The 57,671-nt window shown below is 49.0% G+C and carries 47 protein-coding genes and 1 pseudogene (1 of these 48 running past the window's edge); 34 read left to right on the top strand and 14 right to left on the bottom strand.

All coding sequences use genetic code 11. The annotated features are described in order from the left end of the window. From EA392_07410 to EA392_07380, 7 genes are all read left to right on the top strand, one after another. Positions 1-89, top strand: partial view of a Na+/H+ antiporter subunit B gene (locus tag EA392_07410; protein ID TVR39160.1) — the 3' end only. It extends 325 nt beyond the left edge of the window; the window shows 89 of its 414 coding nt (coding positions 326-414); its start codon lies off the left edge, out of view; it ends in the stop codon at positions 87-89. 2 nt (positions 90-91) lie between these two features. Beyond that, entirely contained in the window at positions 92-442 is a 351-nt protein-coding gene (locus EA392_07405) for a Na+/H+ antiporter subunit C (protein ID TVR39159.1), read from the top strand. Continuing rightward, positions 439-1,974 (top strand): Na+/H+ antiporter subunit D, encoded by a 1,536-nt coding sequence (locus EA392_07400; protein TVR39158.1) that lies wholly within the window; start codon positions 439-441, stop codon positions 1,972-1,974. The genes EA392_07405 and EA392_07400 overlap by 4 nt, the downstream gene beginning before the upstream one ends. Beyond that, positions 1,971-2,447, top strand: a complete 477-nt coding sequence (locus tag EA392_07395) for a Na+/H+ antiporter subunit E (protein TVR39157.1) — start codon at positions 1,971-1,973, stop codon at positions 2,445-2,447. The genes EA392_07400 and EA392_07395 overlap by 4 nt, the downstream gene beginning before the upstream one ends. Next, a complete protein-coding gene (locus tag EA392_07390) occupies positions 2,444-2,719 on the top strand; it encodes a cation:proton antiporter (GenBank protein TVR39156.1) in 276 nt (91 codons plus the stop codon). The genes EA392_07395 and EA392_07390 overlap by 4 nt, the downstream gene beginning before the upstream one ends. Next, positions 2,712-3,098, top strand: a complete 387-nt coding sequence (locus tag EA392_07385; GenBank protein TVR39155.1) for a monovalent cation/H(+) antiporter subunit G — start codon at positions 2,712-2,714, stop codon at positions 3,096-3,098. The genes EA392_07390 and EA392_07385 overlap by 8 nt, the downstream gene beginning before the upstream one ends. Before the next feature lie 560 nt (positions 3,099-3,658). Then, positions 3,659-4,285: a PorT family protein gene (locus EA392_07380; protein TVR39154.1), complete on the top strand. Its 627-nt coding sequence runs from the start codon at positions 3,659-3,661 to the stop codon at positions 4,283-4,285. Positions 4,286-4,926: 641 nt separating this feature from the next. Here EA392_07380 and EA392_07375 read toward each other — a convergent pair. The 3 genes and pseudogenes from EA392_07375 to EA392_07365 all read right to left on the bottom strand — a co-directional run bounded on the left by EA392_07375 (position 4,927) and on the right by EA392_07365 (position 9,038). Further along, positions 4,927-5,556, bottom strand: a complete 630-nt coding sequence (locus EA392_07375; GenBank protein TVR39153.1) for a flavin oxidoreductase — start codon at positions 5,554-5,556, stop codon at positions 4,927-4,929. Between the two features lie 36 nt (positions 5,557-5,592). Next, positions 5,593-6,693 (bottom strand): annotated as a pseudogene (locus EA392_07370) (deoxyribodipyrimidine photolyase). A 26-nt stretch (positions 6,694-6,719) separates the two neighbouring features. Beyond that, a complete protein-coding gene (locus EA392_07365) occupies positions 6,720-9,038 on the bottom strand; it encodes a hypothetical protein (GenBank protein ID TVR39152.1) in 2,319 nt (772 codons plus the stop codon). A gap of 177 nt (positions 9,039-9,215) precedes the next feature. Between EA392_07365 and EA392_07360 the strand changes: the two genes are divergently transcribed. The 4 genes from EA392_07360 (at position 9,216) to EA392_07345 (ending at position 16,783) form a co-directional block, all read left to right on the top strand. Further along, complete coding sequence (locus EA392_07360; protein TVR39151.1) at positions 9,216-12,386, top strand: CocE/NonD family hydrolase; 3,171 nt, start codon at positions 9,216-9,218, stop codon at positions 12,384-12,386. A gap of 83 nt (positions 12,387-12,469) precedes the next feature. Then, positions 12,470-13,303, top strand: a complete 834-nt coding sequence (locus EA392_07355; GenBank protein TVR39150.1) for a polysaccharide deacetylase family protein — start codon at positions 12,470-12,472, stop codon at positions 13,301-13,303. Between the two features lie 104 nt (positions 13,304-13,407). Next, positions 13,408-14,157 (top strand): hypothetical protein, encoded by a 750-nt coding sequence (locus tag EA392_07350; GenBank protein TVR39149.1) that lies wholly within the window; start codon positions 13,408-13,410, stop codon positions 14,155-14,157. A gap of 70 nt (positions 14,158-14,227) precedes the next feature. Next, complete coding sequence (locus tag EA392_07345; GenBank protein TVR39148.1) at positions 14,228-16,783, top strand: T9SS C-terminal target domain-containing protein; 2,556 nt, start codon at positions 14,228-14,230, stop codon at positions 16,781-16,783. A 164-nt stretch (positions 16,784-16,947) separates the two neighbouring features. Here EA392_07345 and EA392_07340 read toward each other — a convergent pair whose 3' ends face one another. Beyond that, on the bottom strand, positions 16,948-19,242 hold the full coding sequence (locus EA392_07340; protein ID TVR39147.1) for a hypothetical protein: 2,295 nt from the start codon (positions 19,240-19,242) through the stop codon (positions 16,948-16,950). A gap of 194 nt (positions 19,243-19,436) precedes the next feature. Beyond that, positions 19,437-19,616 (bottom strand): hypothetical protein, encoded by a 180-nt coding sequence (locus EA392_07335; protein TVR39146.1) that lies wholly within the window; start codon positions 19,614-19,616, stop codon positions 19,437-19,439. Here EA392_07335 and EA392_07330 point away from each other — a divergent pair. Together EA392_07330 and EA392_07325 are read left to right on the top strand one after the other, a co-directional pair. Next, the gene (locus EA392_07330; GenBank protein ID TVR39145.1) at positions 19,615-20,376 is read left to right on the top strand and encodes a TlpA family protein disulfide reductase; all 762 of its coding nucleotides are present in this window, start codon (positions 19,615-19,617) and stop codon (positions 20,374-20,376) included. The genes EA392_07335 and EA392_07330 overlap by 2 nt on opposite strands. A gap of 209 nt (positions 20,377-20,585) precedes the next feature. Beyond that, the gene (locus tag EA392_07325; protein ID TVR39144.1) at positions 20,586-21,629 is read left to right on the top strand and encodes a hypothetical protein; all 1,044 of its coding nucleotides are present in this window, start codon (positions 20,586-20,588) and stop codon (positions 21,627-21,629) included. Between the two features lie 68 nt (positions 21,630-21,697). Here EA392_07325 and EA392_07320 read toward each other — a convergent pair whose 3' ends face one another. Next, positions 21,698-22,684, bottom strand: a complete 987-nt coding sequence (locus EA392_07320) for a putative sulfate exporter family transporter (GenBank protein TVR39143.1) — start codon at positions 22,682-22,684, stop codon at positions 21,698-21,700. 167 nt (positions 22,685-22,851) lie between these two features. On the opposite strand from EA392_07320, the gene EA392_07315 reads away from it, so the two are divergent. Then, on the top strand, positions 22,852-23,043 hold the full coding sequence (locus EA392_07315) for a PspC domain-containing protein (GenBank protein TVR39142.1): 192 nt from the start codon (positions 22,852-22,854) through the stop codon (positions 23,041-23,043). Positions 23,044-23,045: 2 nt separating this feature from the next. Here EA392_07315 and EA392_07310 read toward each other — a convergent pair whose 3' ends face one another. Further along, positions 23,046-23,507, bottom strand: a complete 462-nt coding sequence (locus tag EA392_07310; GenBank protein ID TVR39141.1) for a DUF2452 domain-containing protein — start codon at positions 23,505-23,507, stop codon at positions 23,046-23,048. Here EA392_07310 and EA392_07305 point away from each other — a divergent pair. After that, positions 23,448-24,074, top strand: a complete 627-nt coding sequence (locus EA392_07305; GenBank protein ID TVR39198.1) for an HAD family hydrolase — start codon at positions 23,448-23,450, stop codon at positions 24,072-24,074. The genes EA392_07310 and EA392_07305 overlap by 60 nt on opposite strands. A 179-nt stretch (positions 24,075-24,253) precedes the next feature. After that, positions 24,254-25,027, top strand: coding sequence for a prohibitin family protein (locus EA392_07300; GenBank protein TVR39140.1), 774 nt, complete (start codon positions 24,254-24,256; stop codon positions 25,025-25,027). Between the two features lie 77 nt (positions 25,028-25,104). On the opposite strand, the gene EA392_07295 is transcribed toward EA392_07300, so the two are convergent. Continuing rightward, complete coding sequence (locus EA392_07295; protein TVR39197.1) at positions 25,105-25,524, bottom strand: CBS domain-containing protein; 420 nt, start codon at positions 25,522-25,524, stop codon at positions 25,105-25,107. A 117-nt stretch (positions 25,525-25,641) separates the two neighbouring features. Here EA392_07295 and EA392_07290 point away from each other — a divergent pair, with 117 nt between their 5' ends. After that, positions 25,642-26,145: a tryptophan-rich sensory protein gene (locus tag EA392_07290; GenBank protein TVR39139.1), complete on the top strand. Its 504-nt coding sequence runs from the start codon at positions 25,642-25,644 to the stop codon at positions 26,143-26,145. A gap of 1 nt (position 26,146) precedes the next feature. Here the strand turns inward: EA392_07290 and EA392_07285 are convergent, their stop codons facing one another. Together EA392_07285 and EA392_07280 are read right to left on the bottom strand one after the other, a co-directional pair. Further along, positions 26,147-27,745, bottom strand: a complete 1,599-nt coding sequence (locus tag EA392_07285) for an ATP-binding cassette domain-containing protein (protein TVR39138.1) — start codon at positions 27,743-27,745, stop codon at positions 26,147-26,149. A 124-nt stretch (positions 27,746-27,869) separates the two neighbouring features. Beyond that, the gene (locus tag EA392_07280) at positions 27,870-28,508 is read right to left on the bottom strand and encodes a YceI family protein (protein TVR39137.1); all 639 of its coding nucleotides are present in this window, start codon (positions 28,506-28,508) and stop codon (positions 27,870-27,872) included. 197 nt (positions 28,509-28,705) lie between these two features. On the opposite strand from EA392_07280, the gene EA392_07275 reads away from it, so the two are divergent. From EA392_07275 to EA392_07260, 4 genes are all read left to right on the top strand, one after another. Then, complete coding sequence (locus EA392_07275) at positions 28,706-31,600, top strand: hypothetical protein (GenBank protein TVR39136.1); 2,895 nt, start codon at positions 28,706-28,708, stop codon at positions 31,598-31,600. A 4-nt stretch (positions 31,601-31,604) separates the two neighbouring features. Further along, entirely contained in the window at positions 31,605-32,330 is a 726-nt protein-coding gene (locus tag EA392_07270) for a hypothetical protein (GenBank protein ID TVR39135.1), read from the top strand. Continuing rightward, positions 32,317-33,546, top strand: coding sequence for a T9SS C-terminal target domain-containing protein (locus EA392_07265; GenBank protein ID TVR39134.1), 1,230 nt, complete (start codon positions 32,317-32,319; stop codon positions 33,544-33,546). Before EA392_07270 ends, EA392_07265 begins: the two co-directional genes overlap by 14 nt. Positions 33,547-33,710: 164 nt before the next feature. Further along, positions 33,711-34,829 (top strand): lipase family protein, encoded by a 1,119-nt coding sequence (locus EA392_07260; protein ID TVR39133.1) that lies wholly within the window; start codon positions 33,711-33,713, stop codon positions 34,827-34,829. Here the strand turns inward: EA392_07260 and EA392_07255 are convergent. The 3 genes from EA392_07255 to EA392_07245 form a co-directional block, all read right to left on the bottom strand. Further along, on the bottom strand, positions 34,826-35,914 hold the full coding sequence (locus tag EA392_07255; protein TVR39132.1) for a phenylacetic acid degradation protein: 1,089 nt from the start codon (positions 35,912-35,914) through the stop codon (positions 34,826-34,828). The two genes, EA392_07260 and EA392_07255, sit on opposite strands and share 4 nt — an antisense overlap. Positions 35,915-36,039: 125 nt before the next feature. After that, a complete protein-coding gene (locus EA392_07250; protein ID TVR39196.1) occupies positions 36,040-38,109 on the bottom strand; it encodes a tungsten formylmethanofuran dehydrogenase in 2,070 nt (689 codons plus the stop codon). A 91-nt stretch (positions 38,110-38,200) separates the two neighbouring features. Then, on the bottom strand, positions 38,201-38,800 hold the full coding sequence (locus EA392_07245; GenBank protein TVR39131.1) for a hypothetical protein: 600 nt from the start codon (positions 38,798-38,800) through the stop codon (positions 38,201-38,203). Between the two features lie 145 nt (positions 38,801-38,945). On the opposite strand from EA392_07245, the gene msrB reads away from it, so the two are divergent. The 9 genes from msrB to EA392_07200 all read left to right on the top strand — a co-directional run bounded on the left by msrB (position 38,946) and on the right by EA392_07200 (position 48,278). Further along, positions 38,946-39,419 (top strand): peptide-methionine (R)-S-oxide reductase, encoded by a 474-nt coding sequence (msrB, locus tag EA392_07240; protein ID TVR39130.1) that lies wholly within the window; start codon positions 38,946-38,948, stop codon positions 39,417-39,419. Positions 39,420-39,439: 20 nt separating this feature from the next. Next, on the top strand, positions 39,440-41,764 hold the full coding sequence (locus EA392_07235; protein TVR39129.1) for a hypothetical protein: 2,325 nt from the start codon (positions 39,440-39,442) through the stop codon (positions 41,762-41,764). A 29-nt stretch (positions 41,765-41,793) separates the two neighbouring features. Beyond that, the gene (locus tag EA392_07230; GenBank protein TVR39128.1) at positions 41,794-42,486 is read left to right on the top strand and encodes an ABC transporter permease; all 693 of its coding nucleotides are present in this window, start codon (positions 41,794-41,796) and stop codon (positions 42,484-42,486) included. 312 nt (positions 42,487-42,798) lie between these two features. Beyond that, entirely contained in the window at positions 42,799-43,521 is a 723-nt protein-coding gene (locus EA392_07225) for an ABC transporter permease (GenBank protein TVR39195.1), read from the top strand. Then, a complete protein-coding gene (locus EA392_07220) occupies positions 43,449-43,757 on the top strand; it encodes a CcmD family protein (GenBank protein TVR39127.1) in 309 nt (102 codons plus the stop codon). The genes EA392_07225 and EA392_07220 overlap by 73 nt, the downstream gene beginning before the upstream one ends. Before the next feature lie 46 nt (positions 43,758-43,803). Further along, complete coding sequence (locus EA392_07215) at positions 43,804-44,190, top strand: cytochrome c maturation protein CcmE (protein ID TVR39126.1); 387 nt, start codon at positions 43,804-43,806, stop codon at positions 44,188-44,190. 12 nt (positions 44,191-44,202) lie between these two features. Next, on the top strand, positions 44,203-46,992 hold the full coding sequence (locus EA392_07210) for a hypothetical protein (protein TVR39125.1): 2,790 nt from the start codon (positions 44,203-44,205) through the stop codon (positions 46,990-46,992). Continuing rightward, on the top strand, positions 46,985-47,770 hold the full coding sequence (locus tag EA392_07205) for a DUF2520 domain-containing protein (protein ID TVR39124.1): 786 nt from the start codon (positions 46,985-46,987) through the stop codon (positions 47,768-47,770). Before EA392_07210 ends, EA392_07205 begins: the two co-directional genes overlap by 8 nt. Then, a complete protein-coding gene (locus tag EA392_07200; GenBank protein ID TVR39123.1) occupies positions 47,757-48,278 on the top strand; it encodes a 3-deoxy-D-manno-octulosonate 8-phosphate phosphatase in 522 nt (173 codons plus the stop codon). The genes EA392_07205 and EA392_07200 overlap by 14 nt, the downstream gene beginning before the upstream one ends. 10 nt (positions 48,279-48,288) lie before the next feature. On the opposite strand, the gene EA392_07195 is transcribed toward EA392_07200, so the two are convergent. Then, complete coding sequence (locus tag EA392_07195) at positions 48,289-50,265, bottom strand: TonB-dependent receptor (protein ID TVR39122.1); 1,977 nt, start codon at positions 50,263-50,265, stop codon at positions 48,289-48,291. 97 nt (positions 50,266-50,362) lie between these two features. Between EA392_07195 and EA392_07190 the strand changes: the two genes are divergently transcribed. The 4 genes from EA392_07190 to EA392_07175 form a co-directional block, all read left to right on the top strand. Further along, complete coding sequence (locus tag EA392_07190) at positions 50,363-51,403, top strand: agmatinase (GenBank protein TVR39121.1); 1,041 nt, start codon at positions 50,363-50,365, stop codon at positions 51,401-51,403. 173 nt (positions 51,404-51,576) lie between these two features. Then, on the top strand, positions 51,577-52,356 hold the full coding sequence (locus EA392_07185) for a hypothetical protein (protein TVR39120.1): 780 nt from the start codon (positions 51,577-51,579) through the stop codon (positions 52,354-52,356). 5 nt (positions 52,357-52,361) lie between these two features. Next, positions 52,362-53,495: a hypothetical protein gene (locus EA392_07180; protein ID TVR39119.1), complete on the top strand. Its 1,134-nt coding sequence runs from the start codon at positions 52,362-52,364 to the stop codon at positions 53,493-53,495. Between the two features lie 123 nt (positions 53,496-53,618). Then, a partial coding sequence (locus EA392_07175; protein TVR39118.1) for a hypothetical protein occupies positions 53,619-57,671 on the top strand: 4,053 nt, incomplete at its 3' end.

The raw sequence follows: 57,671 nt of genomic DNA, 5'->3' as shown, positions 1-57,671 counted from the left end.
CGGCATTGTTTTTTGATATCGGCGTATTTCTGGTGGTCATCGGGGTAACGCTCACCATTATTTTCACCATAGCAGAGACCACGAAATAAACATGGAATTTATCGTTGCCATACTAACCGGAGTGCTCTACGCAACAGGAATATACATGATTCTCAGGCGCAGTTTGGTAAAGCTGATCCTCGGACTGATTTTGCTTGGAAACGGAGCCAACCTGCTGATTTTCCTTGTGGGAAGACTTGCTGCCGGAAAACCGCCCATCATCCCCGAGGACTCATCCGTATTTACGGATGTGTATGCAGATCCCATTCCGCAAGCCTTGATTCTTACTGCCATTGTAATCAGCTTTGGTTTGCAGGCATTTGCCATTGTAACCATCAAGCGTGTGTACAAAGTGGTTGGCACCGACGACCTTGATATTATTGACCGCAGCGACGAAGTATGAGCGACATTCAAATCATATGGCCTATTGCATTTCACCTCCTGGCGGCCGTGGTACTCATTGGTTTCTGGCGGAAGGTGGACGTGCAGCGATATGTAAGCGTGGTGGCCAACTTCATTGCTGTGGGCATTGCGGTATGGCTATTCGCAAATGTGTGGAGCAATGGTGTGCTGGTGATGCAATCCGGAAGCTGGGGAGCCCCCTTCGGAATCACCTTTGTAGCCGACACCTTCAGTGCCACCATGGTGCTGCTCACGGCCATATCGGCGTTGGCCGTTTCCATCTTCTCAGCGGTAAGCATCAGCAAAGAGCGGATGCGCTACGGCTATTTCTCCATCCTGCATTTTCTGGTGATGGGTCTCAATGGGGCATTCCTTACCGGTGATATTTTTAACATGTACGTATGGTTTGAGCTGATTATCATCTCATCCTTTGTGCTGATGACCCTTGGTGGAGAGCGTCCGCAGATTGAAGGCGCCATCAACTACGTAACCATGAACCTTCTGGCATCGGTGATTTTCCTCACTGCCATCGCCATTCTCTACGGAATGGTAGGTACACTCAACATGGCCGACCTCAGCTTGAAGCTCGCCGAAGAGCAAAACCGCGGACTGGTTAACGCCACGGCCATTCTGTTTTTTGTGGGTTTTGGTATTAAATCGGCTGTGTTTCCGCTGTATTTCTGGTTGCCCTCGTCTTACCACACTCCACCCTCTGCCATTGCGGCTATCTTCGGCGGACTGCTCACCAAAGTTGGGGTGTACGCGTTGTTGCGCGTGTTCAGCCTGATGTTTATTCCCGACGAGTTCATGACCAACATGCTCATGACCATTGCGGCCCTTACCATGTTTACCGGAGGAGTTGGTGCTCTGGTGCAAACCAATATCCGCAAAATGTTTTCATACTTGATTATTTGCCATATTGGCTTTATGATAGCCGGGTTGGGCATGTACACGGAATTGGCCCTACTTGGAGCGGTTTTTTACTTGATTCACGATATCATCATCAAAACCAACTTGTTTTTGGTGAGCGGCGTGATTCTCAAAATCAAGGGCACGGTAGATATGAAGCACCTCGGAGGACTTTACGACGAGTACCCAAAGATTTCACTTCTGGTTGCCGTGATACTGTTTTCACTGGTGGGTATTCCACCGCTGTCGGGATTCTGGCCCAAGCTTTTTTTGATTCAGGCAGGCTTTGATACACGCGCCTTTGTATTGGTGGCTTTTGTAGTGATAGCCAGTTTCCTTACCCTGTTTGTGATTGCCAAATTGTGGTCGGAAGTGTTTTGGAAAAAGGGGAGTGGTACCCAGGAAATGGACCGCCCGTTTACCTATTTCAACGAACTGAAGCCGATCAAAAAGGCCGTGTTCCTAGCGCCACTCGTGCTGCTTGCCGCTGTTTCGCTTTACATTGGATTTGGTGCTGAACGCATTATGCAGGTGGCCCTGGTCATTGCCCATGATCTGAAAGACACAAGCTATTATTTGCAGGCTGTACTGGGTGCAACTCATTCAAATACTCCGATGCCATGATCAAACAACTGCTCATGAATTTCCTGCTGGCCCTCGCATGGGTTGCCCTCACAGGTAAGTTTATGTTGGCCAATTTTCTGTTTGGCTTTGGTTTGAGTTATGTTATTATGTGGATTGGTGTGCGCGATCAGCAAAGTCGGCGGTACTTTAACCGTATTCCGCGCATCATCATCTTCATTTTCTACTTCCTGTATGAACTTATCAAAGCCAACATACAAGTAGCGTACGATGTTATTACACCTACCTTTTACATGCGCCCGGGTATCATTGCCGTGCCACTCAGCGCCAAAACCGATTTGGAAATCACCCTTCTGGCCAATCTGATTTCGCTTACTCCCGGCACACTCAGCCTGGATATTTCTGACGATCGCTCTGTACTCTATGTGCACGCCATGTTTGTGCGCGACAAAGACGAGTTTATCCGAAGCGTGAAAATGGGATTTGAAAAACGTTTACTCGACATTATGCGATGAGCTTACACGATTTTCTATACTACATCATTATGCCGGTGCTGTGTATCTCGCTGCTGCTCATCTTTTACCGCTTTGTAGTAGGGCCGGGTATTGTTGATCGTGTGATTGCCCTGGACTTGCTCATTACCTGCGGTCTGGGAATTATTGCCGTGTATAGCATTATCACCAACCAGGAAACCTTTCTGGATATTGCCATGATTCTGGCCCTCATAGCCTTTCTCGGTACAGTGGCTTTTAGCTATTACCTTATAAAACGCAAGAAAAATGAGTGACGTGTTTGTGATGATACTCAGTGCCATTGGTGCCATTTTTATTCTGCTGGCCTCCATTGGTTTGGTGCGTATGCCCGATTTTTACCTTCGCGTTTCGGTAACCACCAAGGCTGCTACACTAGGCGTAGGCCTCGTGCTGGCTGCGGCGGCGGTGTACTTTCAAGAGGCGTCGGTTGTATCGCGTGTGCTGGCCATTATCAGCTTTCTGCTCCTCACTGCACCTGTGGCCGCTCACATGATCGGACGTACCGCCTATTTTACCGGAACAAGTATGTGGGAGCGCTCCACCCACGATGAACTCGCTGGTAAGTACCACGACGGCGTGGATTCTGAGCATAGAGGTAAAAAAGGTGGCGACGGTACGGAGGTAGAGGCATAGACCGCAAGAGCACTTTTGCCTTTTACTTTCCTTTTGACTCTATTCTGGCGGCTTACTTTTTACACAGTAAAGCTTCTTTATACAAGGAATGTAAAGGATTTTGACCATTTTCAAATAACCTCACCCCAGCTCTAAAAGAATTTTCAGCTGCCAATGCCTTCGCGTAGTTCTTTCAAACCGGACGGTTTAACTAAATCCACGAAGGCCTCTGAACTTTATGGTCTCACACTAATTTTCGTTCCCCTTTCCGTCATGGTGTAACCCGGTACATCCACATTTAATTTTTTCGTTTTAAAGTGATAACAATAATGCTTTGAACATAGATACGGCTTTTGCGGTTTTTTGTGTCGTTGTTGTATGATTTATTGATTTAGAGCATCTAAGGCCCATGCTGTCCTCGTGACAAGTATATTTGATGAAGATTTATGGCTGCCCTCTGTGTTATGAGTTATCTCTGCAGAGCGCAATAATGAGAGCCTCAATCATATCACTAAAATGAATAAATCAGAACCATGAAAAAGAAAAATTTGTTTTCCGAAATCAGCACACCAGGTAAAAGTATGATAATGTTGTGTGTAGTAATGCTCAGTGCTGCAATGGCGCAACAAGCCATGGCGCAGCCTGATGCAAGGGATGATCTCAAAGTAGGTGTGAAAGCCGGAGCCAACCTTAGCAATGTGTGGGACCAGCGCGGAGGTGATTTTCGCGCGGATTCAAAAATGGGTTTTGCCGGCGGGGTCTGGCTCGGTATTCCGATTGGTACCTACCTCGGTTTTCAACCTGAAGTACTGCTTTCGCAAAAAGGATTTCGGGCAGATGGCACCCTGCTGGGCAGCGAATATACGTTCAGAAGAACCACTACTCACCTTGATATTCCGCTGCAACTTCAATTAAAACCGGCTACTTTCCTGACCATTGTGGGAGGTCCGCAATATTCCTTCCTGCTCAGGGAGGCCAATAAGTACACCTTTGGATCGAATAGCGTTGAGCAACAAGAACAGTTTGACAACGACAATATCCGACGTAATATGCTCGGCTTTGTAATTGGCTTTGATGTAATTGTGCACCAATTTGTTTTTGCCTCAAGGGTAGGTTGGGACGTACTTGACAATCATGGCGACGGCAGTTCTTCAACACCACGGTACAAAAACCGTTGGATACAATTTGCAGCGGGTATTCAGTTCTAGGAACCGGATCTATTCGAATTTTGAATGCTTGATCTAAGAATCTGCCATTTCAATAAGCACCCGCGCGAAGCTATTCACGAAGGTTTTTGATGTAATTCCGCGTCCTACGAAGTGGACACTGATGTCAATTTATTCTCACTACCAAATAATCCGGGCCACACCTTGATGCAAACAATACTACAGTCAGTTCTGTTGCTTTCAATCTTCGCGCAAAAAACAAAACATCCTTGCACAAATCATGTTTTGACATCAGTTAACACAAACACTAGTAGACAATCGAAACCATTGAGTAATTCTGCGTTTCAATTTTCTCTGATGACCGAAACATTTTATCCGCTTGGTAAGTCGTTTGCGCTTACAACCAAAGCCTATAACGGAGCCAGTGCTTCGCGACTTAACCACATCGGTATTGAGCGGCACTTTTACCAGCTGTACCGCATAGGATCTTCATTGGAACTCTTGACTCAATGATCTGGGCTAACTCATCAACCAGAACAAAATCCGGAACAATTCCTTATAAGCAGAGCATTATTGACCTATTGTTGTTCCGAATGCAGCAAAGGCCTGGGCGCATTTCAGTTTTGGAAATTGAGGATTTGGGTGTCGTCATATTGCCACTGAAGTTCCCGGAATTAATCGTTTTAGTAATCACGAAACGATCCCACTCGAGCATATAGAAATTGCGCTTCTTTTTGCAGCGAATAATAGCTGTTCAAGCCTGAAATACCGGCAGAGCCCAATTGGCCCAAATCCAGGTGGCCTTCATCATCAAAGGCACCGTCAGGCGCTATGATGTGTAATATGCGTCCTATCACCAGCAAAGTGTCGTTGGTGGCGATAGGAATAACCTCCTCTAGCTGTAACCCTAGTTTCAAATGACTCTCCTGTACAAAAGGAGCTTCAAATCCTTCTATGTATTCCTCTGTAAATCCAACGGCCTCAAATTCTGAAATTTCCCTCGGATATTTGGCTGAAGTTTGATGCGCAGGGGCTACGTGCGTAACCGGAACATGATTCAGCGTGTAAACCCCCAGCTGCTCGATGTTCTCAAAGGTATGTCGCCTAACTTCGGTACGCGGACGCAACACCATACCCAGCAAGGGCGGATTGCTGCCCAAATGCACCACCGAACTGAAAATGGCGAGATTGCTGTTGCCGTCGGGTGAGCGCGTGCCCACCAGATTGGCAGGTTTAATGCCGGTTACCGAGTTAATGATATTGAGCCGCCGGATACGGTCCATTTGTTCAATGTCAGTTGTTTGAAGGTGCATATTCTTGTCGTGTATGGGTTTGAAAGATTCTTTGCTTTACCACTCCATGTGTTTTTGGTATTGTTTCCAAAAGGCGAAAAACGAGCTGAAGTAACCCGTTACGGGAAACATTCTGTCCGGCGGTTCCGGTTTGCCGATATAGTGCGTACAAAGGCGGTGCTCTTTCCAGCGAATATCTTGTGCGCCGTAAATTTTTTGCAAAGAGCCGAAACTTCCGCAAAACACCTGAATGCCTTCTGTGAGCCGGGCACAATTGAGGATAAAAGCCAATACCCGTTCCGAAACAGGATAGCGTTTAAATAGCTCCGGTTCGAGTAGCAGCACCCGGTTGACGTCCATATCTGCATGCCAATCCGGATCAAGGTGATAGCTGTGATACACGAGCAGGGGCAGATTGGGATTGAGTTTGGGTTCAGGTGTTTCGGGTAGATCTGTTTGGAAGATGAGGGATTGCACCTGGCTCAGCACTGGTGGAATAGCCATGTGCTCAAAACCTTCGTAGGGGATGTCGAGAAAAGTTCGGCGCTGCGAAGTGCCCGCGTAGCGGTTGATATTTTCCTGGTTGGCTACGTACTTCTTGCTGCTGTTGGAGCCTGCCACCCATTGCCAGCTCAATGCGTTGCTTGCCCAATCGCCATCCAGCAGGTGGTAGTACATCCATTGTGCAGGATTGTACCAATGGCAGCGCGCCACATTACAGGCTACCGCAGCCACATACATACGAAGGTGATTGTGCATGTAGCCCGTTTCGTACAGAACCTCTACGGCTTCGTCAATGGCAGTAATTCCGGTATGGGCATTCAAGAGCGCCATGGGCATTCCGTCGAACTGCGCATCGGGTTGCGGATGTTTCAAATCGCGGTTGATGGCGTTGTCCTTGTTGCGCCAAACCTCCTGCCAGTAGTCGCACCATGCGAGTTCCTGCACAAATTTCTCGCATTGTTTCAGGTCGTGGCCTTGATCCTTGATGTGTTGCAGCACTTTTTTGGTGGACAGCACCCCGCGTGAGATGTAGGGCGACAAGTAGCTCACATCTCAGTTGATGAAATTTCGTGTACGTCCGTATTGCAGCGGGTCTGTTTCGGCAAGACGGGCAGCAATGGCCCGTCGTGAAACAGGAAAATCGGGTCTGGGTATGCTGGCTGTTTGAAGCAACGGTAGTTTTATCCCGTTGTAACAGAGCGAAAAGGTTTTGGTTCGGAAACCGATTGCTGATTCCCGGGTATAAATTTCTCCCTCGGGTAAAAGAAAAACAACAACACAGGCAGCAGCAGCAAATCGGCCAGTACGGCAAATAAGAGCATCAGGCTGATCAGCAGACCGATGTAGAAAGTGCCGAGGAAGTTGGAGCCTATCAGCGTGATAAATCCGCCGCAAAGTATAATACTGGTTACCACAATGGCTTTTCCGGTGGAGAGAAAGGTGCGCTTCACGGCGTAGAGCATACTTTTTCCTTTCATTAACTCCAGCTTCAGTTTGCTCATAAAGTGAATGGTGTCGTCCACCGCAATACCAAAAGCAATGGTAAATATAATGGAGGTACTCACCTTTAAAGGAATGCCGGCAAAACCCATAATACCCGCAATCATCACCAAGGGCAACATGTTGGGGATAAGCGTAATAATCACCATCTTCATCGAGCGAAAGAGCACGCCCATAATCAGCGCAATCACGCCAAATGCAATGAGCAGTCCGTATATCATATTGGTTGACAGCGATTTGTTGTTCAGGTCAATAAGCAGTGAAGTTCCGGTTAATCGGTACTGCAAAAGCCCGGGGTTGATGTTTTCGGCAAAGAAGGTAGCCAGTTGCGCGTCTTTGTTGCTTACGGCAATGTTGCCCTCGTCGGCAATGCGCCCCGCCATGCGCGCGCGATTGGCATCTTCGTTGAGCAGCGCCTTGAGCATTCCGGCGCGTTGTGCCTGCTCCATGTTTCGCACCAGCTTGTTGAGTTGCTCCTGGGTATCGGGCAGGCGGTAGCGCTCGGGGTTTCCGTTGTGGCGTCCCTGGTTAAGGGTTTTCACCACCTGCAAAACCGAAATCTGCGCGCCCACCTCATAGTCCTCCTGAAGATACTGGCTGAGTTTGTCCATTTCGCGCAGCACTTCAAGGTCCCACACATCGCGGTCTCCCTGCACGTAAAGCGACATTTCAAAAGGGCGCACACCGCCAAAGTGTTCTTCCAGAAAGTAAAAATTCTGCCTCAGCGGGTCTGACTCGCGCAGATCTTCGAGCAGGTAATTGTCTGACACCATCATCGAAGTGCCCACCAGGCTGATAGCCAGTACGGCGATACAACCGGCAAAGGTTCGTTTGGGATGCAGCAATACCCTGGACAGCAGCTTTCGCAATTGGCGGTCCCAGAAGTTGCGGTTGGTAGGATGGTTCACCGCCTCTGGAATAGAGGAGAGGCTCAGCACCGCCGGAAGCAGGGTAAAGGCCAGCAAAAAGGCCAGCACAATGCCCATGGCGGTGTAGCTGCCAAACTCACGGATGGGCTGGATATTAGAAGTGAGCAGTGTTAAAAACCCGATGGCGGTGGTCAGAGAAGTGAGCAGGGTGGCCAATCCCACTTCCTTGTATGCGGTTTTAAGGGCCAGCATCTTGGGTTTACCATTGCGCAGCTCCTCAAAATAGCGCGTAACGAGGTGCACCACATCACTCACGCCTACCACAAAAACAATCACGGGAAGCACATTCAGCATAATGCCCAGTGGCAAATCCATGCGGGCCAGAATGCCCACCGTCCAGAGCACAGCCATCATCACCACAAGCAATGGCACCCACACTCCCCAAAATGAGCGGAATGCCACCACTAAAAACACGATGATAAGCAGAATACTCAGGCTGATAAAGAGGATAAACTCGTGTTGCAACAGATCCACATAATAGGCCTGACCGGTGGCTCGCCCGGCCATGTGCAGCTCGTCAAAAGTAAAGCTATTCATGATGCGGTTCAGGTCGGCGGCCAGTTCATCGGCGGCTTCTTTGCTGATGTACTCGTCTGTCTCCACAAACAGGCAAAGTGCCTTGCCGTGGGGAGAAAAGAGCGTGCCGACCAGTGGAGGGTGCCGGTAAATGCGCGACGAATCACGCTGGTAATGTTGTGGTTGGTCAAACCGGAGCCATGCACGCTCGATGGGGGTACCAAAGAGCGGGTCGAAAGTGAGCTGCTTAACGCGGGTGGGCGATTGTACACTGAGCACATGGCGGGCGGTGGCGAGTGAATCCGTCAGACGATCTACCTTCCTCAAAAAACCCTCGTTAAAAATGCCCTCGCGGTTCAAAAGGCCAATCAGTACAAAATCGTTGTCGCTGCCAAAGGTTTTGCGGTAATCCAGAAAGTACTGCGTTTCGGGGTCGTCTTCCGGAAAGAACTTCTCAAAGTCGTAATCAAAGCCCACGCTGCCCAGGCCGGCAATGAAATAACCGGAAACCAAAGCGAGTACAATCAGGGTGAGGATGGAGAGCTGTCGTGCCATGCGTGCCGTGCGAAGATATCTGAAGTTTTTGAACCTCGTTGTGCAGTGTTCGGCAGTTCAACACCCCAAAAGGCATTTGGTTGCCATCAGTGGCCGCAGATGTCAAGTTTACAGCCCACATGAGATTGTCCGCAACGCCATATTTTGCTAACTTGAGCCCTCCAACAACCTAAACCAATGGTAACCATGTTTCTGGAACAGCTTATTAACAATAGCTTATTGCTTTTGATGGCCCTTCCGATGGCCATTTTTGCCCAGGTCAATCCCAACGGTCAGATAGATGATATCATGGAAATGTCATCGCCGGTTACCGAAGATTTTACCATGCCCGATGGTACAAAGCTTCGCACCGATATTTACCTTCCAATTACCCGCGATAGTCTGATTGTTCCTGTGAACATTGACATTCCCGACTTTTTGCAGGATGTGTTTGGAAGTTCGCTCAACTACGATTTTGAAGTCCTACCCAACAACCATCAGTTTATTGTGTACGATAGTATTTACGATTGCTCATCTGATCAAATGGTTAAGAACCCCAATCCCTATAAATTGCCAATGGTCTTTTCGCGTACGCCGTATAACAAAGGGTCAGAAAATCTTGAAGGTGCGGTTATTGGTATTCTTGGTTATGCTTATGCAGTGCAGGATCAGCGTGGACGATATACTTCTGAAGGCGTGTACCTTCCGCTTATTTCCGACTCGTGGAACAAGAATGCTTATCACCCTGAGTATGATCACGCTTTGGACAAGGTGCCTTTTGATGACCCGCGAAACTCCAACAGGCATGAAGATGGCTACAATTCCATTGAGTACATACGCCATCAGCTTACCCGTCAATATGATCTGGACGGTTATGGTTCGCCCGAAACCGAAGACCTGCTGTACAACGGTCGTATCGCTATGTTTGGCGCCTCGGCATTGGGCTACAACCAATACCAGGCAGCGGCGGCCCACCGTATTCACAGTGATGAACCCGGGCTGAAAGCTCTTTTTCCCATTGTTGCGCCCGCCGATTTTTACCGCAGTACGGCCTTTCAAAATGGCGTATTGAGGCATCGCCTCGTGAACGGATGGTTGCAGGGGCAGATTTTTTCGGGGGTGAATGACGATTTGAACGAGATTGACGACGACCCACACAATGATTTGCACAGCTCTGCCGATTACGATTTGCCCCAAACGCTTATCATAAACGGAATTCCACGCACCTATGAAATGAACAAGCAGGACGCTGCCGAGCTGGCCATTGACCATTTTGTGGCATTGCGCTACCCAGACAGCGACATAGGTCTTCATCCGGCGGGTTTGTATCCCAATGCTACCGGGCGACGGGAAATGGACGCCTCGCGGGCCATGGTGGATGCGATGGGTGAATCGGTGAGCCGAGGAAAAATTGTAGATGGAGTAGTGGTGGATGTCCCCGATGACGACCCGGACGGTATTCCGGGAATGGGAAGCACACCGCGCCCCGGACTCACGCACAGTCGTTATTCAAACATGGAAGTGCCGGCCTATCACCTCACCGGCTGGTACGACATTTTTATTGACGGCCAGATTGAAACATGGGCACAGATGCGTCAACACCTCAATCCGGCACAAACCAACCAACAATTGCAGAAGCTGGTAATCGGGCCATGGGCGCACCAAACCATTGGCAATACCACCACCGGCGACCGCACCTATCCCGACAATGTGAGTGAACTCATCGGGCTGAATTTTGCGGATTTATCAGACGACAACCTTCCGGTAGCTTCCGCTTTACAGTCGGAAATTCTGAGTTGGTTCCGCTACAACCTCAACTACCGCTGCGACGGAAACGGATTTGAGTACCGCGAGCCGGGTTTTATGATACCGCGCTCTCATAACCCTACTGTGATTGCTTCGGTAGATCTCCCTTTTGTGGGAACGGCTTTTCTGTATTTGCGGGTTCCTGCAGATACTGTGCGCTTGAGTTTTGAGGAAATGCTCGCTGTACTGGGCGGAAACCAGCCTCTCAGCAACGTGAGTGCAGAGTTGAGCTGGGAGGTTCCGCTTTTGGGAAGCGGTTCAGAGCCTATTTCGCTGCCCGATATTCCTTTGGGCGCCCTTATTCCGGGCATTGAACCCGGTACCACCGGAATTCCGTACCGCGATTTCCTTAATGAAGAAGAAGTAGCCAATGTGCGGTTTTACGTCATCGGGCCTAACGACGACAACTCTTTTAGCAACAATACATTGGGTAGCTACTGGATGTCGGCCGACACTTTTCCGCTCCCCGAAGCCACCTCTGCAGACCCCGTTCACCGCCGCACGCTGTATCTGCGCGGCAACGGAGACTTGAGCTACAACCAGCCTCAATCCGACGAAGGATTTCACACCTATGTGCACGACCCCAATGACCCTGTTCGCAGCATCGGTGGCGCCAATATGATTGTGAAAACACCCGATGGACTGCGCGATAGCCAAGGCCAGTTTGAGCTAAGCGACCCGCTTTACGCACCGCATACGCTTACCCATCCCGGGGTAATTCAGTTTGAAACGGCACCGATCGAGGAAGATTCACTCTGTGTAATTGGCTTTCCGCAGGCCAGATTGTGGGCCCGTAGCACCATAGAAGGTATGGATGAAGGCCCCACAGATACCGATTTCTTCGTACGGATCGTGGACGTGTATCCCGACGGACGGGAGTACTTTGTGGTGGAAGGTTCAGTGAGTGCGCGTGCCCGGGATTATGCGGCTGCTCTTGCGGATGATATCACCGCAGATTTTACCTACCCATTTGACGTAGACAACATCCCGTTTACCAATATTGAGTTGGGCGAGGTGTACGAATACTATTTCAACCTGCTCCCCATTGCCTATACTTTTGGCCACGGTCATAAAATGAAAGTACTCATTTCCAGCAGCAACTACACCCGTTACCAGGTAAATCCCAACCTGCCGATTGAGGATGGTGAGTTTTTTCGCTGGAAGCCCGGCGATGAAACCACTTACACATTTAATGGTGTGGAGATGAGTCCGCGGGTGGTGCTCAACAGCATTCACTTTTCGGATGAGCAGCCCAGCCACATCACCCTTCCGGTGTACGGACCCGAGTTGATTATCACTTCGGATGAGCGAGCCGATGTACCCACGGCGCAGGTGGTGCTGTATCCCAATCCGGCCCGTGGAATAGCCACCATTGCAACCGGTAACCACCGCGATTACGCCTTGCGCGTGATGAACATCGGAGGAGTGGAAGTTTCACAAACTCCGCAGTTCCGCGAAATGACCACCATTAATTTGCAAGCCCTCCCGGCCGGTTTATACTTTGTTGAAATTCGCGATTTGGATTCTGAAGAGCGGTTGGTTAAGCGTTTAGTGAAGATGTAAAGACATCAGAAGCCAACGCCATTGAAATCTCCGGCACAACCTGATTTTGGCTACTTTCGTCCGCATTTAGATGTACACGTGCTATGCAGGAAATAAGGAGTTATCGCCAGTTTGTGCAACATGATGGACTTGCCTCTAAGGCTCGTGGGCTGGTGCGTGCGCTTGTGATTGCTGCTCAATCAAGCACCAGAAGCATTGAAAGATCCTCCGATTGGATACGCTTTCCCTATTACCACCATGTATTTGGGGATGAGAAAAAGGATTTTGAGCGACAGTTGCGTTACCTGAAGAACTTTGGTGATTTTATCTCGATGGATACCGCGCACGATATGCTTACCGGCAGTGAGAAGCTTTCCGGCAGGTATTTCTGCGTAACCTTTGATGACGGCTTTTATTCTTGTTTGGAGCACATGATGGATGTTACAGGTTTGCTTAATGTTCCAGTGCTGATTTATCTTCCTACAGACTATATCGGTCTGGACAAGAATCAGCCGGAGGAAGCCCAAAGAATTGCGCACTTTTATCCCGACAGTCCAATGCTGGTTCCGTTTCTGGATTGGGATGATTGTCGTAAAATGTTGAATCACAATATTCAGTTCGGATCGCACACTTGCAGCCATGCACATTTGATAAAGCTCAGTGAAGAAAAGGTTGAACGCGAATTAAGAGTTTCGAAACAGAAAATTGAGGAAGAGCTTGGCGTTCCCTGTATGCATTTTGCCAGTCCGTGGGGGAGAAGCGGGGTTGATTTTAATCCCGAAGTTCTGGAACGCACAGCCCGAAAACTCGGCTTTAAGACGGCTGTTACTACCAACAGGGGTAAAGAGGAGCAAGGAGCAAACCCCTATCATATTCATCGTGACCACATCCTTGCGAAATGGGGAAATTATCAACTTAGGTATTTTTTTGGTGATTAAGGCCTCTTTTTAAGGGTGTTTCGGATTAAGCAACCTCTCGGGGTTTCAAGTCCAAAATGAGGGGTGCGGTTTCTTGTTTTTCAGGCATTTTATATCTTTCCCGCATGTCAGATCGAAAAAGACCCCTCAGGCAACGCACGCGCAACCAGTGGTGGCGCATTTCCGGTGCCAGGCTGATTATCTACATGGCATTGCTGCTTGGTATTGTGGTGGCCCTTTTGATTGAGCCCTATCACGACGAGCTTTCGTTGAATCTGGTGTCGGAAATTCTGGGCGGTGCCTTCCTCATTTTTGTCATTGACGTGTTGCTCGTCCGCTCCAAAACCAAGCAGTGGGGGGTGGTGCAGGAGCAATGCGACTACCTCATTGCGCGCAATGTGAGCAGAATTCGCGAGGGACTGGTATACCGCGCTTTCGGATTCCGGCCTCACATCAAAACCGGGCTTGAGGGGGCCGAACTTACCGAAGATGTGAGAAAGCAACGCGATGAGCTGCTCGACACTTTACAAAAGCTTCCTGCTGAAGAACTGGCAAAGCGTATTGTGCCATCACTGTTTACTGAATTAAACTTCAACTATTTTGAGGAAAAGGCCAACGAAACCTGGAACCTCCTCAACATGAAACATGCAGAATACCTGGCGCCCGAACTGGTGGCCATGCTGATGGATTTGAATACCTCCTTGAAAGACCTTGGGGCGCACATCAGAATGTACGGACGATCGGAGCAGTTTCAGGAGGAGCGTATGTACTACCAGCGCACCGGAACTGAGGGTGCTGCGCATACACTTTGCGATCTGATTGAAGTACTTGTTGATTTGAAAGAAGAAGGCTACTCTGAACCCGCACGCACTTAAAACTGCATTTTGAATCGCTGTGCAACTTGTGCCGCCAAAATCAGTCATACACTTAACCAACCCAACAACAATGACAAGAATTACACTACTGCTAAGTACCGTTTTGATTTTTTCTGCCAACATTGGCTCGTCTCAAAACTATGTAACCATCCCCGACGCCAATTTTGTAAATTGGCTGAATACTGTGCATCCGGCATGCATGAACGGCAATCAGATGGATATTGATTGCCCTGGCATTCAAACGGCCACCATGGTAAACGTAGCGGGTTACAGCATTTCCAATCTGAGCGGTATAGAGCATTTTACATCACTTGTAGTGCTGAACTGTTCCATGAACCAGCTTACATTTTTGCCTTCTTTACCCGAAAGTTTAACCAACCTCAATTGTGCATCGAACCAGCTAACATCACTGCCTGATTTACCTGAAGGACTGTTGGTTTTGAATTGTTTCGGGAACCAAAGCGTTACTACACTACCGAACATACCTCCGGGTTTACAAAGCCTTACAACCAGCGGCACCTCCATCAATCTTAACAACTACGTGCCTTTGCCTGAGAGCCTCACCACCCTCAAAATCACGCACGGTAACTACAGCGTGTTACCTGCATTACCACCCAATCTTGAGGCATTGGAGTGCAGCTACAACCCCATTGGTGAACTACCAGAGCTTCCATCCACCATTACCAGTTTGATCTGCATCGGCAACCAGCTTACTTCATTGCCGGATCCACTGCCCCCTGCGCTTGAGTTTCTGAACTGCTTGGATAATTCAATCACTGCGGTGCCGGAATTACCCGAAACCATGACTCAAATACAGTGTCAGAACAACCAGATTGAATCCTTCGTGAATTTTGCGGATGGCATGGATTATATCATTGCCCACAACAATCAACTTTCCGAATTACCCGATTTGCCGTCTTCATTGACCATACTGGAATGCTACAACAATCAGCTCACCTCCCTGCCGGAGCTGCCATCCTTGCTCAACAACCTGCATTGCCAAAACAACCAACTCACCTCGCTGCCAGTCATTCCGCAATCCATGTTGGTGCTCAATTGCTCAAACAACCAGATCGGCTGTTTTCCGGTATTTCCCTCAACCCTCGCCAGCCCCAACATTCTGGATAATCCCTTTATCTGCCTGCCCAACTACATCCCGTCTATGGGTGTATTTGGCCTTTTGGAGTACCCCCTTTGTGAGGATAGTGATTTGGTGAATAACCCATTGGGCTGCACGAGTGCTGCAGGGGTGAGTGGTTTTGCTTTTAAGGATAGCAATACCGATTGTGAAATGATCAACGACGAAAGCGGTATGCACAACGTGAGCATCCGACTTCTCGATGCCCAGACAGACTTCATGTCTTCAACCACAACGGGCGGCAACGGAGTGTACTTTCTGAGTGCCGAAGACGGTGCTTTTACGGTTCAGGTTGATACTTTGAACAAGCCCTTTCAGGTATCGTGCGAAGATCCGGGTGCAGAGCACGAGGTGGAGCTTGATTCGTCTAATTCGCTTATTCAAAACCTTGATTTTGGCCTGATTTGCAAGCCCGGTTTCGACGTGGGTGTGCAGGGTATATTGCCTTTGGGATGGGTTTTTCCCGGTCAGGAACACGAGCTCCGGATTCAGGCCGGCGACTTTTCACAATGGTTCGGATTGAATTGCGCCCAGGGAGTGAGTGGAGAAGTTACCGTTTCGGTAAGTGGTCCGGTGAGTTATGCTGGAACTCCGCCCTCTGCCATGACTCCCGAATTGACCGGTGATAATCAGTTTACCTATTTCCTGGCCGATTTTTCAGAGGTGAGCTTCAACCAGTCGTTCAGATTGCTGTTTACCACTGATACCACCGCACAGGCCGATGATTTGATATGCGTTACGGTGAGTGTATTACCTGAAGAGGGAGATTACAATCCGACCAACAATACAATGCAGTTTTGTTATCCCGTTGTCAATTCCTACGACCCCAACATGAAAACGGCCTGGCCCGGGGACGTGGAGCCGGGTTTTGATGGCTACTTCAACTACACCGTGTATTTCCAGAATACCGGAAATGCTCCCGCCTTCAATATCCGCATAGCCGATACCCTCGATAACCAGCTCGACCTCTCTACTTTTGAGGTGATAAATTACAGCCACGATATGCTCACCTATCTGCATGGAAATGTGGCCACTTTCCGCTTCAACAACATCATGTTGCCCGACAGCACAACCGATTTCGAAGGAAGTATCGGCTATGTGCAATACCGCATTAAGCCATTGGCTGATCTGCCCGCAGGAACAGTCATCGAGAATACCGCGCACATCTACTTTGACTTCAACGAGGCGATTATTACCAATACCACAGAGAACGAGTTTGTGGTTCCAACTATGGTATTTGAGCGCGGAAGAGGCCCGGCCATGCAAATTTTTCCGAACCCCGGAACGGGCAACTATACTCTTGAACTGAAAGGTAATAATGAGCTGATGTGGGTAGAGGTATATAATCTCAGCGGTGAGCGATTGTACGCTCAATCAACAGCAGACAATCGTATAGAGCTCAACCTTACAGCTTTTCCGGCGGGAATGTACATTGTACGTGCGCAGAACACTTCCGGTGCCGGGCATCTGAAGGTGGTGAAGCAGTAGGCACTAGCGCATTAAGGCGGGAGTGAAAATGATGCTTGATTATTAGCGCTTTGTCATTTCGACCGCAACAACGACGGTAGGAGTTGCGCCCCGAAATGCTTCAGGGGGAGAAATCTAAATTCGGGAGAAATCTTTTCTAAGGGGAAACCTATCATCTCATTACCTCATATCCCCACCACCACATCCACCTCTACAAACTTGCTGCTTGGTGTGTTGCTTTTATCGGCTTTGCTTTGTAGCGGTACCAGGGCATTGGTTTCGGGGAAGTAAGTGGCAATGCACTTGCGTGGAATGGAATAGGGTAGCACGTGAAATTTTCGGGCGGTTCTTTTCTCGCCCCGGAATACACTGATCAAATCAACCAAATCGCCTTTTTTGAGCTGGAGTGCTGCCATATCGTCTTCGTTCATCAGCACTACGCGGCGCTCGTTTCGAATGCCCCGGTAGCGGTCGTCCAAACCGTAAATGGTGGTGTTGTACTGATCGTGCGTGCGGATGGTCATCATGATGAAGTCGGCTTCCTGCGGATCAACCTGCGGTAGGTTGTTAACGGTAAAACTGGCTTTGCCATCAGGGGTGTTGAACTTGCGTGTGCGACTTCCGTTGGGCAGCGCAAAGCCGTGTGGTTCGCGCACGCGACGGTTGTAGTGCTCAAATCCCGGCACCACCGTTTCAATCCTGTCGCGAATCAAATCGTAGTTGGCGGTGAAATCCTCCCAGGGGGTAGCGTCTTCGGAACCAAATAATTGCCGTGCAAGGCCGCAGACAATGGCTACTTCGCTTTTCAGTTTTGCGGAGGGTGGCTCCATGGTTCCGCGCGAGGTATGAATGATTCCCATGGAGTTTTCTACTGTTTGAAACTGAACGCCATTCTTTTGCTCGTCGCGGTCGGTGCGACCCAAACAGGGCAGAATAATGGCCTCCTGGCCGGTAACAAGATGCGCCCTGTTCAACTTGGTACTGATTTGCACCGTGAGGTCGCAGTTCTGCATGGCCTTACCGGTAAGCTCGCTGTCGGGTGTGGCAGAAATAAAGTTGCCGCCCATGGCCATAAAAAACCGCACTTTGTCGGCGTGCATGGCTTCAATGGCATCTACAACATCGTAGCCGTGTTCGCGGGGTGCGTGAATGCCAAATTCCTTGTCGAGCGCAGCCAAAAAAGGCTCCGCAGGTTTCTCGTAAATGCCCATGGTGCGGTCGCCCTGCACATTGCTGTGCCCGCGAACGGGACAAGTACCCGCGCCGGGTTTCCCGATGGCGCCCTTCATCAGCAGGAGGTTCACAATTTCGCGCACATTGTTTACACCGTTTTTCTGTTGTGTAAGCCCCATGGCCCAGCAGATGATGATCTTACTCTTTGCGGCGAGCAATTGTGTTACCCGCTGAATTTGCTCCGATGAAATGCCGCAATCTCGAAGGGCCTGCTCGCGGTCGGTTTTAAGCAAATCTTCCTTAAATGTTTCATATCCATTGGTGAGCGAGTATATAAACTCCTGGTCGAGGACTGTTCCGGGGTTTTGTTCTTCGGCTTCGAGCAATCCGAGCATGAGCAATTTCAGCAGGGCAATATCGCCGTTGATACGAACCGGCAAAAAGATGTCGGCAATTTTTGATCCGCCTTTTAGAATCTCTATGGGGCTTTGCGGGTCCACAAACTTATGGGTGCCTACTTCGGGCAGAGGATTGATGTGTACAATCTTGCCGCCATTGGATTTGCATTTTTGCAGGGCGCTCAGCATGCGGGGGTGGTTGGTTCCCGGGTTCTGGCCCATCACCAGAATCACGTCCGCTTCGTAGAGGTCTTCGAGGGTCACGGAGCCTTTGCCAATCCCCACGGTTTCGCCCAACCCCACGCCGCTGCTTTCGTGGCACATGTTGCTGCAATCGGGAAGGTTGTTGGTGCCGTATTTCCTCACCATCAGTTGGTAGAGAAAAGCGGTTTCGTTGCCTGTGCGCCCTGAGGTGTAGAAAACGGCTTCATTGGGATGAATGGATTTGAGTTTGGCGGCGATTTTGCCAAAAGCGTCGTCCCACGAGATAGGGCGGTAGTGCGATTCGCCCGCTGCGAGATAAAAAGGTTCGGTAACACGACCGGCTTTTCCGATTTCGTAATCGCTCCATGCGCTGAGTTCTTCTACGCTGTATTGCTCAAAGAAAGCTGCGTTCACTCGCTTTTTGGTGGCTTCCTCGGCCACGGCTTTGGCTCCGTTTTCACAATACTCACCCAAAGCCGACCGGTGTTTGGGGTCGGGCCAGGCGCAACCGGGGCAGTCAATGCCGTCTACCTGGTTGATTTTCGACATCACCTTTAAGCCTGAAATCAAACCGAGTTCCTCACTCAGGTGTTTCATGGCTGTGGTAATACCTTTAAGGCCGGCCGCACTGGTGGGTGGCTCAGTGAATTGCAGTCCGGTAAGTTTTTCGGGAGGAAGAATATGTACCTTGCGTTTGTTCTTCATGGTTGTGATGCAGTATGCGCCCCGAAGTTACAGGTTTTGGGAAATGTGGGGAGGAAGGTGCCTTTGGAAGCCCGTTAAAACGGAACCATCTCAGAATTGACGGCAATTATTTACCTTGAGCCCGAATGACTTTTAAAAGTCTCGTTTGTTTCAATGAAAGAATGAGCAAGACATCCTATATAATGGCATTCCGGTTAACTGCTTTGTTTTACGTGACATGGTTGGTTCTGTCCATCTCGCTGTTCTCTTCCTGCCAGACAGAGAGCCAGAGGGAACCGCATGTGGAATTCGAAAATCTGAGTAAACACGAGCTTCGAATCATGGATTGGACAAAATATCAGGTTTTCGTGAATAGCGAGCGATTGAACCTGCATGATTACAAGATTAGAAACCACCGGTATGGTAAAATACAAGTGTAATGATTCCGTGCTGTTTCTCCTGCCGCACGATACCATTCCGTTTGAGGTGTTGATTACCCCAAAAGCTGAAGGGAGTCCAGGTGTCCGAAGACATTTTCAAGCAGCAATTAACCCACATTTCAAAGATGACTGGAAGGAACTGCCTGCTGGTAGCCTGCCAATGCCTCTCACGGCAAGTCAAGTGATAGCATTGAGTAATTACAGTTATTTCAGGATGCTTAATCAAGCTATTCCCGATTTTGAGCTGGAATATGCCCGTGGAGGATTATGCACGAGAAATGACTTTTTAGGCAAAACAACAGTACTTAATTTTTGGAGCGCTAGCTGTATTCCCTGTGTGGCAGAAATTCCGGCGCTGAACAGCCTGGTGTCTGCTTTTGAAGACGAAGAAAATGTGCAGTTTCTCTCTTTTTTTGCGGACAGCATTGTAGTAAATGCTCAAGATGAATTGATTTACATGCGTCCAAGACAGTTCGGGGCAGCAAACAAAAATCGGGGGACGATGGTGGATTTTCACTTTACGCAAGTCAAAAATGCAGCGAATGTTTTTAAAGATTTTGACGTTCGTGGTATTCCTGTTAACATGGTGGTTGATAAGCACGGGATTATTCGCTGTATTGAAAAGGGTGCGTCGGTTGATGGTAATAACGAAATGCTGATTTCCGAGCTTGAATCCGTAATAAAAGACTTGCTGCAGGTCGATTCGAATATGTAAATGACAGGAATATGATTTATAATAGAGGTTTTCGAAAACGTGGTGAATCTAAATAGTTGCGAATTCAAGTGCAGGTTTATTCGCTTATACTGAGGAAAGGTCTGTTTGCTGTGCTTATTGCATCAAGCCTTGCTTGCAGAATTGAAGAGACTCCTAGAGATACAACAACTGTCATTCAATTGCATTGGACGGATTGTTTTGAGGAGGTAGTGAAACTTCCATTTGATTCTCTCGGTCTGGGTTCGTACACGCCGTCCGGAGTGGTTCTGAAGGGTATTTCAGGGCAGCGAGGCGAGAAGTATGTGCTTTTTGTGCAGATTCTTTCGGAATTTTTGGTTTTCAATGCTGAAAAGGCTGAAATTGAGGAAGTTTTTTCTTTTCCGAATGATGATCATGTAAAACCCCGGCTACTTGAGGTAGTCAGTTTGGATTCAATAATCGTGTTCAAAGAAGAAACCCAAACCCTTCTCGTTGCTAATCGCGAAAGTGTTGTGCACTCAGTTTCGTTGGCTTTGAGCACAGTTCATGACCCTCCTCACTTGATTTTTCTGCCTGTTTGGGCGCGTATGGTTGAACTGGACGGATACCTTGGTTTAAGCACATGGATTCAATATGGTGAAGGTGGGCCTGAAGTGGATTACGATGCCCTGATGGACGAACGAAACATGGCAGCTTTTTTCAAAGTTCAAGGTGATACGGTGCTTCGAAGGGATATTCTAATCAAACCAATCCTGCGCAGAACCACAATACGGGACTCAATGCTCATTGACAAGCCGTTTTTTGAAGTGGATTCAAAACGACGCAAGGTTCTCGTGCATCATGTGAGTTCAGATACGGTAATGACCTTTAACTGGGACGACGAGCAAGTTGAAAAACATGTTGTAACAGGCTCCGACGTAGTTCTCACACCTGCGAAAGTTCCAAAGCGAGAACCAGCACATGTAACTCCTGCCACCTATGAAAGTCAGGAGCGTGGATATCACCGTATTTTCTTCGAAGAGGCATCGGGGTTCTACGTGAGAGAATTGGTGAAGATGTTTCCTGTAAACGCCCTGACAGGATCTCCGGAACGTAGTGATATTCGGAAAGTACAGGTCTTGAACAGTGACTTTGAAGTGGTGGCAGAAATGGATTTACCTGAAGAAATTAAGTTCTCTGGCCGTATTGGAGCATCGGTCTTTCTCCACGAGGCAAATAATGAGCAGCGCGTTTGGACGCTCTACAAGTTTGGATTTAAAAATGTGTTGGAATAGGTACAATTAAAGTGGTTTTGAACCTTGAGGGCATCAAAGCGGAATTGCAATCATTAGACTCCTCCCCATCAAATAAACACCGCAATCAATCCCAGCACTATCAACAGGAAAATGGTAAAGAGGATGGTGCCAAACAACACGGCTTTTCCGCCCGAAGACACAATCTGACGGAAACTAATCTTTATACCAATGGCCACCATGGCCACGGTGAGAAGTATTGCGCTGAGGGATTTGGCATTTCGCAGCACCACGTCGGGCACATTCAATAAACTTACGCCCACCGAAATCAACACAAACAGTACGAGGTAAACGGGCAGTTTTAAGCTGAACTTTACTTTTTCGGTAGATTGACTCACGTTTACAAAATGACTGAAAACCAATAGGGCAGGGGTGAGGAGTGCGATTCGAGCCAGCTTTACCGATATGGCTACGTTGCGCACCTCTTCGTCCATAATAACCGACGCACCGGCCACATGCCCCATAGAGTGCAGTGTTCCACCCATCAGAATTCCACCTTCTGTAGCTCCCATGTTGAGCAAGGCCACCAATCCGGGCAAGGCAAAGATCCCAATCCCTCCAAGGATATTGATGACCGCCAGCGATATACCGATTTGACTTTTGTCTTTGGTAATGAGCGGACCAATGGCCGAAATAGCCGCAGAGCCGCAAATGGCTGTGCCAAATCCTATCAACCACCCGTTTGCACCCGGGCATTGCATGCGCTTACTGAGTTGAATGGTAATAAACAAAATCAATCCTACCGCCAACAGCACAATGGCGATGATGGGCAAACCAACCTTGCTCAACTCCAGAAGATTTACCTCAAATGCCATCAGCACAATGGCGGCTTCCAGCACTTTTCCGGACGAAAATTTAATTCCCGCGTTAAATTTCTCGGGCCATTTCATCACATTGCCCAGCACCACACCCATAATTAGTCCGAGCACGATGGCTCCAACGCCGGGCACCAATGGGTGCAGATAAAAAGCAGCCACCGCTACCAAGGCACTTAACAGCAGTCCGGGTAACAGCGGTTTGATTTTCATGGCAAACATCCTGCATAGATAATCAATCTACAGATACGCTTGTGTGATATTGATTACACAGATGAGTCTTTGGTCCACAAACCCTGTACTCTTTTAGAAGCCATGTCTGTATAAAGTACACCCTGATACATCACCAAGCAGGCTACATTGCACATTCATTTTGCTACCTTTACTCCATGCAACGACAACTACTGCGATATCCGAAAAAAGGCATGTTGGGAGGCGTCTGCTACGGTTTGGCAGAGCATTTCAATACAGACCCCACACTGATCAGAATCATTTTTATCCTGCTCTTTTTATTTGTGGGAGGAGGACTGCTTGCCTACCTGATTCTGTGGATTGTAGTACCCGCCGCCAAGGAGATTTAGCTTTACTCATCTTCGCCTGCGGGGTCATCCAGCACGTCCCAGGTGTGGTCGCCCAGCATTTTTACTGTGCTGATATGCTGCGCATAGGGAAACGCGCCTCCCCATTCGTTGGGGCCAATCATAGACAGTACCTTCTCGCCGTTGTCTTTTTCGTATAGGTGATAGACGTGCCCGATGATGGGCTCAAAACCCATTTTGCAGCGGTATATCTCGTGCGAGATTTCCACGCGCCGCCGGATGCGCTCTGCCTGCTCCGCCAGTTTTTCCATCTGCTCAAATATCTGTCGCATATGTAGATGGGTTTGTTGTTCCATGGCCCCCAGCGCCCTGCTTTTCATTTTGCCCAAATCTTCAGGGCGTACCAGGGCGCTTCCCACGTGGTGTGCAAAAGGAACCAACCCGGGATGCTGCGTAATCTTATCGGGGTCAATGGGGTTCTTTTCCTGCTCTTTCTCTTTGCTCATGGCTGTTGTGTGTATACAAAGGTACGTTGTTCGTTGGGGCTGTTGAAATCGCGTTCCGCCCCACCTGCAATTCACTACCTTCGCAGCATGCAAAAAGTTCTGTTTCTTGATCGCGATGGCGTAATCAACCACGACCCCGGAGACTATACCTGCAACTGGGAGTCGTTTGAGTTTTTACCCGGAGTTTTCGAAACCTTGCGTCAGCTTCGCGACAAAGGGTGGAGGTTTGTCGTGATAACCAATCAAGGAGGCATTGCCCGCGGTCGTTACACGCTGGATGACTTTTTGCGCACGGATAAGTTGATGCACGCGCGTTTTTTGGAGGAAAATATTCCCATGCTGGAGACTTTTTTCTGCCCGCATCACCCTGAGACCGGCTTGTGTCTTTGCCGCAAACCAAATTCCTTACTCGTTGAAAAGGCGCTGCATAAATACAAGCTCCCGGCGGAGCATTGCCGAATGGTGGGCGATAAACACCGCGATATTGAATGTGCCGGAGGTGCAGGAGTGAAGGGGATCCTAATGCCTACTAACGGTGCTCTGGCAGATTACGTTGGGAATTTGTAATTCGGATTTTGACAATATAGCAGCGTCTGGCATTGGCTTGCCCTGAAGTCCTTTTTTGAGCGCACGGATGCTTCACAATTTTTGTGAGCGGGTGGCAGTTTGTTTGACCAATGTGGTTGAATTTTTGTGAAGTTGGCGGCGAAATGCATTTCGAGTATTCACTTTAAAAACAACAAGATATGAAAAAGTTATTGGTTTTTGTTCTGGTTGCAGCAACCATGAGTAGTTGTTTGGTGGTGCGGCAGGGAGAGGTAGCTATGAAACGGCGTGGCGGTAAGCTTATTGGTGAGCCAATTACTGAGCAGGCCCGCATGTTCAATCCGTTTACCACTTTGTACCTGAAGGTACCTGTGCGCAATATCAACTACGAGGTAAAGCTTGAAATTCCGTCCAAAGAGGGGCTGAACATACGCTCTGAGGTTTCCATCCTCTACCGTTTGGATGTAGATAAGGTTCCGGCTCTGCTTCGTCAGGTGGGAACTAACTTTGAGGAAGATTTGATTTCTCCGGTATTCCGGTCGGCCATGGCGGATGTGAGTTCGCGGCACATGGCCAAGGATATGCACACCGGTGAGCGCGGCGAGATTGAGCAGGAAGTTCGCGAGCGCATGATGATAGAATTGAAGCCTCGGGGAGTAGTTATCGAATCGGTTCTTTTGAAGCGCATCATTTTGCCGCCCACATTGGCAGCTGCCATTGAGGCCAAGCTCAGTGCTGAGCAGGATGCCGAGAGAATGCGCTTTGTAATTGATCAGCAGCGGCTTGAAGCTGATCGTCAGCGCATTGAAGCCGAAGGTGTTCGCGACGCACAGAAAATCCTTTCAGAAGGATTAACCCCCGAAGTGCTACGCTATGAGGCCATCGAGGCCTTTAAGCAACTATCCAGATCGCCCAACGCCAAAGTAATCATCACCAATGGTGAAACACCCCTAATGATTGACGGAGCGCGCTGATCATTCAACAGCAAGACGTTAAAAAGGTCGCTACCCCTCAAGGCAGCGACCTTTTTGATTGGTTAGCAGAATGGTTGTTAATACTGCTCCAATAAGTATTTAATCAGGTCGGTGGTGGTAACGATACCAACCAGTTTTTTGCCTTCAACTACCGGCAGGGCGTGAAATTCTTTGGTGGCGAGAATTTCAGCCACTTCGCGAATGGTCGCATCGCTCTGCACAGCCACCGGCTTCGAAACCATTACCTGGTCAATGCTCAGCATGTTGTAGACTGCAGTATCTATTTCGCCTTCTCCTTCGCCAAAATTGTCAACAAAGCTGATACGAAGCAAATCTGTGAGGCTCAACATTCCAATTAACTCATCTCCGCTTACCACGGGTATGTGTCGAATGTTGTTTTTGGTGAACATCTTTTCTGCATCCGTAAGAGAATGAGTTAGGTTGAGTGTTACCAACTGAGAAGTCATAATCTTGCTAACGGGCTCTCTTTTTTTCATGGTTGTATGTTTTTTGATTATTTCCTTTGAACAGGATAAAGGTAAGAGAGGATTTCGCGCCATAGGATGATATATGTCAGTTTCAAAACTGTTTTTTAGCAGGTTTTGACTCAGATTATGGCCAAATGCTACTACCTTTGGGTCATCAGGGCACAGGATTTCATAGCGCTTGTTATCTGTATCGCCATTCCGCTGATGGTTGGCGGCCTGTCGGGCTATCTCACCGCAGGCGGAACCAGCACATGGTATCAGGAATTGGACAGGCCTTCCTTTACGCCCCCGGGTTTCCTCTTTGGTATTGTGTGGCCCATTCTTTACGCGCTAATGGGTATTTCCTTGTACCTCGTGTGGAGCAGTGAAGCATCTCCGTTGAAGGGCATGGCCTACACGGCTTTCTTCATTCAACTGGGGCTGAACTTTCTGTGGAGTTTTCTCTTTTTCAATTTCAAAGAGTTGGGGTGGGCCCTTGCCGAAATAGGGGTGCTTTGGGTATGCATTCTTTGGATGATACTCTCCTTTTACAAAGTAAGTCCATGGGCGGCTTACCTTCAGGTTCCATACCTCATGTGGGTATCGTTTGCAACGGTGCTCAACGCAGCGTTTTATTGGCTAAACCGCTGAATCAAACGGCCACTAAATCGCCTTTCGTCTCGAGATACTCGTCGTAAGTCATCAGTTTGTCCACAAATCCATTGGGTGTAAGTTCCACAATTCTGTTGGCAATGGTTTGTGTAAACTGGTGGTCGTGCGAGGTGAAGAGAATTGTTCCGGGAAAATCGCGCAACGCGTTGTTGAGTGCTGTAATAGATTCAAGATCGAGGTGATTGGTTGGGTCGTCGAGGATAAGGAGGTTTCCACTGGCAAGCATCATACGCGAAAGCATGCAGCGTACTTTTTCACCACCTGACAGTACATTGCATTTTTTGAGCGTTTCTTCGCCTGAGAACAGCATTTTACCCAGAAATCCGCGGATGTACACTTCGTCCTTTTCCTCGCTGTACTGCCTTAACCAATCAATCAGGTTGTCGTTGCTGTTGAAGAAAGAGCTGTTGTCAGCAGGCATATAAGCTGTGGTGATGGTTTGCCCAAAGGCAAAGGAGCCGCTATCGGGCTTCCTGTTTCCGTTGAGCACTTCAAACAGCGCAGTGGTGGCATTGGTGTCTTTGCTGAGGAATGAAATTTTATCGCCCTTATTCACATTGAGTTGCAATCCGGTGAAAAGAGGGGTTCCGTTCTGCTTTACAGTGAGGTTCTCGATGTGCAGAATCTGATCGCCGGCTTCGCGCTGTTGCTGAAAGATAATGGCAGGATATCGGCGGCTGGAGGGTTGAATGTCCTCTACATTGATTTTTTCCAGCAACTTTCTTCGACTGGTGGCCTGCCTGCTTTTGGATGCGTTGGCGCTGAAGCGCGAAATAAACTCCTGAAGTTCTTTTTTCTTGTCTTCGGCCTTTTTATTGGCCTGCGAGCGCTGTCGCAAGGCCAGTTGACTTGATTCGTACCAGAAAGTGTAGTTACCGGTGTAAAGCTGAATTTTTCCAAAGTCGATATCGGCGATGTAGGTACAAACTGTATCCAGAAAGTGTCGGTCGTGCGAAACCACAATCACCGTATTCTTGAAATTGAGCAAAAAGTTCTCAAGCCATGTGATGGTCCGAATATCGAGGTCGTTGGTGGGCTCATCCAAAATCAGCACATCAGGATTGCCGAAGAGGGCCTGTGCCAGGAGTACGCGCACCTTTTGGTTTCCACTCAGATCTTTGAGCTTCATTTCGTGCAGGTCCTCAGAAATTCCCAAACCGCTGAGCAGGGCAGCAGCGTCTGATTGCGCGTTCCAGCCATCCATTTCAGCAAATTCGGCTTCCAGCTCGGAAGCGCGGATGCCATCCTCCTCCGAAAAGTCGGGTTTGGCATAGATTGCATCCTTTTCCTGCATGATTTTCCAGAGCTTTTCGTGGCCCATCATGACTGTATCCAGCACCAGATCTTCATCGTGGGCCCGGTGATCCTGCTTCAGTACGGCCATGCGCTTGCCGGGCTCCAGTGAAACCTGACCGCGGGTTGCGGCAATTTCACCCGCCAGAATTTTCAGGAAGGTTGATTTACCGGCACCATTGGCACCAATAACTCCATAGCAGTTTTCACCGGCAAACTTGAGGTTTACCTCATCAAAGAGAATGCGTTTGCCGTATTGAAGCGAAAGGTTTTGTACTGTAATCAAAGCTCTGTTTTTGGGAGTGCAAAGGTAAGGTTTTATGGGGGATTAATGGGGTATTACGGCCGACCACAAAAAGAAAGCCCCGATGCGGTTGCACCGGGGCTCTCCTTTAGGAATATCTCTATTCTTAGTTTTTGTTCGCAGTGAAGTTTACCTTGATTTCGAGGTCATCAGAGAGAACCATTTCCTCCAGTGGGTGAGAAAATTTCACGTCGTATTTCTGACGATCCAAAACAGCAGTAGCTGAGCCGTGGATGTGGTCGCCATGCGCTTCAACAGCAACACCGCTCACTTTTACATCATTGGTGTTGCCGCGAATGGTCATTTCACCTTTGGCTTTTTCGCCCGACATATCCGAAAGCACAAAAGTAGCAGTAGGATACTCGCTGGTTAGGAAGAAATCGTCAGACTTGAGGTGTTCAATCAGTTTGTCTGGAGTTTGACCTTCCTCAGGGTTGTAGTTGTCGTCGGTAGTTCTCATCGAGTTCATGTCAACGACAAAAGTTCCCGCAGTTACCACACCATTTTCAATGGCCAGTTTTCCGGCCTGAAAATTCAGTGTTCCTGTGTGATGCTTCACACCAAGCATGGTGCCTTTCCATTCAACAACACTGTTTTTGAGATCAATATCGTAAGTTCCGTCAGCAATGCCGCTTTCGGTTTTTTCAGGGGTTTCCGCCTTTTCCTGTGGAGCTTGTTGTTCTTCGCATGATACCAGAAACAATCCGGCAACGAAGATAGATAATGCGAGGTTTACTTTTCTCATGGGTTTTTCAATTTTTTGGTTCAGGCCACGAAGGTAATGGTAATGTATGGAATGGGGATGTGATAGTAAGGTTTATTACTGAAATTGACGATTTTTAGGCTTTTTGCATGCTTTGAGCACGCCTGAATGTGAAAAAAATATCTTTGTGCAAGCACATTGCCCTGATTCCGCTACCTAAATTTACAGAGTAAGGAAAGATGCTAGAAGAAGAGAAGGATACCAGCGCTGAGAAGATTTCCGTGGAGAAACGATCTCCGGAGGGATTTGATTCGCCCGTAGTGGGCCTTGATGAAGCACTGCATGAAGTAGTATCCGAACTTAAGGAAGTCAACGAGGTATTCGTCAATAGCGCTCTGGGTTCGGTTTCGGAGCACTGGCGAGGAATTGTGAGCAGCATGGGTGAACTGTTGTTGGTCTATTGTTCAGAATATGATACACTTACCACAAAAGAGCTTTCTGAACGTAGCAAGGTTTTTTTAAACAAGCTGCAACAAGAGGCGCTTCGTGAAGCCACAGAACCCCTTGAGCAGCAGGAAGAGGCACTCGGGCAGGGCATCCAGATTTGGTTAGACCAGGTAAAGCAATTACCGGGCAAACATGAAAAAGTATTTCAGCGTGCACTGCAGATAGCCGATTTGGCGGTGCACCCGGATGATAGCGCCAGAATTAGAAAAGCCAAAACGCGTTTGAAGTTTTGGCGAAGACTCGGAGGGGCAAAACGCACCCATGTTGCCCTTCATGAGCTACTGGCTGTTTGGACAGATACCTTTTTGCTGCCCGGATTTCAGCGGCTGATGGGGGAGTGGGTACAGAACAATTACCAACTGGCAGAAAAGACACAGATGCTTGTGAAAAAGCACCTTATAGAGCGCCCACTTGTAAGTCAAAATAACGGCAACCAAAATGAATTGCAGAGTGTTTTTAGTAAACTCAAAGATGAAGCGGAATGCATGCACAAGCGGTTTGGCGAAAAGCTCTCAGCTTTGGTGGATTCCATGGCGAAGGAACTGGCCAGGGCTGCGTGCGATGTTGACATAAACGGTCTCATTCGGGCGAGAAGAATAGATTTCACGGGAAAAACGCAGTCCGCACTTCTCAATCGCTTGCGGCACTTCCCTGAGGCTTGGGCGCAAAACCAGAAATTGTTTCTGCAACACATGGAAGGAGGACTGTGGTTTCAGCTTGTTTTGGCTAACATACTATCTGTTTTACAGCGTTCTGAAGCTACTGTTAGGAGCCAATACTTTAAGGCTGTTCGCGACAATATCAACGTGTTTTTTGATGGAATTGAACACTTGCGCAAAGAAGCAAACAAGGATATTGGCGAAGAGGAAACGGTTTTTAAGTTGAACGAACGACTGTTTTTAAATCCGCAATTGCTTATTCAAAGGGTGGAAAGTGGAAGTGATGAGGCAACAGCAATGCTTCCTGAATCATGCACACTGCTCAACACCGGAAAAGAGTGGTCGGGTGCTACATTCACCAAGCGCTTGCCTCAAAAAGATATTGTAATAGCGCGTATTGCCGACTACTTGATTGACACTACTTTGGTTGAGCCTTACCGTAAAGAAATTCAAGACATTACCTCTAAATTGAACCGCATCAATGGCAAGGTGGTGAATACGGCAAATCTGATTTCGTACAGTTTTGACAGCGAACCAAAGGCTGAAGGTGAAGATTGGAAATCGGTGCTTGAACAATCGGAACAAACAGCGCAAGAAGCGCGCGAAGAGCTCGAAAAGACTGAGAAAGCTTTTGGTGCCATGCTGCTCGATATGCGGCTTCAACTGCTTGGGGTTTTGCAGACAGAAACTGTCCTGGAAAGAGCGGCTCAGCTCACCATTCAGAGTGATAAAGACAAGTCTTCACCGCTGCTTTATCAGTGGTTGGGTAAACGCTTCTCCAGGGTGAGTGCCTTGAAGGATGAGTTTTTACAATTCATTTCCCGAAGGCAATACGAAGCTGTGGTTGCCCGCTACGAGCGGAAGTACCAAGAGTTGGATAACGACACGGCACGGATGCTTGATTTTCTGGACACACTCAAGTTGCCACCGCACATTGACTCGGATCTCCCGTACTACTACAAGCAGCTTTTTGGCGGCAGGCATCTCAATACAGGAAGTGCCATCCACGTCCGGAACCGCGAAATGGTGGTTGCCCGCTCAGCTGTTCAACGTATGAAAGGTGGCTCAGGTGGAGCCCTGATTGTAACTGGAGATAGCCTATCAGGAAAAACCTTTCTGATTGAGCACATAGCCGGCAACCTGATTAAAGGCAAAATCATCCGCATTGAACCACCTCAGGGAGGGAGTCACAGTGCCTCAGATTTGTTCGCTCAGATAGGAAAAGCTCTTGGCAACCCCAAGGGGACCCTGCGCAGTATTCTCACATCTGTTCAGGAAGGCACGGTATTCATTTTTAATGATATTGAGCAGTGGTGGCTGCGTGCTGAGGGTGGAGGAGAGGCGCTTCTGGCACTCGAAAAACTGATTGTACGCTTCGGACACAGGCATTTCTTTTTGCTATCAGCAGGAAATGAGGGTTTTAGAATGATTTCATCGCAAATAACGCTTGGTGAGCACCTTGTTGGCACTATTGTGATCAAGCCTGCATCGTTTGAAGAAACCCGCGATGCCATCTGGAAGCGACACGAAACAGGTGGCCTGTTGCTCGAAAACGAACAAAAACAGGCAGAGGGCTTGAAGTCTAGAAAAATGGAGAAGCTTGTCAAAAAGCTATACCGTCGCTCTGAGGGCAATGTCGGACTGGCATTGAGGTACTGGGTGCGAAGTGTCAATCAGGTGAGCAAAGGAGCTATCTGGGTTTCGGATCCTGGCAATATGTCTATTCCCGACATTCGAAATGCCAACTGGAAAGCCTTGCTGTACAACCTATACCTGCATCGTTCATTAAGCCTTGAGCGGATGGTTATGCTCTTTAACCTCGAAGGTGAAACCTGGGTGCGACATCAGCTAAACACGATGAAAAGAGCCACCCTTGTCGTGGAAGTTAGCAAGGATGTTTTTGAAATCAACCGTGCGCTTCGCCCCTATCTTGAGCAGTACCTGCGCGAAATAAAATTGATACCTTAGAGTAATGGAAACAGCCTACGACATGATTGACAACAACCCCATTCGCCAGATGATTTTTCTGGTAATTGTGGGAGTCCTGCTGTACTTGTTCTTCCGGATACTCGATCGGTATGTGTTGGTGTTGATTAAGGAGCGGAAGTACCTTAAAATGATTGAGCGCTGGGATTTTCGTGTGCGGTTTGCTGCGTGGGCAGGCTATTCCTCCTGGGCTCTTTTCCATTTGATTAAGGTGAATTTTCTGCTCACTATTGTGGTATTGGCGGTTGTATTTATCGCGGGATTCAAAACATGGATGCAGGCATTCAGCGGTTTGATGATTCGTTTGGAGCGAAGATTTCGTTTGGGTGACAGTATCCGAACCAGTCACGGAAACGGACAGGTGGCTGCTTTTTACTTGCAATCGCTGGGTGTGCTGAATGATTCAGGCGAGTTGCTGAGCATACCCTATACCGAAGTAGCCTTTCAATCCTACGCCCGCCAAACCGATCGCGCCCTGAATATGCCCGACCGCTTTGAAATTTCTTGGCCCGAGGCAGAGCCGGAGAATGCTTCACGACAATTGCGCCAATGGGCTGAACAATGTCCGTGGACTGCCTCCGTACAGCCCGTGCAGGTGAGCCAAACAGAATCAGGGCGCTACCAACTTTCGGTTTTTCCGGTTGATCGTTCAGCGTTGGGCAACATTGAGAAGTATGTGAAAACCAAAATGAAGAACCATGAAAACATCTAAGCCCGTGCGATGTACAGAGATTTCAATCTTCCGGGTGGTTTTTGCTCTTCTTTTGGTTTGCAGCAGTGCATCCACCGCATTCAGCCAGTGCGAACCGGAAGATTGCCTTAGCGAATTACCTGATTACGGCGGTGTTTGTCAGGATGAAACCATTCCCGGCAAGATCAACGAGCCTTATTTCGACAACATCTCCTTTCACATCACAACAGGGTGTATTCCGGGAAGTATATTGGACCCAATCTATTCCTCTGCTTCCGGTATCGTTATTCAGATGTACAACCCGGAATTTACAGGTTTACCGGTAGGAATAACCGGGGGATTCAACGAAAACAGTTACTCCCCTCCGGCCAATGGTTGCGGGTTTCTGGAGGGAACACCCCAGCAGGCAGGTCTTTTTCTTTTCAGCGTATCTTTTCAGGCAGATGTGCAGGCCTGGCTTCTTAGCACCTCTTGCGGTGGTTTTTTGCCACCCGCTACTCTCAATGGTGAAGAAATCAGTATTGACGTTATTTTACGCATACTACCCGATGCTTCTTTTACCGGGCTGGATACCATTGCGTATTGCACTACCGATTCTGCGCGAACCCTGATTTCAACCGGTACTGCCGGAGGAGATTTCAGCGGCCCGGGTGTTTCGGGAAATGTGTTTGACCCCGCTGAAGCAGGCTCGGGATTACATCCCATCATGTACAGTGTTACGGCTATGGAAGGTACCGCTGTTGAGCCGGAAACCGACAGCCTTATCGTGTGGGTTGAAGTCTTTGAACCCATGTGGTATTTTGAAGATGCCGATGGCGATGGGTTTGGAAACCCCGAGGTTTCAGTATGGGAGTGCTTCCCTCCGGAAGGTTTTGTGGACAACGACCTCGATTGCGACGATACGGATGCTGATATCTTCCCGGGCGCACCGAACGCACCCGACGGTACCATCAAAGACTGCGACATCCTCGCCAGCTCTGTCTCGCTGCAGCTGCAAAAAGTAAGGCTGTATCCCAATCCCACTGCGGATCGCATTACCCTTGCTGGTGGTGCTTTTCTGGGTGAAGTCTTCATCACGGTTTTTGACGTATCCGGCAGGATGGTGCATTCGGAATCGATGATTGCTGCAGGAGCGCTCCAGCACGACTTGCAGTTGGCACACTTCGGCAAAGGAGTGTACATTTTGCACATTCACCACAAAGAGGAAGCGGAGCGGAGAAGGGTGGTGGTAAGGTAGCCTTGCAGAAATGGCTTGGGCTTCCTGACACCGGCAACAAAATCCCGACCGTTCGTAACTTTACCTTTGAGTTTTGGATTTTGGTGCTTGTTGCTGAGTGCAAAAAAAACAAACACTTATCCCGCCCGAAACCGTAACTTTCAAGTCCTAATTGTGACAATGTCATGAAAAAACTGCCTTTGCTTTTGATGTTAGCTGCCCTGATGCAGCATAGCATATTCATTGCTCAAGAGTTTGCTCCCGGATTCAATAAAGAAGAATACCTGGAAATGCTGCGGGTTTCTGTGCAAACTACGCTGGTCGACGAATACATTGAGCAATTTGAGTCTCCCGTTAGTTTTTACAGGGCATATCAAAGTCCGGTAATGGGCCTGGACAACTATTATGATCTGTGGCTTAATGAGGATCGGACGGCTGCTGTCATAAGTATTCGCGGAACAACACCTGAACAGGACAGCTGGCTGGAGAATATTTACGCAGCGATGATTCCAGCTCGTGGAACGCTTCAGCTCGCTCCCAATGAAATGTTTGATTATACGCTGGCAATGCATCCCGATGCAGCGGTGCACGCAGGCTGGACAGTAGGAATGGCTTTTATTGCGCGGGATGTTATTCCGAAAATCCGCGACCTTTCTCATCGCAAAATCCGCAACATTTATATCGTTGGACACAGTCAGGGCGGTGCCATTGCTTACCTGCTTACAGCTCATTTACTGCACATGCAGAAAGAAGGTACACTTTCGGAAAAAATCCGTTTCAAAACTTATTGTAGCGCCGCCCCAAAGCCGGGTAATCTGTATTTTGCGTACAACTATGAAGCCCTTACGCAGAACGGGTGGGCCTACAACGTGGTAAATTCTGCGGATTGGGTTCCTGAGGTGCCGATATCCGTTCAAACATTTGATGACTTTAACCGCATCAATCCTTTTCTGCATGTGGACGCATTGATTCGTGCGCAAAAGCTGCCGCAGAGAATTGTGGCCAGACACATCTACAATCACCTGGATAAACCTACGCGCAAGGCACAACAGCGCTATCAGAAATATCTCGGAGAACTCACAGAGCGAATGGTGCAGAATCGTCTCGAAGGTCTGATACTACCGCCTTTTGTTGCGAGTAATAACTACGTGCGCACCGGAACCACTATTGTGTTGCAGCCCGATGATAAGTACCGGGAGAAATATCCTGATGACCCGAAAGAAATTTTTGGTCACCATCAACACAGTCCGTACATCTTTCTTGCAGAAAAGATGGAAACACCTTTTTTCGAAGCGGCAGATTAGGAGGCATCAAAATCTACCACCATTCGCGGAGTGGTTGGATGCGATTGGCAAGTGAGAATGTAGCCGTCTGCTACTTCTTTATCTGTGAGCGCATAATTGATTTCCATTTCGGCGTGACCTTCCAGCATTTTTGCCCTGCAGGTACAGCATGAACCGCCGGTACAAGCAAAAGGAGCATCTAAACCGGCATCAATGGCTGCGTCCAGAATGGTGGTTCCCTTCGGGATTTCTATTTCGGTTTCATCGCCGTCCAGAATAATCAGCACCTTGGAAATGCCGGAATTTTCTTCCGGCCCCTTGCTTTCCGGGGTATCAGGATCGGCATCGGCCACTTCACCGGGAATGGCCGTGGTGAAGAGTTCAAAGTGAACTTTTTCTTTGGCCACGCCTCTTGCTTGCAACAGATCCGACGCAGCCTCAATCATCGGTTTGGGACCGCAGAGGAAAAACTCATCTGCACGCGTTACAGCAGGATATTTCTCCGCCAGTGCCTCAATCTTTTCGCGGCTTATTCGGCCCTCAAAAAGTGGGTCGCCCGAGCGCTGGCGGCTGTAAAGAATATGTACATGAAAGCGGTCGGTATAACGCGCCTGAAGCTCTTCGAGCTCCTTATGAAAAATCACCGACTTGCTCTCCTTGTTTCCGTAGAAGAGCCGAAAAGTACTGTTAGGTTCAGTTTCTAATACGGCCTTTAGAATGGAGATAATTGGGGTAATTCCGCTTCCGGCAGCAAAAGCCACGTAGGTTTTGCGGTTGCCTGCATCCAAAGGAACGGTGAAATTTCCGAGTGGTGGCATTACCTCCATCACATCACCTTCGCGCAGTTCACGATTAAAATAACCCGAAACACGTCCGTTTTCAATTTCTTTAACGGCTACGCAAAGTTTGTTTTCATGCGGGCTGGAGCAGATAGAATAAGACCTGCGCAGTTCATCGCCGTTCACGTCCACTTTAATGGCCACATATTGACCGTGCTTGAACTTGAAAGTTTCTTTCAGTTCAGTGGGAACGTCGAATTCTACAGAAACAGCTTCGGGGGTTTCTCTCTGGATATGCTTTACGCGAAGGGCGTGAAATCTTGACATGGTTCAAAAAATTTGGCTGCAAATTTAGTATTTCCTTAGGGGTAGGCAACGCTCTCAACACCCACAAACGGCAAAGGTTCATGCAAGGCGCATGGAAAACTTCCACGGGCAGGTCGATGTAAATATCAATAATTCAGAAGCGAGCTGAGCTTCTTCTGCACCTTGTCGGCATTGGGAATCATGGCATGTTCAAGGGTAGAATTGAGCGGAATGGCAGGGAGGTTTTCGGAGCCAATAACCATCACGGGTGCGTCGAGCTGTTCAAAGCAGTTTTGTTGAATTTTTGAAGCAACCATTTGCGCAAATCCGTTGTCTTCAGGTTCTTCGGTAACCACGAGGCATTTTCCGTGCACACGAACCGCATCGTAAACCATTTCCTGGTCCCATGGGGCAATGGTGCGAAGGTCAATGATTTCAATCTGTCCCTCAAATGCCGCCGCCGCAGTTTTGGCCCAATAAACACCCATTCCATAGGTTATGATCACGGCTGAGGTTCCTTCTTGAATGGCTTCCTTGCTTGCGGCTTGAATCTGTCTCGCCTTGCCAAACGGAATGGCGTAATCTTCTGAAGGCTCAACGGTGCGCGCGTCTTCTGTTCCGGGTAGTTTACTCCAGTACAACCCTTTGTGTTCGAGCATCACCACGGGGTTGGGGTCGTGAAAAGCAGATTTAATCAGTCCTTTCAGGTCGGCACCGTTGCTTGGGTAGGCAATTTTAATTCCGCGGATATTGGCCAATACCGATTCAACGCTTGACGAGTGAAACGGACCACCACTGCCGTATGCTCCGATGGGCACGCGGATAATGGCATTCACGGGCCACTTGCCATTGCTCAGGTAGTAGCTTCGGCTCACTTCGGTAAACAACTGATTGAGGCCCGGCCAGATATAATCGGCAAACTGTACTTCCACAATGGGCTTGCAGCCTACGGCCGACATTCCCACAGTGCTTCCAATAATAAACGCCTCCATAATGGGCGTGTTGAATACCCGGTCGTCGCCAAACTTCTGCGCCAGCGTGGCGGCTTCGCGAAAAACGCCTCCTAATCTGCCGCCTACATCCTGACCGTAAAGCAGGCTTTCGGGGTACTTGGCCAGGATTTCCTGCACCGCAAAAAGAGCACAATCCACCATCAGGGTTTTTTCCTTGTTCGCAGGGGTGCGCTCACCTACTTCCTCGGTGATGGGAGAAGGGGCAAAGTCATGGTCAAATATATCTTCGGGCCTGGGATCCTCCGCTTCAAGCGCGCGGTTGTAATCATCATGAACCGAATCGCGGGCTTCATTTTCAATAGCTGTCAGCTCCGATTCTTCAAACCCCAGGTCAATCAGTTGGCGTCGGTATTTAGGATAGGGGTCGCGTTCTTTGTGTTCGTCCAGATCGTGGCGGTACCACTCCCTGCGAACACCCGAAGTATGGTGCCCCAATAGTGGAACGCTTGCGTGGAGCAAAAACGGTTTGCGTTCTGTGCGGATGTAATCAAGTGCTTCGCGCAGGGCTTCGTAGCATGCAATAAAGTCGTTGCCTTCAATGGTCACAGCTTTGATTCCCTTAAAGCCCTGAATGTATTCGTAGGCATTCTGGGCGCGGGTCTCTTCAGCGGTTGCACTGATATCCCATTCATTGTCCTGAATGAAGTATAGCACCGGGAGCTGTCGCAGAGCGGCCATTTGAAAAGCTTCGGCTACTTCACCCTCTGTTACAGAAGCATCGCCCAGAGAGCAAACAGCAACAGGCTCCTCTCCACGCTGCGGTTTTGAGAGCCCCTGGCCCTCCATGTACTGAAACCCAAGACCAATTCCTGTGCACGGGATGGCCTGCATACCAGTTGCCGAGGATTGATGAATGATTTTGGGCTGATCATCACGCCTGAGGCTGGGGTGTGAATAGTAGGTGCGACCTCCGCTAAAAGGATCACTGCGCTTGGCGAGGAGTTGTAACATGCACTCGTAAGGTGTCATTCCAATTGACAGCAGGATGCTGTCATCTCGGTAATAAGGCGATACAAAATCCTGTGGTTTGAGCTGGAGGCCGAGTGCTATCTGCAGAGCTTCGTGGCCTCGGGAAGTAGCGTGAACATATTTACTGGTGAACTTTGCGTTGGCCTCGTAGAGGTCACTCATGGCGCGGGCTGTAGCCATCAGTCGCCAGGCGTCCAACAAGGTTTCCCCGGAGATTGCGGGTGCAGCGGGCATGGTTTTCTCGGCTTGTTTTGGCATGTTGATAATCGTTGGACGGCAAAGTTACCAAATATATTGGCGGTGGTGGCGCTCCAGTTATGCCGTATCAGACGTTTTGAGCCTTCCGTTTTTTCATTTCGCTGGTGCGATTGAAGTGCGGGAAATCATCGCGTATTACTGGCTTACCGAGGAACTCTGCGAGTTTTCGAAATCCTTGTGGATCTTTAATTTCCAGACAGATTAAATCCTGCTCCCGTCCGGCAAAATACTTCAACACAAACTGTTGATGAACCAGGTAGTTGTGGTAACCGCGTTCCTCGTCGGGATATTCGCCCCTTTGAAGAAAGTACCACTCTCTGTATGAGCGCTTCCACGACCGCTCGTCTCGCTCAAGATATACGAACTTGCTGCCGGGAAATGTCTTGTCAAGTTTGGGAATGAGGTTGGGGTGCAACCATGGCAAATCGTCGAAAGATTCAAATTTGGCCGCGTACTGCAATACTTTATCAATTTTGCCTTTTTGAAAGTACTCGTTGTGGACACGTGGATTGAAAGATGAATTGCGATAGCCCAGCATTTCCAAACTTTTACCGAGCGTGGTTGTGCCGGTTTTGTTGTAACCGATGCAAAAGACCTTTGGTCCGTATTGTTCTTTTCGGAACGTTAGCGCGAATCGGTCGAGTAGGTTCTTCAAAAAATCCTTCATTCCGCGGCGAAATTACGGGATTCTGAAAATGCTTGTGAGCTGAAAAAGAAAAATCAGTGAAGATGATTGTCAATCTTCGAGAAACAAACTTTCTTCATCTGGCAACTTACAAAACAATCACATCAATTGGGCGTTTTAACCTCGGATGAAGCACTATTTCTTAGCACTGCAAATCGCAACCCTTGCGCTTGCCTGTTCGGCCCAGCCTGGTGAAGGTGAAATGGAGTTTCCGGTGCGAAAAACAGACAGCGAATGGCGGGAGTTGCTGTCGCCCGATGCATACTATGTATTGCGTAAACAGGGCACCGAACGAGCCTACAGCGGAAGCTACTGGAATCTGAAGGCTGTGGGCGTTTATCATTGTGCGGGGTGCGATAATCCGTTGTTTGAAAGTGACACCAAGTACGAATCCTGCACGGGTTGGCCTAGTCACTATGCACCCATCAGCGAGGACGCCGTGCGAGAAATTCCCGATAAGGCCTTCGGTTGGGAGAGAACGGAAATTGTTTGTGCCGGCTGTGGTGGCCATTTGGGCCACGTATTCAACGACGGTCCCAAGCCTACAGGACTGCGCTACTGCCTGAATTCGGCTGCGCTGAAATTCCACCCGGCTGAGTAACTTTGTGGTTGCCGGCCACCATGAATACAAAGCAGTCCTCGTATAGAAAATTCCTGCTCCTGATAGGAGTGTTGGCAATCTTTCTTCCTGATTTTTCAATTGCCCAGGAAAGTGTGGATGGCGATATCGTTTTGCAGGTAGTGGATGCACAAACGCACCGAAACCTCGACAGTGTGGTGGTGGTTTTTCCGAGGCAGCAACGCAAATACGAGCTCAATCGCTTTGGGAATTTGTCGCTTTACGGCAACATTGTGCCCGGCGATTCCATTCACGTGATGCGTCGCGGTTACTTTACGCGAAAACTAACCATTCCGCGATTTGGCGATCTGTTCATCAAACTTACGCCAGTTCCGGTTGAACTTAGGGATGTAGAAATTGTGGCCTACACCCGCGAGAGCAGGCATTTTGAAACACCTCAAACCATCGCTCGGCTCGAAGCACAGGACTTTGAACGCAATGCTGCAGCGTCTATTGAACCAACTATCAACACCATTCCGGGGGTGCAAATGGAGTCGCGCGGGCCCGGTGGCTCCCGCCGATTGTCTATTCGCGGTAGCTTGATGCGTTCGCCCTTTGGAGTGCGCGATGTAAAAGTGTATTGGAATGAGTTTCCACTGACGCTTGCCGATGGATCAACCGCGCTTGAACTGATAGACCCCGAAGAAATCGGCCGCCTCGAGATTCTCAAAGGCCCGCAGGGAAGCATTTACGGCGAAGGACACGGAGGGGCAGCACTTTTTAGCACGCGTTGGGCGCCATATGGAGAGTTGTCGGCTTCGGCCAACGTGCAGGCCGGATCCTACGGCATGCAGAAACAAACCTTGTCGTTCTCTACCAGTTCCAAAAAAACGGCTGTATCGCTCAACTATTTCCGATATAGGCACGACGGTTTTCGTCAGCAGGAGGGTGTGCGCAAAGACCAGCTTAATCTGGTTACGCGCTTCCGTCCGGCCAGCAACAGAGAAATCAAGCTGTTTTTCATTTACTACAACGGAGCCTGGGGGCTACCCGGAGAGCTCGATTCGCTGGAGGTAGCCACCAACCCCAGAGCAGCGCGGCCTTACGCTGTTGAAAACGACACCCGCATGGAGCGAAGGTGGCTTCGGCTAGGGCTGTCCAATAAAATTCACTTTACCGAGAACCTCTACAACTTCACGGCAGTATTTCTACACAGCACCAACAAGTTAAATCCCTACGGAGCCAGTCCGTTTTTTAATGGTTTTAAAGACGAAGGCTCCAATGGACACGGTTTGCGAACCATTTTCGGGTACGAGTGGGATGAGGACGACGCCGGTCTGCACATCAGGCTGGGAGGGGAGTACCAGCGCGATCTGAACGCCTTAACGGAGTTTGATCTGGTGGATGCCGATTTTGGCGACATGCGTACCAACGACGAAACAGTGAGCCGCTATTTTAACGGGTTTCTGCAAGCTACTACCCACCTCCGCCGTAAGCTTTTTGTAGATGCCTCGTTGGGAATTCTTCAAACCACTTTTCGCAGAACCGACCTTGTAGCCGAGCCCGTAGATCTCAGTGGGCGTTTTGCTTTTGACCCGGTTTGGTTGCCCAAGCTTTCGATGTCTTACCAGTTTAATCGGCGATTTATGCTGTACAGCCTGGTGAGTAGGGGTGTTTCAACACCTACACTTTGGGAAATTCAGGCCAGCCCGGAGGTAACACCTGAGCGCAGCGATCATTATGAAATTGGCTTGCGCAACAGCCTTTTTAATAATGCTATGCTTGTTGAGTTAAACGGCTATGCTACGCGCATTGGCAATGCCATTATTGAACAACCCGACTCCCTTGGATTCAGTCGTTTCAGCAACAACGGAGCTATTGACATGCGCGGCGTTGAACTTACTTTGCGATACCGCATAAAACGGAGCGACGAGCATTTGCTTTCGGCTGCATACATTGGTTTATCGTCGGGAATTCAGCGTTACCGATACGATGACATGGTGTTGAATAACGAGGATTTTTCGGGAAATGATTTACCCGGAATACCTCTTCTTCAATATAGTGCGGTTGCTGACTTAATGTTTTACAACAAGTTATCCATGCACATGAATTTCCGGTTTTTTGATGGCGTTCCGCTCAACAATGCGAACTCGGTTTACTCGGAAGCTTACAGCCTTTTGGATGTGCGGATTCAATACGGCACACGTTTCGGAGAAAAGTACCACGTAGATTTTTACTTCGGTGCCGAGAACCTTCAGGATACGCGCTACAATTCATTTTTTCGGCTCAATGCTAACAACGGCCGCTACTTCAATCCACAAATGGGGAGGAGCATATACGGAGGAATCCGCGTTACCTTTGTAAAACCTAATCGGCTTATCAACTAGCGCAGCCCTCTGAAAATGCTTATGGCCTCATGGCATTCCGTACTTTTGCGACCATGCAACTGCAGGAAATAAGCACACTGATTGCCCGCGATTTTAAGCTCGAAATGCGCCAGAAACATTCCATTGGCGGGGTGGTGCTTTATGTGATGGCCACCATTTTTGTGGCATATCTGAGCTTTCGTCAAATCGTAGATCCCAATACCTGGAATGCGCTTTTCTGGATTATTGTGCTCTTTGCCGCCTTTAACGCCACGGCCAAATCTTTTTGGCACGATCGCCCCGGACTGGCTATTTACTGGTACACGATGGCGGCGCCCCAATCCGTCATCCTGGCTAAGATGGTGTACAACACGCTTTTGATGAATGTGTTGGGTTTGCTTAGTTTGCTCTTTTTTGTGCTGTTCATGGGGCCGGCTGCGCTGGAAGATTGTCACTGGCCATCCCTTTTCACAGCCATCGTGTTGGGATGCACAGGTCTTGGCTCGGCTCTTACGATGATTGCAGCCGTGGCTTCTAAAACCAACAACGCCTTTGGAATCATGGCCATACTTGGCATGCCGGTGATACTCCCTTTGCTGCTTTCCATTATCCGTTTGTCGCAGCACGCTATGGTGGGAATTGCCCTCTCCGATAGCTGGAAAAACGCCCTCTTTACGGGCATGATTACGGTGATTTCGGTGACCCTGGCTTACGTTTTATTTCCCTACCTTTGGCGCGATTAAATCCCGCGTGAAATGAGGTATTGGTGGTGGAAAATCGGGAGTGTGCTGCTGCTCTTTTATGTTGTGATTGTCAGCCTGTACACTCCGCTTGCTCCGGGAATTGTGAGCTTGTCGACCGGCACCGTGCTCCCCGGGGTTTCTACCGTGATAGTGCGCGGATACAACACCCATTTTCAAAAGGACCTCAATCAGCAAGTATGGTTGACCTCTGGTGAGCAGACATTTTGCGGAACCGTCCGTGAGATCATGAGCCCCACAGAAATGCGCGTAGAGTTCAACCTTCCGGTGGATGTACATGAGGTGTTTTTCCACATGTTCGTAAACAATGATACAGACGGAACGCTCTTTTACCCGGAAGCCTTTTACGGACGCGATTTCAGGGTTTTTCCGCAGGCGAGGGTAGCAGTATCTTGTGTGCAGCCTGTGGCACGGGCGCACCACGATACATTCGCTTTTCCAAATCGCAGTATTCTCAACGAAACCATTCGCAACCTCATTTTTCACGTGCCCATGTGGTTTGCCATGTTTTTCCTGATGGGAATTTCGGTGGTGCAAGGGGTGCGTTTTCTGGGTAATGGCCACCGTATGCACGACGTGAAAGCTGAGCAAAGCGTTCGCGTGGGGCTGCTTTTTGCCGTACTCGGTCTCGTTACAGGCTCGTTGTGGGCGCGCTTCACCTGGGGCGCGTGGTGGGTAAGCGATCCGCAATTGAACGGTGCCGCAGTTACCTTTCTGATGTACGTGGCCTATCTTATCCTTCGCGGCAGTATGGATGATGAAGACCGGCGCGCAAGGGTTTCGGCGGTGTACAACATTTTTGCCTTTGCTATGTTGGTGGTGCTGATTTTAATACTTCCGCGTTTTACCGATTCCCTTCACCCCGGAAAAGGAGGAAACCCCGCTTTTAGCGCATACGACCTCGACAGTACACTACGGGCCGTTTTTTACCCCGCAGTATTGGGATGGATTTTGCTGGGTTACTGGATATACACATTGCGATACCGAATCGCACAACTAAAACACAACCTCGAATGATGAGAATGTTGAAGATAATGAGTTTGTTACTGTTCTTTTTGCTTCCGGCAGTGAGCCACGCCAACCATGATTGGTTGCAGGAAACCATGTATGCCAGCGGAAAAATCAATGTCGTTCTGGCAGTGGTTACGGTAATTCTGGCTGGAATCTTTGCCTATCTTGTGTTGCTCGACCGTCGCATCGGCAAGCTGGAAGAAGAGGTGATGCAACATCACGAAAACAACCAAAACCTATAGCTTCATCGCTTGTTAATTTCGCAACGCTTTTTTCTGACAAACAACCATGAAACGCTCGCATATTATATCCATCATCGTGATTGCGGTTGCCATTGCGGCCATCGCGGGATCGCTCGCTGAAACCAGTACCTACGCTGATTTCGCCGAGGCTTTCAGCAACCCCGGCAGGGAATACCATGTGGTGGGTACCCTCGATCGCACTGAAGCAATTGTTTACGAACCTACCATTGATCCTCACCGAACTACTTTCACCATGAAAGATGAGAAAGGCGAGAGGCGGCAGGTACACCTGCTACAAGCTAAACCCCAGGATTTTGAGCGCTCCGAAAGCGTGGTGCTCATTGGCAGGGTAGTGGACGAAGAGTTTATGGCTACCGACATTTTGATGAAATGCCCGTCCAAATATAACGAGGAGAATAAGATAGAAACCTGATTAGCGGGCTGAATGGAATACATTGGAGAGAATGCATGGATAGGTAAGCTGGGTCACTTTTGGGTAATTCTTTCATTTGTGGCGAGTGTACTGGCTACCTTTTCTTTTTACCAGGCTGCAAGACCCAACGGTGAATCATGGCGCACGATGGCTCGCTGGGCTTTCAGGGTTCACAGCCTTTCCGTGTTGGGTATTATCATCACCTTGTTCTACATGATTTTGGGTCAGTACTTTGAGTACGACTATGTATGGAAGCACAGCAACACGGCCATGCCACTTCGTTATATCTTTTCGTGTTTCTGGGAAGGCCAGGAGGGGAGCTTCCTGCTCTGGATTTTCTGGCATGTAGTATTAGGTAATGTGATGATTTTCAGAGGTGGAAGATGGGAGCCCCCGGTGATGGCTGTGGTGTCGCTGGTGCAGGTCTTTCTTGGAACCATGTTGCTCGGAATTTACTTTTTCGGCTATAAGATGGGGAGCAGCCCTTTTATCCTCATTCGCGAATTGCCCGAAAATGTGGGTATGCCCTGGACCCAAATCGCAGATTACACCCGCCTTCCGCAGTTTCAGGATGGCCGTGGTTTAAATCCGCTGCTGCAAAACTACTGGATGACCATCCATCCTCCCACACTCTTTTTGGGCTTTGCCGCCACACTCTTTCCTTTTGCTTTTGCATTGGCAGGCATCTGGCGCAGAGAATACCGCGCCTGGATAAAGCCCGGTTTGCCCTGGGCATTTTTTGCGGTGGCTACGCTGGGTCTGGGTATCCTCATGGGAGGTGCATGGGCTTATGAAGCATTGAGCTTTGGTGGATTCTGGGCCTGGGATCCTGTTGAGAACGCCTCGCTCGTTCCGTGGGTGCTGTTGGTAGGAGGAGCGCACCTCATGCTCATTAACCGGCACAAAAACAGGTCTGTGTTTGCAGCCTATGCACTTACCGCACTGGCATTCATATTTGTACTGTATTCCACCTTCCTTACCCGAAGTGGTGTACTTGGCGAAACTTCCGTGCACTCGTTTACCGATGATGGTATGACAGGCCAACTGCTTGTTTACCTGCTCTTCTTCTTTGGGCTGATGATTGGTGTAGCGCTCAATGGTGGCCGGCGAATGATGTATGCGGGTGTTTCGTTCTTGTTGCTGATAGTGGGTATTGCATTTCATAAAATGGTGATACCGGCCATTCTCATCTTTTTGGTGTTGTCGGTGGTAATGATTTTTGTGGCGCGGAGCAGGAATTTCCCCAGGCAGAAAAAAGAAGAAGAGCTCTGGAGCCGCGAGTTTTGGGTTTTTATCGCGTCGTTGGTATTGCTCCTGTCGGCTGCCCAAATTACCTTCGAAACCTCTAAACCAGTGTATAACCTGCTGGCAGCGCCATTCTCAGGTGTGTTGCTGTGGTTAAGTGATGCCCTGAACCTCGAAGTGCTGAAGGTGCTCGCCGAAGGTAAAATGGCTCCAAAAAGCGATGTAATAGCGCACTACAATAAATGGCAGCTACCATTTGCGTTTATGGTGACCTTGCTGATTGCTGTGGGGCAGTTTTTCAGCTACCACAAAACCAACATGAACCTTTTTGTGAGAAAGATGGCACTTTCTTTCGCCATTTCACTGGCTTTTACAGTATTCATCGTGTGGGCCATGAAATTTACCATGAGTGAATTTACGCTGATTGCCCTGCTTTTCTCGTCCATTTTTGCCGTTGCCGCCAATACCGATTACATCCTGCGTATTGCTCAGCGAAAAATGCCCGTGGCTGGTCAATCGGTGGCGCATATCGGTTTTGGGTTACTCATGGCCGGGGCGTTGATTTCTACTGGAAAAAGCGTGAAAATCTCGCAGAACACCTCGGGCATTGACATCAGCAGGCTGAACGAAACCTTCGACAACCGCAAGGATATTCTCCTCTTCAAAGGCGATACACTGAGTATGAATGAATATTTCATCCTCTACACACACAGTGAGCGCGAAGGCCACAACAAGTACTTCAACGTTGAGTACTTTAACAAAATGCCCCGCGATTACATGAAAGGAGAGGTGGTGTATCATTCCGGCTACTTTTTTAAAGCCAAGGAAAATCACCGCGCGGGTGAAAGCTTTTTGAAGGATCGTGAAAAGTACTGGGAGCTGCTTACTCTCGCTGACTCTCAGGAAACGCCGCCCATCACTCTGTGGAATGCCCATCAACCCGGCGACAAGCTATTTACGCTTCGTCCTCACCTGCAACTCAATGAGCGTTTTGGTAACGTTCCTGAACCTGATACAAAGCACTACTTCAACAAAGATATCTACACCCACATCCGTTGGGCGGAAATTGAGGAAAGAGAGCTGGATAAAGATGGGTTTTTCGAGCCCAAAGAGCATGAAATTTCACTGGGCGATACCATCTTTACTACTGTGAATCTTGTGATACTTGATTCTATCCGACCGGTTTCCAGGCCGGAGCAACACAACCTGAAAGCCGGTGATATAGGGGTACGTGCCGTGTTGCGCGTAGTCAATCAGCGCAATCAAGTGTCGTATGCAGAGCCATTGTTTATTGTGCGCGATAATGAGAGCGTGGTATCTGAACCGGTGAAACAGGAGGAGCGAGGGCTGAAATTTGCCTTTACCAAAATTGACCCCCAGGCAGGCACATTTACATTTGTAGTGGCCGAAAATGAGTCGAACAGACGCGAGTTTATCGTGATGCAAGCCATTATGTTCCCCATGATTAATGTGTTGTGGATGGGATGTATTTTGATGGTTATCGGAACGCTCATTGCCGTTTTTCAGCGTGTGCGTAAAGAAAAATCCGATGCCTGATAACTCCTTCGGCATAGCGCTGATAGGAGCCGGGAGGGTAGCAAGCAATCTCGGCACTGCCTTTAAGCTTAGAGGTTTTGAATTGCAATGTGTGCTGAGCCGCAATGAAGAGCGCGGCAGGCTATTGGCCGAAGAGCTGGGTACGCACTTCTTTCGCTTGAATGAGGCAGAGCAAGTGCGGGCACATCTTTTTGTGATTGCTGTGAGTGATGACGCCGTGCAAGAGGTGTCGGAACAGTTGCCGGCCGGAGAAGCTGTAGTTGTGCATACTTCTGGTACACGGCCCATGGCTGATTTGAGCAAGCACCCCAACAGAGGTGTTTTTTATCCCTTACAGACCTTAACCTCAGCGGTTCGCCATCAATGGAGCGATGTGCCTTTTTGCCTTGAGGCAAGTTGCCATGATGCGTTGGCAGTTCTCAAAGATGTTTGCACACAACTAGGAGCGCAGCACTATGAACTCAATTCAGACCAGCGCGCCCGACTGCATGTGGCAGCAGTGATTGCCAACAATTTTACCAATCATCTGTGGGGATGGAGCAGGCGCTTACTTGAAGAAGCAGAAGTGGATCCCGCCATTCTTCACCCGTTGATGCGCGAAACCCTTGCAAAGGCTCTTACCCATGACCCTTACGGGGTACAAACCGGTCCGGCCGTGCGCGGCGATGAGCAAACACTTCGCAAACATCTCGCCCAACTGGAGGAACATCCCCGCCTGCGGGCAATCTACCAGTTATTAACCGAAAGTATTGCAGCACAATCCAATGGAAAACTATAAACAGAAACTCCGCAGTATCCGAAACATGATTTTTGACGTGGACGGTGTATTTACCGACGGCATTGTACTACTGATGCCCGACGGACAGCAAATCAGGTCGTCCAATGTTAAAGACGGCTATGTTGTGCAGCTCGCAGTGAAAAAAGGTTTTCGATTGGCTGTGATTACAGGCGGAGATTCAGAGGCGGTGCGCGAGCGCTTTAAAGGGCTGGGGATGAAGGATGTTTTTCTGAACTCCAAAGACAAGTGGCAGGTTTATAGCGACTACATGGCGCAGCACAAACTAAAACCTGAAGAAACCCTTTACATGGGTGATGACATTGTGGATATCCGCGTGCTGAAAGATGTAGCGGTAGGATGCTGCCCGGCTGATGCTGCTCACGAAGTGCGTCAGATTTGTGATTACGTGTCGCACCTGCCCGGAGGCAAAGGCTGTGTGCGCGATGTGGTAGAACAGGTGTTAAAGGTACAGGGTCTTTGGATGGACAAAGACAGTTTGGAGTGGTAAGCTGCCCGCGCTAGTATCCCAGTCTGATGGCAACACCGGCCCGCAGCCAGCGCCCGGGTTGAGGAACATTTCCGATATCCACGTAAAGCCGGTCAAAAAGATTGGCCACTTCCAGGAACACATCAAACATTTCTGTGCGGTGACTGATGCGCACATCAAGCAGTAGCACAGGTGCAAAGGGCACTTCTTCGCCAACAGATGGGTCGAAGTATCCGCCCAAACGCTGCTGAAAACTGGTATTCCATTGCACCGAAATCTTGTCGCTGATTTGCTGAAGCAACACCGCGTTAAACTGATGCTGAAGGAAGTCAAGAGCGTAGTTCGATTCAAAACCTGTGCTGGCGCTGTCTCCCTGCATGTACGTGTAACCGATGCGGATTGATGAAAACGGGGACTTTTCACCCAGAAGTGCTTTCAGGTTGGCCTGAAAACCCAATTCCAGTCCGTTGATGTTGAGCGTAGTGATATTGGCAGCCTGGGTTATGTCGGAGCCTTCAAAGCGAATCCAGTCAATAAGATTCACCCCTTCGCGACGGAAGAAGGTAGCCACCCCGCTTACATGTTTGCCAAAGTATTTGAGCCCCCCTTCGTAATTTACAGACGATTCCGGAGTGAGCTCAATACTGCCTACAGCACCGCCCAGATTGTAGTACAAATCAGTAAAAGTGGGGAAACGAACAGAGCGGTTCCAGCTTGCATAAGGTCTGAAATGCTGCCCCAACTGATAGGCCACGTCAATGCCGGGAAAAATCTCATCCTCAAATGCTGTGTTCATATTGTAGAGCATTCCTGCCGACACAAAGAGGTTTTTGTAGTTGAGGTTGTGCTCTGCGTAAATACTAAGGTTTTCGCGTCCATCTGCCCGGGTAAATTGAGCCGAAGGATGCTCACCGCTTACACTTACTGGATTTTCAACCGGCTGCCCGAGCACGTTGCTTTGTATTTTTTCGCTACGGTATTCAATCCCCACGGTGCTTACCCCGGCTTTCCATTTGTAGCTGGCATCGGCTTCCAGGCCCCAGCTTTCGGTGCGATGGTAGTTGTGGCCCTGATACCAGACGGGTGCGGTATCGTTGCCCATCACAAAGAAGTTATCATCTGTTCGAATAAAGAACCCGTCGCCTTCGCGAAAAAGCTCAAAGCGATCGCGGTGCTCGCGGTAGTAACCCCGCACACTGAGCGAGAGGTTTTCGTGAAGCTGCATTTTGTCAGAAACAGACACAAAGCGCGTGCTGGTTTCTTCGAACTGATTGGGGAAGAAGGCACTGTAGAACGTGGTGGCTCCAAAAGCTTTTTGGTTGTATCCTGCGTTGATGATAATCTCGTGGTTTTTCAGATGAGCAGCGCTCTGGAGAAAGGCGTTGTTCCAGATGAAATCGGTGTTGCGCATAAAGCCATCAGAGCCTCTGCGGTTGTATGAAAAGCTGTGATTCCAGTTACCTGTATTGAGCGTAACATGGGCACCTGCGCCAAACAAGCCGTGTTGACCGGCCATGAGTTCGGCACCTACCTGGTTTTCGCCTCGTGTGCGGGTGATGATGTTGATGGCGCCGGCAAAAGCATTGGGTCCGAATACGCGCGACGCACCGCCGTGAAGTATTTCAATGCGCTCAATTTGGTTGAGGTCAACCGGAAGGTTCATACTGTGATGGCCGGTTTGTGGGTCAGACATTTTGATGCCGTTTACCAGAATCAGGGTCTGGTCAAAGGTTCCTCCCCGGATGCTTACGTCGCTTTGCACACCAAACTGCCCGCGCTGTCGGATGTCAACGCTCATCACAAACTCAAGTAGCTCCGATAAACTCTGCACAGGAGCCTGCTCAATTTCGGCGCGGTCAATGACCGTTACCTGTCTGGCAACCTGTTCAATTGTTGACGGGTGCCGGTGGCTCGAAACCACTACTTCTTTGAGGTGTTGTGTGGTATCAGTTTGAGAATGAGCATTGCAAAAGGTGAAAAATGCAAGGAATAAAAAGGTGGTTCTCATGCATAGGGTGGGTTGTGGTTTGAGCGGCAATTTTAAGCAATATCACCGAACTACCTTAAGCGAAACCCATATCTTCGCTCTCTGAAATTGATTCCAAATGACCAAGGAAGAACTCATTGAACAATTTAACCCCAATGACCCGGGAAGCAGTGATGCCGGTATTTTTGGTTTACCTTTTACCTGCGAACAGTCAGACCTCGTGCTGGTACCGGTGCCCTGGGAGGCCACGGTAAGCTACCGTGAGGGAGCCGCGCTGGGACCGGCTGCCATTTTGGATGCATCTTATCAGGTAGATCTTCACCATTATGACTATCCCAATTTGTGGAAACGCGGCATTGCCCTGGATGACTTACCCGGCAAGCTTGGTTTGCTTTCAAAAAGGGCTCGTGAGCAAGCTACGCAAATTATTGAGGCATTGGAGCAGGGTGCACGTCCGCAGGAGAATCCTGAAATGGTGCAACGCTACGAGTTGGTGGCAGAGGCGTGTGGCCAAATGAACCGATGGGTGGAGGAGCGCACCTCCTTTTGGTTGGATCAGGGTAAAAAAGTAGGACTCATTGGTGGCGACCATAGCAGTCCGTTGGGTTACTACCGCGCACTCGCCAAACGCCACGACGATTTTGGCATGTTGGTAATTGATGCCCACATGGATCTGAGAAATGCCTACGAGGGTTTCAAGTACTCGCATGCCTCTATTTTTTACAACGCGCTGCAAATTCCGCAGCTATCGCAAATGGTGCAGGTGGGTATTCGCGATTACTGCAGCGAAGAAGTGGATTTTGCCAAAAGTCAGGGTGAGCGAATTGCGGTGTACTATGACCGCCTCATCCAGCGCGAGATGATGCGAGGTGTAACCTGGCATCAATTGGTAGAATATATCATCGCAAAGCTACCGAAAAAGGTATTTGTAAGCGTCGATATTGATGGATTGGATGCTTCGCTATGCCCCAACACCGGAACGCCGGTTCCCGGAGGCTTGCAATTTGAACAATTGGCATATTTGCTTTTCAGACTTGGCGAATGTGGAAAGGAAATCATCGGCTTCGACTTGTGCGAAGTTGCACCCGGACAAGACGATTGGGATGGAAACGTGGGAGCACGGGTATTGTATCAGCTTTGTGGTATGCTCTTGAAATAGTGTGTTTTGATGGGATTTAAATCGCTTTGTTAACATTATTCTAACATAGGGTTAAGAAATGCATAACGTAGAGGCACGATTCCACTCAATAATCCATCGCATTTTTGCGTGGTATGTCAATCTCCGGCTTTTACAGCGTAATTCATTGCAGGGTGAGTGAATATTAAGTAGCTATGAGGTTTAAGAAGAAGCACACCCGTATTTTTTTGGTAGAGATTACATCTAGTTTGATGTTTTCGCTCGCTTATTTTATCCTGCTTGGCAGGGTACTCTCCAATTCGTTTACGTTAAATCTCCTTGAGCTTTCAGCGCTGGTGGCATTTATCTACGTGATTGCCATCTTTGTCAGTTCATATCGCTTTGAGGCTGATTTATTTCCGTTTTACTCCTTGCTTCGAAGTTTGTTTGAAAGGACCTGGGTGCCGGTATGGCTCAACCTGCCTGCACAATTGTTGGGCACGCTATTAGGTTTTGGAATGTACGTATTCATGCTGGACACAGTGTTGACATTATCGCCCATCGCAGACATTGGTGCTGTGTCGTCATTTGAGATTGGTGATCCCTGGATGCACTCCTTCTCACAAGGAGTATTGGTTTTTATTCTGATTTACTCTATTCTGATTATTCGAAAGCTTTTTGTGTTAAAAGGCATGACGGGTACATTGCTCATTGCTATTCTGGTATTTGTGCTTTCAGCCCTGTCATTACCTCTCGACCGTATTTCTGTTATTGCATGGCCTCAAGACATGGTGCTCAATGTGTATCACCATATCCAACGCGGTGATGGCTGGGCAATCAACCATCGAACAGCACTTTCTGCAGCAGTGGTTTTGCTTACCGTAGTGCTTGCATACGTCAAAGCAAGTCAATACATGCGCCCGGCAGAAACCCCGGTGGATTCTGCCGAGCCAGGTGAGTTTGCGGGAGACTTTAATAAAGACTACGACATTTAAGCAAGATGGAGCAACCCATTTCTCAGCAGCCTACCCTCGGTTCAGCCATTATTGGTGACCGCCGGTACAAAATTCTGAGTCTATTCTTTTTCAGGGAGCGCACCTTCTTCAGGTTGGTTGCTTTCTGTCTTTTTTGCTCGGCCATTTTCTATCCCTATCCGGCCATAGCAATGTGGATTGGATTCATCTTCGCGGCATACTCGGCCATTGCCAATGACTCTATTCAGACCATCGGTACCTTTATTGCCTCCAATGAAGACCGAAAGTGGTGGCATTTGTGGCTCTTTATTGGTGCCATATTTTTGATGACCTCCTTTTACAGTTGGTATACGTTTAATGGCGATGTCTCATTTCAGCGACTCTCCTCAAAAGGATTTTCCGAATCGCCCACCTCATTTCACTTTTTACAGCTTATCTCCCCGCTAATCCTGTTGATAATTACACGGCTGAGAATGCCTGTGTCCACCACATTTATGTTGCTGAGCGTGTTCAGCTCAGATGGAGGAGCCATCCTTGCCGTGACGCAGAAAAGTTTAACCGGCTACTTTGTGGCCTTTGGAACAGCCATATTTGTGTGGTATTTCCTCTCAAAACTCATTTCTAAGTTGGTTCAGGGTGAGCCACATCCCTACTGGAGGATAGCCCAATGGACCATCAGTGGTGCACTGTGGTCGGTTTGGATCATGCAGGACGCAGCCAATATCGCCATCTTTCTCAACCGGCAACTCAGTATCTGGGAATACATAGCCTTTGCTGGCTTTATCTTTTTCGGCTTGGGCTTGCTTTTTTACTTGCGTGGCGATAAAATTCAGGCCATCGTTAAAGAAAAGTCAAGTGTAACAGATGTGCGAGCCGCGTCGGTGATTGACCTTGTTTACGCTTTCATTCTATTTTTCTTCAAGGAGCTAAGCACAATGCCTATGAGTACCACATGGGTGTTTTTGGGTCTGCTTGGCGGGCGCGAAATTGCTATGCAGCTTACACCACATGCCGAAACAAACCGTAGCATGCGAAGTACAGTAGGACTAGTACTTCGTGATGCCGGTTTTGCTTTTATTGGTCTCGCTATTTCTGTGGCACTCGCGGTGGCTATTAACCCGGTGATACAAGAAGAGCTCGCTCAATTGCTGGGGCTGTAATCAGAGTCAACCCGTTTGGTTTAGGCATAAAAACCTGTTGGCTTTCCTATTTCAGGGTTAAATAGCCTTTTTGTTACGAGCTGTTTTTTCCAATTTTATCGGGCATTACCAAAACCAATCTGTATGATGTTAAATCGACTCATTGCCACATGGGCTTTTTTGAGCCTTTTTGTTTCTTTTTCTTTTTCGCAACAATCTGAAATTTCGTCGTTTGTGCCCGGAGAGCTGCTCGTACAGGTGCGCACAGACAGCGACTTGCGAAGCGTTGTTACCGACCTTCAGCGTGTAGACGGTATTGCTTCCGGTGTCGCGATGGGTGAACTGATCTCGCCTCCCGTCCGCATTTGGACTTTGCGCTTTGACCAGCTGGCGATGGATCCCTATCGAATGCTAGATGCCGTAAAGCGCCATCCGGCAGTAGAGGAAGCCCAGTTTAACCACTATGTGTACATGCGCGAAACGATACCCAACGACCCGCAGTTTGGCCAGCAATGGCATCACAAAAACACCGGTCAAACTGGCGGAACACCCGGTGCTGACATCCGTACTACCGAGGCCTGGGATATTACGACAGGAGGTCAAACCACACAGAACGATGATATTGTGGTGTGTATTATTGAAGGGGCTAACATGAATCACCCCGACCTGCAGCCCAATCACTGGGTGAATACAGGTGAAATTCCCGGAAACGGAATTGACGATGACGGCAACGGATATGTGGATGACTACAACGGTTGGAATCCAAATCAAAACAACGATAATGTGCTGAGCGGAAATCACGGAACCTCAGTGGCCGGTATGATCGGGGCAGTGGGCGATAACGGACTCGGAGTGGTTGGAGCCAACTGGAACGTGAAAATGATGGTGGTAACGGTAGGCTCTCTCACCGAATCAAATGTGATTGCCTCTTACACGTATCCGCTTGTTATGCGTCAGCTATACAACAATACCAATGGTGCAGAAGGGGCGTTTGTGGTAGCTACCAATGCGAGTTGGGGAATAGACAACGCCAATCCGGATAACTACCCGCTGTGGTGTGGCTTTTACGATACCCTTGGCGAGGAAGGAATCCTGAACTGTGGCGCAACGGCCAACAACAACGTGAACATTGATGTAAACGGAGACATGCCTACCGGCTGCTCCAGCCCCTACATGGTGAGTGTTACAGCAACCAATCACAATGATGTAAGAACCTTTTCAGGCTATGGTGTCAATAGCATCAACGTTGCGGCTCCCGGGCAGAATGTTCGAACCACTTCAGGCAGCAACACATACACAACCACCAGTGGAACATCTTTTGCTAGTCCGCTCACTGCCGGAGTAATCGCGTTGCTGTACTCCGTGCCATGCGAATCTTTTACAGCTCTCGTAAAGGCAGATCCGCAAGCGGCTGCAGATTTGGTGCGTGAGGCTTTGTATGATGGAGTGGATGTTAAGGCGAATTTGATCAATGAGGTGTCCACAGGAGGACGGATCAATGCGATGAACAGCCTTCAAATTCTGTTAGATAACTGCAATGATGATCCTTGTCGCCCCAACCTCGAAGCATCTGTAACCGAAGATTGCCAGTCGGCAACTTTTGAAATCACCCTAACCATTGCCGACAACGAAGAAACAGGTCAGTACAATGTGCTGGCTTCCGTGAACGGCGGAAACCCAACCACGGTACTCAGCAATCAACCGGAAGGTACTTACACATTTGGTAACTACAACTTAAGCGACGTGGTTGATGTTACCGTAGAGTTTATTGGCAATGCCGATTGCAATAATTTCATCACCGGAATTACCTCCGGAACCCTCATACAGGGTTGTACTGACCCTAGTGCCTGTAACTACAACCCTGATGCAGTTTGCGATGACGGTAGCTGTCAGCAGGAACCCGGTTGGTACGTAGATGCCGATGGAGATGGCTATGGCGATCAAAACGATACCAATCCACTGTGCGAAAACCCCTGCGATGGGGATTATGTAATCAACGTCAATAGCAACGGGTGGCTGGATGAGGTGTCGTGGACATTCAGCGACAACAACGGAACAGTTATTTTGCAGGGAGGGCCTTACGGAAATACAGGAGGCGGCGGAAACTTCACTGCCTCGGTTTCATCAAATAATGGCCCGTTTACCTTCTTCATCGAATCCCAAGGCCAGTTTAATGACAATACCCCCAATTGGTCGGTAGCAACGGGTACAGGAGTGGTTCTTGCTTTTGGCTCGCTGCCAGGAGGTGCCACCTTTACCCAGGGCAATATTATCTGCTCTTATGCAAACAACAATACCGACTGCGACGACGACGACCCGAACGTGAATCCCGGCATGGATGAGATTTCGTGCAACGGCATTGACGATAACTGTAGCGGAGTGATTGACGACAATGACATTTTTGGATGCACAAATCCAACTGCTTGTAATTACAATCCAGATGCTACCTGCGATGACGGCTCATGCGATGGTGATTGTGTTGAGGATTGCAACGGCGTGTTAGGAGGTACAGCATTTATTGATCAGTGCGGAACCTGCGTGGGTGGAAATACAGGTTTACAACCCTGTGTTCAGGACTGCAACAACGATTGGGGAGGCTCGGCTTTCCTCGATCAATGCGGAAATTGTGTGGGTGGAAATACCGGGCAAATTCCATGTGTGCAGGATTGTAACAACGAGTGGGGTGGAACAGCCTTTATTGACAATTGTGGTGTTTGTGCGGGAGGAAGCACCGGTATAGAGCCATGTGCCGAAGACTGTAACGGAGACTTCGGTGGCACAGCCTTTATCGATGGATGCGGAACCTGTGTTGGTGGTAATACGGGGCTTGACCCTTGTCCTGTGGACTGCAACGGCGACCCCGGAGGAATTGCTTTTGTGGATAATTGCGGCATCTGCGTGGGAGGGAACACCGGTAATGAACCTTGTGTGCAAGACTGCCACGGCGATTTTGGAGGAACAGCTTTTATTGACGAATGCGGAAATTGTGTGGGTGGAAATACCGGAGTGAGTCCATCATCAGGATGCACCAATCCCGATGCCTGTAATTATGATCCCGATGCCACCTGCGACGATGGAAGCTGCCTGTTGGGCGATGCCCTTGCCACTGTTGTAATCACCACAGATTGCTGGGGTGATGAAGTTTCATGGGAAATTATTGACAGCAATGGTAATGTGATTGCGGCAGTACCCCCCGGAACCTATGGCAATGAGCAAACATACACCACTGAAGTTTGTCTGGAAGAGGGGTGTTATACCTTCAACATCTTTGATGAATACGGTGATGGCATGAACGGATCTCAGTGGAGTGGATGTGACGCAAATGGCTCTTATGCCGTTTTCGGGCCTGACGGAACGGAACTGGTTACCATGCCCACTCCGGCCTACGGCGACGGGGCCTCACACAGCTTTTGCTGGCCCGAAGAGTGTTTCAACCCATCTGTACACGTAACAGCACCTGAGCTACTCAGTGGGTCGCTGACATACACCACGGCAACAAGTAGCGGCTGGGCGGTGCCTGTGGGTGACTCCAACATCAGTGGAACTGCAGTACTCGTAAATGATGGCTCCGGCACACCAGATTTGGGCTGTGCCCCCTTGGTAAATGCCGCACAGATCGCTGGAAACATTGCTGTTGCTTTCCGCGGAACCTGTCAGTTTAGCGAAAAAGCATGGTATGCGCAAAATGCAGGAGCAAGCGCGCTCGTAATCATTAACAATACAGGTGGAGCTCCGGTAGAAATGGCCTCCGGAAATTTTGCTGCACAAATCAATATCCCGGTTGTGATGATTTCTCAGGCTGATGGCCAGACCCTTTTGGCGGACCTCAATGCCGGTAACCTTACAATGTATATCGGCGATGACTGCGAACAGGATTGCAACGGCGACTTCGGCGGTACGGCATTTATTGACCAATGCGATGAATGCGTAGGCGGTAATACCGGTCTTGAGCCCTGCGAGGAAGATTGTAATGGTGTGTTGGGCGGTCTTGCGTTTTTGGATAATTGTGGAAATTGTGTGGGCGGCGATACCGGACAGGAACCTTGTTTACAGGATTGCAACGGCGTGTTTGGTGGTTTTGCCTTCCTTGATGAATGCGGAGAATGCGTAGGAGGAAATACTGGCCTGGAGCCTTGCGTAGAAGACTGCAATGGCGACTTCGGGGGTACGGCCTTTATTGATAACTGCGACAACTGC

Source organism: Cryomorphaceae bacterium (genome assembly GCA_007695365.1).
Lineage (GTDB): Bacteria > Bacteroidota > Bacteroidia > Flavobacteriales_D > SKUL01 > SKUL01.
Note: the sequence above shows the minus strand (reverse complement) of the source record. Positions and strands in the feature narration are given on the sequence as shown.

What these genes read in the sequence shown, in the direction of transcription:
- EA392_07405 (TVR39159.1), top strand. Translation starts at nt 92, where the DNA reads ATGGAATTTATCGTTGCCATACTAACCGGAGTGCTCTACGCAACAGGA.
- EA392_07400 (TVR39158.1), top strand. Translation starts at nt 439, where the DNA reads ATGAGCGACATTCAAATCATATGGCCTATTGCATTTCACCTCCTGGCG.
- EA392_07395 (TVR39157.1), top strand. Translation starts at nt 1,971, where the DNA reads ATGATCAAACAACTGCTCATGAATTTCCTGCTGGCCCTCGCATGGGTT.
- EA392_07390 (TVR39156.1), top strand. Translation starts at nt 2,444, where the DNA reads ATGAGCTTACACGATTTTCTATACTACATCATTATGCCGGTGCTGTGT.
- EA392_07385 (TVR39155.1), top strand. Translation starts at nt 2,712, where the DNA reads ATGAGTGACGTGTTTGTGATGATACTCAGTGCCATTGGTGCCATTTTT.
- EA392_07380 (TVR39154.1), top strand. Translation starts at nt 3,659, where the DNA reads ATGATAATGTTGTGTGTAGTAATGCTCAGTGCTGCAATGGCGCAACAA.
- EA392_07375 (TVR39153.1), bottom strand. Translation starts at nt 5,556, where the DNA reads ATGCACCTTCAAACAACTGACATTGAACAAATGGACCGTATCCGGCGG.
- EA392_07365 (TVR39152.1), bottom strand. Translation starts at nt 9,038, where the DNA reads ATGGCACGACAGCTCTCCATCCTCACCCTGATTGTACTCGCTTTGGTT.
- EA392_07360 (TVR39151.1), top strand. Translation starts at nt 9,216, where the DNA reads ATGGTAACCATGTTTCTGGAACAGCTTATTAACAATAGCTTATTGCTT.
- EA392_07355 (TVR39150.1), top strand. Translation starts at nt 12,470, where the DNA reads ATGCAGGAAATAAGGAGTTATCGCCAGTTTGTGCAACATGATGGACTT.
- EA392_07350 (TVR39149.1), top strand. Translation starts at nt 13,408, where the DNA reads ATGTCAGATCGAAAAAGACCCCTCAGGCAACGCACGCGCAACCAGTGG.
- EA392_07345 (TVR39148.1), top strand. Translation starts at nt 14,228, where the DNA reads ATGACAAGAATTACACTACTGCTAAGTACCGTTTTGATTTTTTCTGCC.
- EA392_07340 (TVR39147.1), bottom strand. Translation starts at nt 19,242, where the DNA reads ATGAAGAACAAACGCAAGGTACATATTCTTCCTCCCGAAAAACTTACC.
- EA392_07330 (TVR39145.1), top strand. Translation starts at nt 19,615, where the DNA reads ATGATTACAAGATTAGAAACCACCGGTATGGTAAAATACAAGTGTAAT.
- EA392_07335 (TVR39146.1), bottom strand. Translation starts at nt 19,616, where the DNA reads ATGCAGGTTCAATCGCTCGCTATTCACGAAAACCTGATATTTTGTCCA.
- EA392_07320 (TVR39143.1), bottom strand. Translation starts at nt 22,684, where the DNA reads ATGTTTGCCATGAAAATCAAACCGCTGTTACCCGGACTGCTGTTAAGT.
- EA392_07315 (TVR39142.1), top strand. Translation starts at nt 22,852, where the DNA reads ATGCAACGACAACTACTGCGATATCCGAAAAAAGGCATGTTGGGAGGC.
- EA392_07305 (TVR39198.1), top strand. Translation starts at nt 23,448, where the DNA reads ATGCTGCGTAATCTTATCGGGGTCAATGGGGTTCTTTTCCTGCTCTTT.
- EA392_07310 (TVR39141.1), bottom strand. Translation starts at nt 23,507, where the DNA reads ATGAGCAAAGAGAAAGAGCAGGAAAAGAACCCCATTGACCCCGATAAG.
- EA392_07300 (TVR39140.1), top strand. Translation starts at nt 24,254, where the DNA reads ATGAAAAAGTTATTGGTTTTTGTTCTGGTTGCAGCAACCATGAGTAGT.
- EA392_07295 (TVR39197.1), bottom strand. Translation starts at nt 25,524, where the DNA reads ATGAAAAAAAGAGAGCCCGTTAGCAAGATTATGACTTCTCAGTTGGTA.
- EA392_07290 (TVR39139.1), top strand. Translation starts at nt 25,642, where the DNA reads ATGGCCAAATGCTACTACCTTTGGGTCATCAGGGCACAGGATTTCATA.
- EA392_07280 (TVR39137.1), bottom strand. Translation starts at nt 28,508, where the DNA reads ATGAGAAAAGTAAACCTCGCATTATCTATCTTCGTTGCCGGATTGTTT.
- EA392_07275 (TVR39136.1), top strand. Translation starts at nt 28,706, where the DNA reads ATGCTAGAAGAAGAGAAGGATACCAGCGCTGAGAAGATTTCCGTGGAG.
- EA392_07270 (TVR39135.1), top strand. Translation starts at nt 31,605, where the DNA reads ATGGAAACAGCCTACGACATGATTGACAACAACCCCATTCGCCAGATG.
- EA392_07265 (TVR39134.1), top strand. Translation starts at nt 32,317, where the DNA reads ATGAAAACATCTAAGCCCGTGCGATGTACAGAGATTTCAATCTTCCGG.
- EA392_07260 (TVR39133.1), top strand. Translation starts at nt 33,711, where the DNA reads ATGAAAAAACTGCCTTTGCTTTTGATGTTAGCTGCCCTGATGCAGCAT.
- EA392_07255 (TVR39132.1), bottom strand. Translation starts at nt 35,914, where the DNA reads ATGTCAAGATTTCACGCCCTTCGCGTAAAGCATATCCAGAGAGAAACC.
- EA392_07250 (TVR39196.1), bottom strand. Translation starts at nt 38,109, where the DNA reads ATGCCCGCTGCACCCGCAATCTCCGGGGAAACCTTGTTGGACGCCTGG.
- EA392_07245 (TVR39131.1), bottom strand. Translation starts at nt 38,800, where the DNA reads ATGAAGGATTTTTTGAAGAACCTACTCGACCGATTCGCGCTAACGTTC.
- msrB (TVR39130.1), top strand. Translation starts at nt 38,946, where the DNA reads ATGAAGCACTATTTCTTAGCACTGCAAATCGCAACCCTTGCGCTTGCC.
- EA392_07235 (TVR39129.1), top strand. Translation starts at nt 39,440, where the DNA reads ATGAATACAAAGCAGTCCTCGTATAGAAAATTCCTGCTCCTGATAGGA.
- EA392_07230 (TVR39128.1), top strand. Translation starts at nt 41,794, where the DNA reads ATGGCATTCCGTACTTTTGCGACCATGCAACTGCAGGAAATAAGCACA.
- EA392_07225 (TVR39195.1), top strand. Translation starts at nt 42,799, where the DNA reads ATGTTCGTAAACAATGATACAGACGGAACGCTCTTTTACCCGGAAGCC.
- EA392_07220 (TVR39127.1), top strand. Translation starts at nt 43,449, where the DNA reads ATGGATTTTGCTGGGTTACTGGATATACACATTGCGATACCGAATCGC.
- EA392_07215 (TVR39126.1), top strand. Translation starts at nt 43,804, where the DNA reads ATGAAACGCTCGCATATTATATCCATCATCGTGATTGCGGTTGCCATT.
- EA392_07210 (TVR39125.1), top strand. Translation starts at nt 44,203, where the DNA reads ATGGAATACATTGGAGAGAATGCATGGATAGGTAAGCTGGGTCACTTT.
- EA392_07205 (TVR39124.1), top strand. Translation starts at nt 46,985, where the DNA reads ATGCCTGATAACTCCTTCGGCATAGCGCTGATAGGAGCCGGGAGGGTA.
- EA392_07200 (TVR39123.1), top strand. Translation starts at nt 47,757, where the DNA reads ATGGAAAACTATAAACAGAAACTCCGCAGTATCCGAAACATGATTTTT.
- EA392_07195 (TVR39122.1), bottom strand. Translation starts at nt 50,265, where the DNA reads ATGAGAACCACCTTTTTATTCCTTGCATTTTTCACCTTTTGCAATGCT.
- EA392_07190 (TVR39121.1), top strand. Translation starts at nt 50,363, where the DNA reads ATGACCAAGGAAGAACTCATTGAACAATTTAACCCCAATGACCCGGGA.
- EA392_07185 (TVR39120.1), top strand. Translation starts at nt 51,577, where the DNA reads ATGAGGTTTAAGAAGAAGCACACCCGTATTTTTTTGGTAGAGATTACA.
- EA392_07180 (TVR39119.1), top strand. Translation starts at nt 52,362, where the DNA reads ATGGAGCAACCCATTTCTCAGCAGCCTACCCTCGGTTCAGCCATTATT.